39 protein-coding genes and 1 pseudogene (2 of these 40 only partly in view) are annotated in these 57,671 nt (G+C 46.0%); 26 read left to right on the plus strand and 14 right to left on the minus strand.

Features of this window, described 5'->3' with window-relative positions:
• Positions 1 to 1,099 carry the start of an insulinase family protein gene (locus FLM53_RS12370; RefSeq protein ID WP_176681788.1) on the minus strand. 1,679 nt of this gene lie to the left of the window's left edge, so the window shows 1,099 of its 2,778 coding nt (coding positions 1-1,099); it begins with the start codon at positions 1,097 to 1,099; the stop codon falls past the left edge of the window.
• Between the two features lie 305 nt (positions 1,100 to 1,404).
• Here FLM53_RS12370 and sixA point away from each other — a divergent pair, with 305 nt between their 5' ends.
• Positions 1,405 to 1,869: a phosphohistidine phosphatase SixA gene (gene sixA / locus FLM53_RS12375; protein ID WP_176681787.1), complete on the plus strand. Its 465-nt coding sequence runs from the start codon at positions 1,405 to 1,407 to the stop codon at positions 1,867 to 1,869.
• Between the two features lie 107 nt (positions 1,870 to 1,976).
• On the opposite strand, the gene smrB is transcribed toward sixA, so the two are convergent.
• Positions 1,977 to 2,507 (minus strand): endonuclease SmrB, encoded by a 531-nt coding sequence (gene smrB, locus FLM53_RS12380; RefSeq protein ID WP_017633130.1) that lies wholly within the window; start codon positions 2,505 to 2,507, stop codon positions 1,977 to 1,979.
• A gap of 62 nt (positions 2,508 to 2,569) precedes the next feature.
• Between smrB and prmB the strand changes: the two genes are divergently transcribed.
• The 10 genes from prmB to hflX all read left to right on the plus strand — a co-directional run bounded on the left by prmB (position 2,570) and on the right by hflX (position 14,739).
• Positions 2,570 to 3,502, plus strand: a complete 933-nt coding sequence (prmB, locus tag FLM53_RS12385; RefSeq protein WP_017633131.1) for a 50S ribosomal protein L3 N(5)-glutamine methyltransferase — start codon at positions 2,570 to 2,572, stop codon at positions 3,500 to 3,502.
• A gap of 226 nt (positions 3,503 to 3,728) precedes the next feature.
• Positions 3,729 to 4,370: a LysE family translocator gene (locus FLM53_RS12390; RefSeq protein ID WP_176681786.1), complete on the plus strand. Its 642-nt coding sequence runs from the start codon at positions 3,729 to 3,731 to the stop codon at positions 4,368 to 4,370.
• A gap of 518 nt (positions 4,371 to 4,888) precedes the next feature.
• A complete protein-coding gene (locus FLM53_RS12395; protein ID WP_176681785.1) occupies positions 4,889 to 6,346 on the plus strand; it encodes a protein adenylyltransferase SelO in 1,458 nt (485 codons plus the stop codon).
• A gap of 151 nt (positions 6,347 to 6,497) precedes the next feature.
• Positions 6,498 to 7,226 (plus strand): response regulator, encoded by a 729-nt coding sequence (locus FLM53_RS12400; protein ID WP_176681784.1) that lies wholly within the window; start codon positions 6,498 to 6,500, stop codon positions 7,224 to 7,226.
• Positions 7,227 to 7,242: 16 nt separating this feature from the next.
• On the plus strand, positions 7,243 to 8,688 hold the full coding sequence (locus FLM53_RS12405; RefSeq protein ID WP_176681783.1) for an ATP-binding protein: 1,446 nt from the start codon (positions 7,243 to 7,245) through the stop codon (positions 8,686 to 8,688).
• Between the two features lie 110 nt (positions 8,689 to 8,798).
• Positions 8,799 to 10,046 (plus strand): ABC transporter substrate-binding protein, encoded by a 1,248-nt coding sequence (locus tag FLM53_RS12410; protein ID WP_176681782.1) that lies wholly within the window; start codon positions 8,799 to 8,801, stop codon positions 10,044 to 10,046.
• A gap of 144 nt (positions 10,047 to 10,190) precedes the next feature.
• Positions 10,191 to 11,129, plus strand: a complete 939-nt coding sequence (locus FLM53_RS12415) for a carbohydrate ABC transporter permease (RefSeq protein WP_017060634.1) — start codon at positions 10,191 to 10,193, stop codon at positions 11,127 to 11,129.
• On the plus strand, positions 11,126 to 11,983 hold the full coding sequence (locus FLM53_RS12420) for a carbohydrate ABC transporter permease (RefSeq protein WP_048661487.1): 858 nt from the start codon (positions 11,126 to 11,128) through the stop codon (positions 11,981 to 11,983). The genes FLM53_RS12415 and FLM53_RS12420 overlap by 4 nt, the downstream gene beginning before the upstream one ends.
• A gap of 6 nt (positions 11,984 to 11,989) precedes the next feature.
• Positions 11,990 to 13,102, plus strand: coding sequence for an ABC transporter ATP-binding protein (locus tag FLM53_RS12425; protein WP_176681781.1), 1,113 nt, complete (start codon positions 11,990 to 11,992; stop codon positions 13,100 to 13,102).
• A gap of 269 nt (positions 13,103 to 13,371) precedes the next feature.
• Entirely contained in the window at positions 13,372 to 14,739 is a 1,368-nt protein-coding gene (gene hflX / locus FLM53_RS12430; protein WP_017071725.1) for a GTPase HflX, read from the plus strand.
• A gap of 101 nt (positions 14,740 to 14,840) precedes the next feature.
• Here the strand turns inward: hflX and pfaD are convergent, their stop codons facing one another.
• From pfaD to FLM53_RS12450, 4 genes are read right to left on the minus strand one after another with little or no spacing between them, the layout of a single operon-like run.
• The gene (gene pfaD, locus FLM53_RS12435; RefSeq protein ID WP_176681780.1) at positions 14,841 to 16,478 is read right to left on the minus strand and encodes an eicosapentaenoate synthase subunit PfaD; all 1,638 of its coding nucleotides are present in this window, start codon (positions 16,476 to 16,478) and stop codon (positions 14,841 to 14,843) included.
• 38 nt (positions 16,479 to 16,516) lie between these two features.
• Positions 16,517 to 22,495 carry a beta-ketoacyl synthase N-terminal-like domain-containing protein gene (locus FLM53_RS12440; protein ID WP_176681779.1) on the minus strand — a complete coding sequence of 1,993 codons (5,979 nt, stop codon included), beginning with the start codon at positions 22,493 to 22,495 and terminating at the stop codon, positions 16,517 to 16,519.
• Positions 22,492 to 24,540, minus strand: a complete 2,049-nt coding sequence (locus FLM53_RS12445; protein WP_176681778.1) for a PfaB family protein — start codon at positions 24,538 to 24,540, stop codon at positions 22,492 to 22,494. Before FLM53_RS12445 ends, FLM53_RS12440 begins: the two co-directional genes overlap by 4 nt.
• Positions 24,540 to 32,393: a type I polyketide synthase gene (locus FLM53_RS12450; protein WP_176681777.1), complete on the minus strand. Its 7,854-nt coding sequence runs from the start codon at positions 32,391 to 32,393 to the stop codon at positions 24,540 to 24,542. Before FLM53_RS12450 ends, FLM53_RS12445 begins: the two co-directional genes overlap by 1 nt.
• Before the next feature lie 721 nt (positions 32,394 to 33,114).
• On the opposite strand from FLM53_RS12450, the gene FLM53_RS12455 reads away from it, so the two are divergent.
• Positions 33,115 to 33,927, plus strand: a complete 813-nt coding sequence (locus FLM53_RS12455) for a 4'-phosphopantetheinyl transferase superfamily protein (RefSeq protein WP_176681776.1) — start codon at positions 33,115 to 33,117, stop codon at positions 33,925 to 33,927.
• Positions 33,928 to 34,034: 107 nt separating this feature from the next.
• On the opposite strand, the gene FLM53_RS12460 is transcribed toward FLM53_RS12455, so the two are convergent.
• Complete coding sequence (locus tag FLM53_RS12460) at positions 34,035 to 34,442, minus strand: thioesterase family protein (RefSeq protein WP_176681775.1); 408 nt, start codon at positions 34,440 to 34,442, stop codon at positions 34,035 to 34,037.
• Between the two features lie 346 nt (positions 34,443 to 34,788).
• On the opposite strand from FLM53_RS12460, the gene FLM53_RS12465 reads away from it, so the two are divergent.
• The 3 genes from FLM53_RS12465 (at position 34,789) to FLM53_RS12475 (ending at position 37,940) form a co-directional block, all read left to right on the plus strand.
• Entirely contained in the window at positions 34,789 to 35,784 is a 996-nt protein-coding gene (locus tag FLM53_RS12465; RefSeq protein ID WP_176681774.1) for a TRAP transporter substrate-binding protein, read from the plus strand.
• Between the two features lie 66 nt (positions 35,785 to 35,850).
• On the plus strand, positions 35,851 to 36,576 hold the full coding sequence (locus FLM53_RS12470; protein ID WP_176681773.1) for a TRAP transporter small permease: 726 nt from the start codon (positions 35,851 to 35,853) through the stop codon (positions 36,574 to 36,576).
• 2 nt (positions 36,577 to 36,578) lie between these two features.
• Entirely contained in the window at positions 36,579 to 37,940 is a 1,362-nt protein-coding gene (locus FLM53_RS12475) for a TRAP transporter large permease (RefSeq protein ID WP_176681772.1), read from the plus strand.
• A 98-nt stretch (positions 37,941 to 38,038) separates the two neighbouring features.
• Here FLM53_RS12475 and FLM53_RS12480 read toward each other — a convergent pair whose 3' ends face one another.
• From FLM53_RS12480 to FLM53_RS12490, 3 genes are all read right to left on the minus strand, one after another.
• Positions 38,039 to 38,212 carry a hypothetical protein gene (locus FLM53_RS12480; protein WP_017631412.1) on the minus strand — a complete coding sequence of 58 codons (174 nt, stop codon included), beginning with the start codon at positions 38,210 to 38,212 and terminating at the stop codon, positions 38,039 to 38,041.
• A gap of 78 nt (positions 38,213 to 38,290) precedes the next feature.
• Positions 38,291 to 39,640 (minus strand): sigma-54 dependent transcriptional regulator, encoded by a 1,350-nt coding sequence (locus tag FLM53_RS12485; RefSeq protein WP_176681771.1) that lies wholly within the window; start codon positions 39,638 to 39,640, stop codon positions 38,291 to 38,293.
• 150 nt (positions 39,641 to 39,790) lie between these two features.
• Positions 39,791 to 41,584 (minus strand): ATP-binding protein, encoded by a 1,794-nt coding sequence (locus tag FLM53_RS12490; protein WP_176681770.1) that lies wholly within the window; start codon positions 41,582 to 41,584, stop codon positions 39,791 to 39,793.
• Positions 41,585 to 41,746: 162 nt separating this feature from the next.
• Here FLM53_RS12490 and FLM53_RS24140 point away from each other — a divergent pair.
• From FLM53_RS24140 to FLM53_RS12530, 8 genes and pseudogenes are all read left to right on the plus strand, one after another.
• Positions 41,747 to 41,929 (plus strand): annotated as a pseudogene (locus FLM53_RS24140) (hypothetical protein); the annotation flags it as partial.
• Between the two features lie 294 nt (positions 41,930 to 42,223).
• On the plus strand, positions 42,224 to 43,522 hold the full coding sequence (tig, locus tag FLM53_RS12500) for a trigger factor (protein WP_017631415.1): 1,299 nt from the start codon (positions 42,224 to 42,226) through the stop codon (positions 43,520 to 43,522).
• 105 nt (positions 43,523 to 43,627) lie between these two features.
• Entirely contained in the window at positions 43,628 to 44,254 is a 627-nt protein-coding gene (clpP, locus tag FLM53_RS12505) for an ATP-dependent Clp endopeptidase proteolytic subunit ClpP (protein WP_004736080.1), read from the plus strand.
• A gap of 81 nt (positions 44,255 to 44,335) precedes the next feature.
• Positions 44,336 to 45,616 carry an ATP-dependent protease ATP-binding subunit ClpX gene (gene clpX / locus FLM53_RS12510; protein ID WP_009847283.1) on the plus strand — a complete coding sequence of 427 codons (1,281 nt, stop codon included), beginning with the start codon at positions 44,336 to 44,338 and terminating at the stop codon, positions 45,614 to 45,616.
• Positions 45,617 to 45,748: 132 nt separating this feature from the next.
• On the plus strand, positions 45,749 to 48,100 hold the full coding sequence (lon, locus tag FLM53_RS12515) for an endopeptidase La (RefSeq protein WP_017060619.1): 2,352 nt from the start codon (positions 45,749 to 45,751) through the stop codon (positions 48,098 to 48,100).
• 170 nt (positions 48,101 to 48,270) lie between these two features.
• The gene (locus FLM53_RS12520; protein ID WP_012604504.1) at positions 48,271 to 48,564 is read left to right on the plus strand and encodes an HU family DNA-binding protein; all 294 of its coding nucleotides are present in this window, start codon (positions 48,271 to 48,273) and stop codon (positions 48,562 to 48,564) included.
• A gap of 219 nt (positions 48,565 to 48,783) precedes the next feature.
• Positions 48,784 to 50,649, plus strand: coding sequence for a peptidylprolyl isomerase (gene ppiD / locus FLM53_RS12525; protein ID WP_176681769.1), 1,866 nt, complete (start codon positions 48,784 to 48,786; stop codon positions 50,647 to 50,649).
• Positions 50,650 to 50,874: 225 nt separating this feature from the next.
• Entirely contained in the window at positions 50,875 to 51,174 is a 300-nt protein-coding gene (locus FLM53_RS12530; protein ID WP_176681768.1) for a ComEA family DNA-binding protein, read from the plus strand.
• Here the strand turns inward: FLM53_RS12530 and rrtA are convergent.
• On the minus strand, positions 51,165 to 51,713 hold the full coding sequence (rrtA, locus tag FLM53_RS12535; protein ID WP_176681767.1) for a rhombosortase: 549 nt from the start codon (positions 51,711 to 51,713) through the stop codon (positions 51,165 to 51,167). The genes FLM53_RS12530 and rrtA overlap by 10 nt on opposite strands.
• 9 nt (positions 51,714 to 51,722) lie before the next feature.
• Here rrtA and FLM53_RS12540 point away from each other — a divergent pair, with 9 nt between their 5' ends.
• Entirely contained in the window at positions 51,723 to 52,322 is a 600-nt protein-coding gene (locus FLM53_RS12540) for a tRNA-uridine aminocarboxypropyltransferase (RefSeq protein WP_176681766.1), read from the plus strand.
• Positions 52,323 to 52,348: 26 nt separating this feature from the next.
• On the opposite strand, the gene FLM53_RS12545 is transcribed toward FLM53_RS12540, so the two are convergent.
• The 3 genes from FLM53_RS12545 to FLM53_RS12555 form a co-directional block, all read right to left on the minus strand.
• On the minus strand, positions 52,349 to 53,692 hold the full coding sequence (locus tag FLM53_RS12545) for an anti-phage deoxyguanosine triphosphatase (protein ID WP_176681765.1): 1,344 nt from the start codon (positions 53,690 to 53,692) through the stop codon (positions 52,349 to 52,351).
• A gap of 55 nt (positions 53,693 to 53,747) precedes the next feature.
• A complete protein-coding gene (gene yfbR, locus FLM53_RS12550; protein ID WP_176681764.1) occupies positions 53,748 to 54,332 on the minus strand; it encodes a 5'-deoxynucleotidase in 585 nt (194 codons plus the stop codon).
• 168 nt (positions 54,333 to 54,500) lie between these two features.
• Complete coding sequence (locus FLM53_RS12555; protein WP_026084153.1) at positions 54,501 to 55,736, minus strand: pyridoxal phosphate-dependent aminotransferase; 1,236 nt, start codon at positions 55,734 to 55,736, stop codon at positions 54,501 to 54,503.
• Between the two features lie 296 nt (positions 55,737 to 56,032).
• On the opposite strand from FLM53_RS12555, the gene FLM53_RS12560 reads away from it, so the two are divergent.
• On the plus strand, positions 56,033 to 57,340 hold the full coding sequence (locus FLM53_RS12560) for an isochorismate synthase MenF (RefSeq protein WP_132762544.1): 1,308 nt from the start codon (positions 56,033 to 56,035) through the stop codon (positions 57,338 to 57,340).
• A protein-coding gene (menD, locus tag FLM53_RS12565) for a 2-succinyl-5-enolpyruvyl-6-hydroxy-3-cyclohexene-1-carboxylic-acid synthase (RefSeq protein ID WP_176681763.1) crosses the window boundary here: on the plus strand, positions 57,337 to 57,671 show its start. The gene runs 1,390 nt beyond the window's last position; 335 of the gene's 1,725 nt are visible here — the first part of the coding sequence; its start codon is at positions 57,337 to 57,339; the stop codon falls past the right edge of the window. Before FLM53_RS12560 ends, menD begins: the two co-directional genes overlap by 4 nt.

Here is a 57,671-nt window from a genome sequence, read left to right on the forward strand (position 1 = left end):
GGAAAGCGGACTCCAAAACGGCACGCTTTTCTAGGTAACGCCACTCTTCAATACCTTGTTGTTCAATCAACTTGATGTACTGGAATACCGCTTGGATGATGTTATCGGTTTTGGTTAAACCTTCGATGGTCAATGAACAACTGACTGTGAAATCACGATAGTTGCTGCCACTTGCGCCGCCACCTGCTGAGAGAGAAGTAATCCAACCTTTCTCTTTCAACTGCATCATCAAACTGCCTTCGCCTTCGTAACCTAAAAGGTGTGCGAAGAACGACAGAGGCTTAACGCCATAGTGCTCGTCCATGCTTGGCATCGGGAAGGTCAAGATGAGTTTACGCACTTCTTTAATTGGCTCAACGTGCACTTGAACGCCTGTGCTCAACTCGCCAACAATCGATACCTCAACCTTTTTGCCTTGTAGGTTGTGATTGGTAATCGAGCTAAAACGATCCTCAACCCAGCCTTGCATTTCATCTAAGGATTGATTGCCAGACAGCGTCAGTGTCATTAGGTCTGCAGAATATTGTTGCTGGTGGAATGATAGGATCTCTTGTCGAATCGTCTCGCCATTTCTGTCGCCCAACGTATCGATATTACCGACAGAAAACTTCGAGAATGGGTGATTGTGGTTCACCAGTTCTTTGGTAACTTGGTACAAGCGTCGCGAATCGTCGTTGAGTTTCATCTTATATTCTGAATCAACGGCTTGGCGTTCTTTATCTAATGCTTCTTCGTTGAACAGGGGAGCCGTGAAAAATTGGCTGAAGCGATCGAGTGCGGTTTCAAACGCATTCAATTCAACATCAAAAAAGAAGCAGGTGTGCTCTGTTCCCGTCCAAGCATTGTTGCTACCGCCATGTTGGCTGATAAAACTTTGGAACTCTCCGACCTTTGGATACTTTTCAGTTCCCAAAAATAGCATATGCTCTAAGTAGTGAGCTAAACCCTCTCGGTCTGTAGGGTCATCAAAGTGCCCCACATTAACGGCTAATGCGGCTGCTGCTTTTTGAGCATTTTGGTCCTGAACTAACAGTACGCGTAACCCGTTATTTAAGGTTATGTAACGGTATTGATGTTCATCATTTGGGCTTAAGTGCACAGGAGCATCTCCAGAGAAGGTGGTTTTTAAATTATGTACCCGATGATTCGGCGTGCAAACCTTGTAATCATATTTTGGGATATGAAGTGCTTTTTGGCGATTTCTAAATCACTTTTATCGATTTTTATCAGTAATTTATTTTCTTTTAACAAGATTGTTAAGAAAGTCGAACTCTTTGGCAAGTGACTTGATATAATTATTTATATTGACTGCGGTTTCTCTGGATTGAGAGCCAAACCTAAGTAGCGTTTCGCTGATATATGGGATATATCGACTTTCGATATGTTACGAAGACAGGATTGAACATGAAAATATTCATTATGCGCCACGGTGAAGCAGAACATTTTGCGGATTCGGATGCAGAACGAGCGTTGACCAAGCGCGGGAAAATGGCTTCTCTTGCAGTGGCACAAGCTGTAAATGAGCAGGGGATTAGTCAATTCGATAAAGTGCTGGTGAGCCCATATTTAAGGGCACAAGAAACGTGGTTAGAGATCTCTCAGGCGTTTTCTGGAACGAAAGTAGAAACCTGTGATGATATTACGCCTTATGGAATGTCCGACGATGTGTTTGATTTGACCTTGGCAATGGCTGAAGTAGAAAAACTAGAGACCATCTTATTTGTTTCTCATTTACCTCTAGTGGGCTACCTAACAGCAGAATTTGCAACTGGTATGGCTCCGCCGATGTTTCCAACGTCAGGCCTAGCATGCATCGACTTTAACCTTGAAACACAAAAAGGTGAGTTACTTTGGAACATCAATCCATAGTGAAGGTGAAGACAACCTTTTAATTGGAAGACTAAAGTGAAAAGGGCATCTCAATGATTTGAGATGCCCTTTTTGTTTTTGGTGATGGAGCGATTCGCAAACCAGCATTACTTCTCAGGAATCGAAAGTAGTACCAGCAACGCACCATTACCGCCAAATTCTAATGGCGCTTGGTGAAAAGCCATCACGTCTGGGTGCTGTGCTAACCACAAAGGCACCTTCTGCTTAAGGATGTGTTTGCCAATGCCGTGTTGAACGCAGGCACACGCCACGCTCTCTTTTACGCAGTGCGCAATCATTGCTCCAAGCTCACGTTTAGCTTCTTGCTGAGTCATACCATGCATATCGAGATACACGTCTGGTACGTAGACACCACGACGCAGGCGCTTCACCTCGTATTTAGAGACATCATCACGCGCATAACGTGTTGGGCCGTCTTCGCTAAGGTGCGGAATGAACTCATCCGAGAAATAAAACTCGCTATCACTCGCTTGTCTTGCCGTTCGAGTAATTTCTTTTTGCTTGGCATTTCTTTTTGGCTGCTGGACTATGGTATCCTGTTGCAACTTTTTAACGCCCTTTACTGCATCGTTGAATAGGGCGAAATCGTCATCGAAGTCGGTGTCTTTTTTGCTCATCAGGTTATGAATTCTAATTAGAAACGTAATTAGCAGTATTGTAGCGCTTTTCGGAGACAATTTTGGATAAGATTTTTGTAGAAGAAGCGGTATCAGAACTACACACGCTTCAAGATGTGATTCGTTGGACTGTTAGCCGCTTTAACGCAGCTGGCCTATTTTATGGTCACGGCACTGATAACGCGTGGGATGAGGCAGTACAACTTATCTTACCTACTCTTTATCTGCCGATTGATGTTCCTTCGCATGTAATGAACTCTCGTCTAACGAGCAGCGAACGTCTGCGTATTGTTGAGCGTGTGATCAAGCGTATTAATGATCGTACACCAACGGCTTACCTGACGAACAAAGCTTGGTTCTGTGGCCTTGAGTTCTTCGTTGATGAGCGCGTTCTTGTGCCTCGTTCTCCAATTGGTGAGCTGATCGAAGCTCAATTCCAACCTTGGTTAACTGAAGAGCCAGTTCGCATCATGGATATGTGTACGGGCAGTGGTTGTATTGCTATCGCTTGCGCGCACGCATTCCCAGATGCTGAAGTAGACGCGATTGATATCTCTACTGACGCACTTCAAGTTGCTGAGCAGAACGTTCAAGATCACGGCATGGAGCAACAAGTGTTCCCAATCCGTTCAGATCTTTTCCGTGATCTGCCGAAAGAGAAATACAACCTGATCGTATCTAACCCGCCTTACGTGGACGAAGAAGATATGAACAGCCTGCCAGATGAATTTACTCATGAGCCAGAACTTGGCCTAGCAGCAGGTACTGACGGTCTGAAATTGGTTCGCCGTATCCTAGCTAACGCACCAGACTACCTAACTGATGACGGTATTCTGATCTGTGAAGTAGGTAACTCGATGGTTCATATGATGGATCAGTACCCTGAGATTCCATTCACTTGGATTGAATTCTCGAATGGTGGTCATGGTGTATTCATGATCACTCGCGAGCAGCTAGTAGCTTGCGCTGACGAGTTCTCTATCTACAAAGACTAGGTGATGACGGCTAGTTTTTAGCTTAGTACTTGGTAAGACGTTCTATTTGATACGTTTTAATTTAAACGCCATGCAGCAATGCATGGCGTTTTTTATTGCCTTAGTTTTAGGGTTAAGGCATCAATACAGAATAAATAATGTTCAATATTTAGTTGCCTAATATGAATAGCTATTACATATTGGTGGTTGATGTTTAGCCGTTTTAGTGAGTTAAGGAGAATTCGCGATGAGCTTTGATACATGGATTTATTATTTGTTGGCAGTACTGATTTTAACGGCATCGCCGGGCCCAAGTTCTTTATTGTGCATGACCAAAGGTGTGCAATCGGGTTTTAAATTATCAATATTTACTGCACTGGGCAGCCTAACGGCGATCACCGGAATCTTAACGTTATCGTTCACCGGTTTAGGGGTGATCATTGCTTCATCAGAAGTGGTGTTTAATGTCATAAAATGGACTGGCGCTGCGTATCTTATCTATCTTGGCTGGAAGTCTTTACGTTCTAATCAGCAAGACTACGACAATCTATCCAGTCAACAAACTGATTCTAAGCTTGTTAAAGAAAGCGCGGTGCAACACTACTTAAGTGGTTTTATTGTTGGCGCGAGTAACCCGAAAGCGATTCTATTTTTTACCGCACTTTTCCCTCAGTTTATCGACCCGTCACTCGCTCTGCTTCCCCAGTTTACGGTGTTTGCTTTAACCTTTGCTGTGATGGAGTTGTCTTGGCTATTGGTTTACGCGTATTTAGGTGCGAAGTCGTCAAATTGGCTGTTTGCGAAAGGCAGAGCTAAGGTTTTCAATCGTGTTACAGGTGGCGTGTTTATTGGTGCTGGCGCGCTGCTTTCGACGACAAGCCGAGCATAAGTTTTTGATTTATCAGAGGGCTGAATAGTTACAGAAAATTCTTAATGCTGTCATAAAAGGTTAATATTAATGTGCTTGCCGCTTTTGGTGAAAAGCCGATATATTGTAGTTACACCATCACGTTCTCAAGGAGAGACATATGCAGCATCAAGAAATGATTCAACACAGTAACTTTGGCGTTATCAGCCGCACTTGGATTTTCTCTACCCTTTCTCTAGTGGGTATTCTTGCTCTAATGTAGTCAGCTTAATGGCTCTATATTTTCAGTTTTTATTATGAAATCACTTGTTAAAAAGTCTTCAAAGTCAGAACTCTTTATCTCATAAACGTGGCTTTTCTCATCAGGCTAGCCACTTAACCTTTTCTTCGCTGTACCTTTCTCTTAGTAACCATTTCCTTAAAATAATCGTTTTGGTCGATTACCCCATTTCTTCAAATAGTCTCATTGTTAACCTGATCTGAAGTTGTTATCAAACTGTGATAATCTTAAGTTATCTATTACCTACAGTGTATCTCTCATGTCTGTCTGGGATTCAATTTCATTTAACAATCGATTTACGACGTTACCTCGACTGTTCTATACCCCAATTCAACCTACCCCTTTAAATAATGTCCAATGGCTTGCATGGAACCAAAACCTTGCGAGTGAACTTGGCTTTCCGTCATTTGAGGACGCCTCTGAGGAGTTGCTTGAAACTTTATCGGGCAACGTTGAACCAGAGCAATTTTTACCTGTAGCAATGAAATATGCAGGCCATCAATTTGGTTCTTATAACCCCGATTTAGGTGATGGCAGAGGTTTGCTATTAGCACAGGTTGTCGCTAAAAGTGGTGAAACGTTCGATTTACACCTAAAAGGTGCAGGTAAAACACCGTATTCTCGCATGGGGGATGGGCGCGCCGTGATTCGTTCGACGGTTCGTGAGTATTTATGTAGTGAAGCGATGGCTGGGCTTAATATCCCAACCACACGTGCGCTGGCTATGATGACCAGTGACACGCCAGTTTATCGAGAGAAGCAAGAGTGGGGCGCACTGTTGGTGCGTGCTGCTGAATCACACATTCGTTTCGGTCACTTTGAACATCTGTTTTATACCAATCAGTTGGCCGAGCATAAATTGTTGGCTGATAAAGTCATCGAGTGGCACTTCCCTGAATGCCTTGATGAAGACAAGCCCTACGCTGCTATGTTTAATCAGATTGTTGACCGTACCGCGGAAATGATTGCGTTGTGGCAAGCAAATGGCTTTGCTCATGGGGTGATGAATACCGATAACATGTCGATTATTGGACAGACGTTTGACTATGGGCCGTTCGCATTCCTAGATGAGTATGACCCGAGATTTATCTGCAATCACTCCGACTATCAAGGTCGTTATGCCTTTAATCAACAACCTAGAATTGGATTGTGGAACCTGTCAGCTCTGGCTCACTCTCTGTCTCCGCTGGTGGAGAAAACTGATTTAGAAGCTGCGTTAGAACAATACGAGCCACAAATGAACGGTTATTTCAGCCAGTTGATGCGCCGTAAGTTAGGGCTACTTTCTAAACATGAAGGTGACAGCCGCTTGTTTGAATCTATGTTCGAGTTGATGTCGCAAAACAAAGTCGATTATCCAAGGTTCTTTAGAACGCTGTCGAACCTAGACACTTTGCCTGCGCAGGAAGTCATTGATTTAGTTATCGATCGCGAGGCCGCAAAGCTATGGCTGGATAACTATTTGCAACGTTGTGAACTTGAAGATAGCTCAGTAGTAGAGCGCTGCGAAAAGATGAGACAGGTAAACCCTAAATACATCCTCAGAAACTACCTCGCACAGCTGGCGATAGATAAAGCCGAGCGTGGTGATAGCAGTGATATTGACGCATTAATGGTGGTGTTGGCCGATCCTTATGCGGAACACCCTGACTACGAACATCTTGCCGCGTTACCACCAGAGTGGGGTAAAGCGATGGAGATCAGCTGCTCGTCGTAAATCGATTCGCTTAATCAAACGAGTGGATAGAGGTCACTTAGTTGTGATCTCTGTCTGTTTGTTCTTCTAATTTTACAAACATATCAATAATCAAACGCTCAACCTGCCTATAGACTATGTGAATAAGTTGTAAATTTAATAGGTTTGGGCGATGCCAACAAATACTCGAATTCTCGTGGTGGATGATGATCAAGAAATCCGCGAACTGCTGGAAGAGTACCTCACGAAATCGGGTTTCGATGTCTCCTCTGTTGGAGATGGTGTTGAACTCGAAACTTACCTGCAAAGCCAAGGTTACCCTGACCTGATTCTTCTTGATGTGATGCTACCCGGTGACGACGGTTTTACCTTGTGTCAGCGCGTCCGCAAACAATCGAATGTGCCTATCATCATGCTGACTGCGGTATCGGATGAAACCGACCAGATCATCGGCTTAGAAATTGGTGCTGATGACTACATCGCCAAGCCGTTTAGCCCTCGCCAATTAATGGCGCGTATCAAAGCTCTGCTACGCCGCGTTCAAGTCGTCGATGACAAACCCAACGATGCATTGCCTAAGCAGATCATCTTTGGTGATTGGACGCTCGATACGTTAGCGCATCGAATTTCCCATAATGAAAGCTCAGAAGAGATGGACTTGTCGGGCAGTGATTTCTCATTGTTAATGTTGTTCCTTACTCGTCCTAATGAAGTGTTAGACCGAGATACCATCTCTTTCGCCACTAGAGGCCGTGAAGCGCTGCCTTTTGAGCGTGGCATTGATGTGCAGCTTAGTCGCTTGAGAAGCCGATTGGGCGACAGTGGTAAATATCCTCACTACATCAAAACCATGCGCGGTAACGGCTACATTCTGGCTGTGCCTGTTCAGTATGAACATTGATTAAGAAGAACTGCTTATGAGGTGGTTGAGAAGTTTAAAGCCAAACTCCTTGGTTGCTCGAACCTTGTTATTGACCTTGCTAGCAGTGGTCATTGCTCAGGGTATCGCAACCTCTATTTGGTACAGCGAATCCAAACACAAAGAACTGGAAGGCATTCGTTCGGCTTCATCGAGCATGGCGAACATGTTTGCTTCAACGGTGACTTTCTTCCAGTCTCTGCCCGTCAAATATCGCCATATCGTGTTAGACCAAATTCGAAATATGGGTGGGACGCGTTTTTTCGTCTCTTTCAATAAAGAGGCGCTGATTGTTGAGCCCATTCCCGATACTCGTTTAAAAACTGCCTCGATAGAAGCAATAGAAAGCGTGCTGAGCAACAAGCTCAATAAGGTGGAATCGGTGCGCGTTGACTTCTCTCGCCCAGAGCACCTTCGATTACTTAAAAACGACATCTACTTGAGCGATCTCCCTCGATCGTGGGCACATCACACATTAACCTTAGAGCCTCTCAATCCTCCCATTCTGGTTGTGCAGATTGAATTAGCCAGTCATGAATGGGTCTACATTGCCGCGCTGTTGCCTGCACCTTACGTAAAACTGGATGACACTATTCTTGGTCGTGAACAGGTGATCTTCTTGCTATCTTCGACGCTGATTCTGCTGGTGTTGACGTACTTAATGATTCGTCGCCAAGTGCGCCCGCTCAAAAAACTAGCAAGAGCGGCCAATGAAATGAGTATGGATATCCAGCAGCCGCCACTTAACGAAGAGGGAGCAACTGAACTGGTCACAGCGACTCGGGCTTTTAATCGAATGCAGCAACGTATTCGTCGTTATGTGGCCGACCGAGAACACCTTTTTTCTGCTATCTCTCATGACTTGAAGACGCCAATTACCCGTTTAAGGCTTCGAGCTGAGCTATTGGAAAATGAGGTCAAGAAAGACAAGTTCAACAAGGATCTTGATGAGCTTGAGATGATGGTGAAGGGCGCATTACAAGCGGTAAGAGATACTGACCTTCATGAAAACAACGCCATTATCGATCTCAACGAGATGATGCTTTCTGTAATTGAACTGCACAACCAACATCAAACCTTGGTTGAGTTTGAACCCATAGTGGTTGAACCGTTAGTTGCCAAACCACTAGCGATTAAACGTGTGCTCACCAACCTTATCGATAACGCGGTGAAATACGGCACATCAGCTGAGGTCGATATCAGCAGTGATTCGGTGTGGGTTATCGTGACGATTCAAGACCACGGCAAGGGTATTCCTGAAGATAAACTTGAACTAGTGTTTGAACCTTACTTCAGGCTTGCGACCGACGACCAAGGACACGGTTTAGGGCTCGGGATCTGCCGAAATATCCTGCACGGACACGGCGGAGATCTCATTATTCGTAACTCCCCTCAAGGCGGCCTAGAAGCCAAAGTCTATATACCAAGAGGCCTAGAAGTGTAATGTAACAATTGTGTTACATTGGGCTTACCTTTTGTTTCAATCCTAAAAATCAAAATAAGTAGACTCTTTATTGAACCGGACGTCGAGTCCGCTAAACATGGAAGATAATAATGAAAATCAATAAAACCCTACTTACTCTATCTCTTCTTACTGCCTCAACATTTTCTCAAGCTGGTGAAGTGGAAGTGCTTCACTGGTGGACTGCCGGTGGCGAAGCGAAATCTGCTGCGGTACTGAAAGAGATGATTGAAGAACAAGGCCATACATGGAAAGACTTTGCAGTGGCTGGTGGCGGCGGTGAAAGTGCGATGACCGTTTTGAAAACGCGAGCAGTATCAGGCAACCCACCGTCTGCAGCGCAGATCAAAGGTCATGATATTCAAGAGTGGGGTGGTTTAGGTTTTCTAACGTCTCTCGATGCAACCGCGAAACAAGAACAGTGGGATGAACTACTGCCAGAAGTTGTCACTAAAGTGATGAAGTGGGATGGCGAATATGTGGCAGTTCCTGTCAACGTTCACCGTGTTAACTGGCTTTGGGCTAACCCTGTTGTTTTAGAAAAATCAGGTGTGACGGTTCCAACCACATTAGACGAATTCTTTGTGGCGGCAGACAAGATCAAAGCGGCTGGTTTTATTCCTCTGGCTCACGGTGGTCAACCTTGGCAAGACGCGACAGTCTTCGAAGCGGTAGCACTTGATGTACTAGGCAGTGAAGACTATAACAAAGCGTTCGTTGATCTTGATATGGACGTGTTATCTGGCGACAAAATGGTGGAAGTGTTCACCAAATTTAAAAAGATGCGCGACTACATCGACAGCAACTCGCCAGGTCGTGATTGGAACGTCGCAACCTCTATGGTTATCAATGGCGAAGCCGCGATGCAAATCATGGGTGACTGGGCGAAAGGTGAGTTTACTGCAGCAGGCAAAGTGCCGGGTAAAGACTACATCTGTGCACCAGCTCCGGGTACTGACGGCCAATTTACCTTCAACATCGATAGCTTTGCGTTCTTTGAGTTAAGTGACAAAGAGAACCAAAAAGCGCAGCAAGATCTAGCGAAAACCATTCTTACCAAAGATTTCCAAGAAGTCTTCAACCTGAACAAAGGTTCTATCCCTGTACGTCTCGATATGGATATGTCTAAGTTCGACCAATGTGCGTTGGATTCAATGGCAACCTTCAAAGCGAGTGCGGAATCTGGCGATCTAGTTCCGAGTATGGCTCACGGCCTAGCGACGACAAGCTACGCTCAAGGCGCTATCTATGACGTTGTGACTAACTTCTTCAATGAGAAAGATGCCGATCCAAAAGAAGCGGCAGCTAAGTTAGCGAAAGCAGTGAAGGCAGCTATCTAATCTCACTTGGTTTAACACCAAACCCCCAGGGTGGGTAGGCTCGTAGGGAGCCTATCTGCTCTTCATTCCCAATTCTAATATGCGTGATGCTGATGTGGTGCCGAGAGGCAAGCCATCGGCTCGATTGTGCAACAAGGATAAGTTATGGAGCATGTTTTGACTGAGTCGACTCCAAAACCCACAAGGAGCCAGCCTGCGCCCAAGCCTAGCTTTGCTGACAGGTTGCAACATTGGTTACCCAAGATTGTGCTGGCGCCGACCGCGTTAGTGACCGTGGTGTGTATCTACGGCTATATATTCTGGACGGCGGCGCTGTCGTTCACGAATTCTCGATTTTTGCCGAGCTTCAACTTTGTCGGTTTGGCTCAATATGAAAAGCTGATGGACAACGATCGCTGGATAACCTCAATCACCAACCTTGGTGTGTTTGGTTTTCTGTTCATGGCGATTGCTATCTTGTTAGGTGTGGGTTTGGCGGTATTGCTTGACCAAAACATCCGCCAAGAAGGCGCGATTCGTACCATCTATTTATACCCAATGGCCTTGTCATTCATCGTGACGGGTACGGCTTGGAAATGGATTCTGAATCCGGGGCTTGGTATTGAAAAATTGATGCAAGATTGGGGCTTCACCGACTTCAAATTTGATTGGTTAGTCGACTCTGAAATGTCGGTCTACACCTTAGTGATTGCGGCGCTTTGGCAGTCTTCAGGCTTCGTGATGGCGATGTTCTTAGCTGGTCTTCGTGGCATCGATTCTTCGATCATCAAAGCCGCTCAAATTGATGGGGCAAGTTTACCCACCATTTATCTCAAAATTATTCTGCCTTGCTTGCGCCCTGTGGTTTTCAGCGCGGTGATCATCACCTCACACATTGCGATTAAGAGTTTCGACCTTGTGACGGCAATGACAGCGGGCGGCCCAGGTTATTCATCGGATCTTCCTGCGCTATTCATGTACGCACACTCGTTTACACGCGGACAAATCGGCCTTGGTGCTGCCAGTGCCATGATGATGCTTGCGGGTATTTTAGCGATTCTCGTGCCTTACCTTTACTCTGAACTTAGGGAGAAAAAGTCATGATGAACAACATCAATTTTGCTCGAATGTTTATCTATTCAGCACTGCTTTTCTTCTGCTTAGTTTACTTAATGCCACTGTTCGTAATGGTACTGACCTCATTCAAAACCCTGCCAGACATTAAGGCAGGTAACTTGATGAGCTTACCGAAAGAGTGGGTGTTTGATGCTTGGTATAAAGCGTGGGACACCGCGTGTACTGGCGTTAAGTGTGAAGGCATCAAAGGCTACTTTTGGAACTCATTCCAAATGGTGATACCTGCGGTTGCGATTTCAACATTGCTCGGTGCATTCAATGGCTACGTGGTCACTAAGTGGCAGTTCCGAGGATCAAACCTGTTCTTTAGTCTGCTGCTGTTTGGTTGCTTTATCCCATTCCAAGTTGTGCTGCTACCAATGGCTACTATGCTCGGCAAGATGGGTTTAGCAAACACGACGATTGGTTTGGTGATTGTGCATGTTATCTACGGCATGGCGTTTACGACTCTGTTTTTCCGTAACTTCTACATTTCGATTCCTGATGAATTGATTAAAGCGGCAAAACTGGATGGTGCAGGCTTCTTTACCATTTTCTTCAAGATCTTATTACCGATCTCTACACCCATCATCATGGTGACGGTGATCTGGCAGTTCACTGCAATCTGGAACGATTTCTTGTTCGGGGTGGTGTATTCAGGCTCAGAGACTCAACCCATCACTGTGGCATTAAACAACTTAGTCAACACCAGCACGGGCGTTAAAGAATACAACGTCGACATGGCTGCCGCGATCATCGCCGCACTGCCAACGCTGTTGGTGTATGTCTTCGCAGGAAAATATTTTGTTCGTGGCCTAACGGCAGGATCAGTAAAAGGATAATTACCCATGGCAACATTAGATTTAAAACAGATCCGTAAAACCTATCGCAACGCGGACAACGAAACGTTAAAGGGCATCGACATCAGTATCGATTCGGGGGAATTTCTGATACTTGTCGGCCCTTCGGGGTGTGGAAAATCCACCCTAATGAACACCATTGCTGGGCTAGAGAATATTAGCTCGGGTGAGATTGTGATTGATGGTGTTGACGTGGCTCAGGTTGAACCCAAAGATCGCGACATCGCGATGGTATTCCAATCATACGCGCTATACCCAAATATGACGGTACGCGACAATATCGCCTTCGGTTTGAAGATTCGTAAGATGCCACAAGACGAAATCGATGCAGAAGTCAATCGAGTCGCTGAAATGTTACAAATCGAACAGTTACTGGATCGTAAACCGTCACAACTTTCTGGTGGTCAGCGTCAACGTGTCGCGATGGGGCGTGCTCTGGCGCGTCGTCCTAAACTGTATTTGTTCGATGAGCCGCTTTCTAACTTGGATGCCAAGCTGCGTGTGGAAATGCGTCATCAGATTAAACGTCTGCACCAAAAGCTGAATACCACGATCGTTTATGTAACTCATGATCAGATTGAGGCGATGACTTTGGCTGATCGCATCGCAGTAATGAAAGATGGTGAACTGCAGCAACTCGGTACGCCGCAAGAAATCTACACCAAACCAAACAATATGTTTGTCGCGGGCTTTATGGGTTCGCCATCAATGAACTTCATTAAGACGATGGTGGATTTGGATGATGAGCAGAATCCGATCATCAAAGTAACGGGTACAGCTGAACAAGAACACCACATTCGCTTGCCACAAAGCATGCGTGAGCAAGATGGGAAAGAAGTGGTGATTGGCCTGCGCCCTGAACACATCACCGAGCAGGAGAGTGAAGATGTGTCGGCAACGACCAAGCTAGATTTACAGCTGGAAGTATTGGAACCGACAGGGCCAGATACGATTGCGATGGTGAAGGTAAATGACCAAGAAGTGGCGTGTCGTTTATCACCAGAGTTCGAGGTGTCGGTAGGGCAGATGGCACCGCTACATTTCGACCTGTCGAAAGCGGTATTCTTTGATGCTCAGACTGAAGCGAGAATTGATTTCTAGTTTTTGAGTCAGCCGATAAATTAAAGTCTAAGCTTAAGCAAAGGCAGTATCACTAATTACTAATAAGTAACGTGATGCTGTCTTTTTGTTGTTTTAGTCTGTTTTATTTCCTCACGAAAACAGAGGGATAAACGAGATAAATGGATTAACTGCAATAATATCGCTAATTAGCCTCCGTTAGCTCTATAAAGCTGACCGAGAACAGCGTAGGATCGCGCTACTTTAGACCAAATACTAGGTTGCACATTAGTGCATAAACAGAAGAATACATGAAACTAACAGCAAAACCCTCAGCTAGTAACGCTTTACTTATTTCTATTACGACACCGGACTTCAAAGGTGACGAAGCAAAAGAGTCTCTTGCCGAACTTGCTCGCTTAGTAACAACCCTAGGGTTTAAAGTGGTCGGTACACAATCACAGCACCACAGTTCAACACAACGACAAAACGTGTTGGGCGCAGGTAAGCTTGCAGAAATTGCACACCTAACTGGTTACCAAGGTTCGATTGAAGAAGCCGAAGACGAAGATTTTATCGATGAATCATTTGATTTTCGCGCTGGTATCGATGAGTTAGATTTTGATGATCTTCCATCTGAAGACGTGGAATTTGGTACTGCTGACGTAGTGGTATTCGACTGTGATTTGAGCCCATCTCAACTGCGTAATGTAGAAGCGCATTTGGGTGTCGAGGTGTTTGACCGTACTGGTATCATCATTGAAATCTTCAGCCGCCATGCTCGTACTCGTACTGCACGCCTGCAAGTTGAAATCGCTCGCCTAAACTACCTAGTGCCTCGACTGCGTGAAACAGCCGACGGTGATAAAGAGCGTCAAATGGGTCAGGGTGCTGGTGAAACTTCGCTAGAGCTAGACCGCCGTAAAGTACGTGACCAAATTGCTGCACTTAAGCGTGAGCTGGTTAGCGTGCAAGACGAAATGAAAAACCGACGCACTCAGCGTTCGGAACTTTTCACTGTTGCTCTAGTTGGCTACACCAATGCGGGTAAATCTTCGATGATGCGCGCTATGACTGCAACAGAAGTGAGCGGTGAAGATAAGCTTTTCGCGACCTTAGATACCACGGTTCGTGCGCTTCAACCAATTACTCAGCCGCGTATCTTAGTGTCGGATACGGTGGGTTTCATCAAGAAACTGCCACACGATCTGGTTGCTTCATTCCACTCAACGCTAGCAGAAGCGCACGATGCTTCGTTACTGCTTTATGTGGTTGATGCTTCTGACGTTTCATTCCGTGCACAGCTTGACGTGGTACACGAAGTATTAGCGCAAGTAGGTGTTGAAGGCAGCGAAAAACTATTGGTACTGAACAAGTGCGATAGATTGAGCGAAGAAGAACAGTTAGAGCTGATTGAAGAATTTCCAGATGCCATGCTGACCTCAACTCGTGACCCGCTCGATATCACCAAACTGCACAAGTACATTGTGGGTGTGGCTGAACAAGGCATGATCGAAGAAGAGATCACGATTCCTTATTCAGGGCAGGGCATCATCGGTGAGATTCGCTCAAACATGAGTGTTGTGAAGGAAGAGTACGACTACGAATGTATTAAGCTTACTGTACGTTCAAGTGCAATTGACTTAGCGCGCTTGAAAAAGCGTATGCAGAAGTCTTAAGCTTTTAGCTAGCCTAAAAACAACCAAAAGAAAAGCGACCCGATAAGGTCGCTTTTTTGTTTCGTGTCGCTGAGTAATTAGTTACTCGTCAAACAGCCCATTTACGCCATTCTTTGAGTTGGCTTCCAGCGTGCTAACTCTGGGTCAAGTTTAATACCTTGCGAAGTTAGCAGGTTAACACGAGCCAAGTACGCCGCACCGTGCATCAGGTGCTTGGCTAGGTCTACTGCATTACGCTGCTGGTAATCATCTAAGTAGCTGTCTTTTGCCCAGGCGTTGAATGCGCCAAGTGCAGGGCCAGCCCATACTTGGTAATCCATTTCACGACCTTGTTCGCCAGTGTTTGACCAGCGGCTAGAAAGCCCCAAGTACCAGCGGAAAATCAACGCCATTTTACGCTTCGGATTGCCTTCAGCACGTTCGATCTGTTTAGGGTCACGTTCGTTAAAGTGCGCAACAGTGCCCGCCCAGATGTCATCCAATGTTGAACGGAATACCTGCTTCTCTAGCTTTTGGCGTTCTTCAGCTGGAATCGCTTCAATTGAGTCGTAACGAGTGTAGATTTCGTAAAGCTTGTTTGCACGCATTGGGAACAAAGTACCGCGCTTAACCACTTGCAGCTTCACACCCATTTCGAACATGTCTGCTGCCGGAGCCATAGTTACGTCAGCCATTTCAGTTGTCGAAAGCAGCTTACGTGTGTGTTCGCTCGCGCCAGCTTCAACACACGCTTGGTTGATAGAACCCGTAACAATGTATGCCGCACCCATGTTAAACGTTGCTAGAGCAGCGTCAGGCGTGCCTACGCCACCACCACAACCAACACGCAGCGGTGTTTTGAATTGGTACTGAGCTTGGATCTGTTCTTTCAGCGCAAGAATCGTTGGTAGCAGTGTTACTAGCGGACGGTTATCGGTGTGACCACCAGAATCCGCTTCTGCAGTAATGTCATCCGCCATTGGAACCAACTGTGCTAGCTCCATCTGTTCTGCTGTGATTCGACCTTCATCAACTAAGGCTTGCAGCATTTTCACAGGAGCAGGCTGCATGAATTTGCTTGCGACTTCAGTGCGGCTTACCTTTGCGATGACTTTATTGCCGATCTGGATTTCACCTTTTGCATCACGGCTAAGGCCAGCAGCACGATAGTGAACGATTTGCGGTGTTAAACCTAAGAAGGCTGAAGCCTCAACCGTTTTCACTTTGTGTTTCAAAAACAGCTCTACACTGCCACGTTCTAGTGCAGGTTCACTTGGGCTGTGAATCAGGTTAAACGCGTAAGGGCCATTTGGCAGAGCTGCTTGAATACGGTTGATCGCTTGCTCGACGCGAGACGGGATTAAGCCCGCCGCGCCAAATGAACAAAGAATACCAGCCTGACCAAGCGCAATTACAAGCTCTTCGGATGAGATGCCGTTGGCCATTGCGCCTGCGTAGTACGCGTATTTTACGCCATGGCAGCGACGAAACTCTTCGTCGCCCAAGCTTTGTGTACCGAGTGCAGGAGCAAATGCGCTAACAGGTTGGCTATTTGCTGCACTTGCTGAATCACCCGATGTAATTTCAGCGTGTTGGCTTACGCCTAAGCCTTTTTCTGGGTGGTTCACTACGTAACAAGCAAGGCTTAAGTCTTTTAAGATGGTCGACATTGCCGCGCTATCAAAGTGAGTTGTGTTCTCTTCAATCTGCCAAGGCCACGGAGATAGCTTTTCGTTATTAATTGTAGTTTGAGTTGTCATACTAAATTCTTTCCTAATTCTTTGTCTCTAATGGCGGCTTATGCTTGCTTGATACCAGAAGCTTTATCGGTAGCAGGGGCTTCTTCGATACAAATCGCGATGTCTTTCACTTCGTAAATACGCAGGCCATCTTTGCTCAGGTTTGCGTCGCCAACTATGATGCGCTTGCCGTCTTCGTCTTTAATCGCTGTGATGTGTACATCCAGAGACATCTGTTTGTTCAGAGGGTTAATCTGACCACGGTATTTCCATTTCACTTCAGATTGGATTTGACCGAACTTCGGATTACGGAAGCCTGCGCCAAGATCTTTGTTTAGCGCATAGGTTTGCATCAGCTCGATGATCGCTTCGACACCTAGAGAACCTGGCATTACTGGATCTTGATGGAAGTGGAATTGGAAGAACCAATCGCTTGGGTCAATCGTGCGCTCAGCGTATAGGTAGCCAAGGCCGTCTTTACCACCGTCGCTTGTGATCTGCACGGTATCGATAAAGCTCAAACGACCGCCAGCCAATTTGTAGTGCTCTTGCACTTCACCAGTAGACGAGACAGGTGCATTGAAGTAACGAGTCGTTTTGTCTAGCAGGTTGATGTTTACATCCGGTGTGCGGTTGTTATCAACGTGCCAAGGATGAGTCACCTTACCGTTGTCCAAACCCAGTTGGTCTTTCAGTGCTGCGCCTTTAAAGTAACCAAATACCGCTGTACCTTGGTAGAAAGGCATGCCGTCTGTGCTCAGTTCGAAGCTAAAGCTCTGTACGATGTTGGTGCCCATCATTACGGTTGAAAGCAGGCGAGAATCGTTGGTGATGGTTTTGCCACGTAAGTCGACGTTACGCAGCATTTTGCCGCTGCCGTCTAGGTTACGGAAAAACAGTTCTTCACCTGGGAAGCCCAGTGTTGTGCCCATGTAGCCAGAGATGAAGCCGTTTGGCTGCAGCGAAATCTCCATCAATACCGAATAAGGCATCAAGGTATGGTGGCTGTTTTCATCAAAGTACCATGCATTTTCTGGCACTTCGTATTCAGCGATACACGATGAAGGTTTCTTGAAGTCGCCACGTTTACCGTCGATCTCAACGACACGAGTGGTTAACTGCAGATCGCCACACGGAGTACGTGGTGGAATCATTCCACGGTAGATAGAGAAGTCAGGGCCGAAACATTTTTCGATATCGCCAGTCGCGAATTCGAACATGTGGTATGGCGTAAATGGAACCGTATCAGGTGTGCGGTTCGGGTAATCAGGCGTTACCGGAGCTTCAACGTGTTGAAGAGGAATCACGCCTTTATTTGGTGCTGTTTCTAGGTCTTCAATTTGTGCCATCAGTGGCGCATTTGCTGAAGCCTGTTGGTTCACTGCTGGTGTATGGCCCAAGCTTTTATGGTCCAAGCTTTCGATAACAGGCGTCGTGACAGCTGTTTCTAAAGAAGGCAGGTAACGAGTACATTCGTCGTCTTCTTTGATCATCACACCCAAGTTTTGGAAATCAACAATCACTTTGCCGTTGAGCAAAATATCGATGTTAGCTTTCGCGTATGGGCGAGGGCTTAGACCAATCTCGGTCACTTCCATGCGGTAAGTCAGTTCTGCCGATTGTGGTAGAACTTGACCACGACAGCGTACTTGTTGAGGCGCGTTTTCAAGCGGTTGGAAACGACCATTTTGAACAAGCGTGTGCATGCCAAGGTGCATCATGAAGAATTGCAGCAGTTGACCACAACCTTCAGCCATCAAAGAGCCAGCCATTACTGAGTCATCTTTAAAGTGACAAGGGAAGTACCAGTGCTCAGGCTCTAGTTGTTTATGACCTTCAATCAGACCAAGTCCCCATGTGCCGCCTTGCGGTTCAACACGGCTGACCTTTTCGATCATCATGAACTTCTCTGAGCTGAAGCATAGAGAAGGCTGGTGGCGATCAGATTGGTGAGTCGGGCCGAAACACTCTGCAATGTTTGCAGTTAGTAGGTGGCGCAGTTCTTGGTGGTTAAACTGGGTTTTAGGGCAGTGTAGCATAGGGTCGAAGCGTTGCTTAATCGCAAGCTTACGAGCCTTGATTTCATCTTCAGTGTGAATCACACCTTTGCCGTCTGCTAGCTCTTCATCAGTGAAGAAGCCCGCACAACCGTTGTCCATTTTCAGGATCATCTTGTTGCCAACGAAACATTCGTACGAGAAGAAGAACAGCAACGTGTCGCCATTGCGAGCAAAGCTGTTGATTGAGATATCGTAACGCAGCGTATCTCCACCACGAGGCAAGTCGCCAAGGAAGGTCAGCGTACAATCAAGTAGGCGATAAACACGCTCGCCTTTGTTTTCGAAATCAATGCCTAAGTAGCTGATCAACATTAGGTCACACTGACCAGATTCAACTGCAACAGCCCAAGGGATCTGACCATCGACAAGATACGGCGCATCAACAGGGATGTCGTATTCTGTGGTCATGGTGCTTGGCTTGTATTCGTTCACTGTCGCGTTGAGCTTAGTAACGCGAGATACCAATAGGTAATCAGTGGTTGGCAAGCGAACACGGCGCGAGTAGCTATCGATGATCGCGTAGTCAGGGCCAAACACGTTCGCAATATCACCTTCCGCGTACTCAACCAGATCATCGTAATCCCAGATACACGGCTTACGGACAGGTTTTACAGGTGCTGGCGTCGCAAGTACGTTGACTGGCGTTGACTGAACCTGAGCCGGTTGAGCTTGTACAGGCTGACCAGTCGTTTGCTGACTAGTCGTTTGTTGGCCATTCGTTTGTTGAGAAGCGGCTGAGCTATCTAAACCAGACGTAACGGCGTTTAGTTGTGCTTTTAATAGAGCATCGGCAATCTGCAGACCTTGTGCACGTGTTTGTAAAAAGGCTTTGTGAACTTGCTGCGCCGCCTGCTGGTTTTGAGCAAAGGCTTGGTTGTGTGGTGTTACAGATGGCTGTGATACTGCATCCGTATTAGCGTTGATGTTTGATACGCCATTTTTAGCGGATAGGACATGAGTCATATTGCTGTGGTTACCTGTTAGCTGACTGTGGCGAGCTGGCGCCAGAGTAGGGGATACTGATGTAGGAGTTTCGATGACTGGCTCTAGCGCGTTTTGCGCTAATGCTTTCTTCTCTAACTCTTTTGGCGCAATGGTTGCTTGAATATGTGCAGTCGTCGGGACAGAAACGATTCGTGTCGCTTGTTTACCAGAAGCTTTTTGTTGAATGTGCGTTAGGTCAGCGATTGGTGTCTCTGCGATGTGTTGATAAATATCGCGACCACCGAGAGTCACTTGCTTAACCAATTGACGCTTAGCATCACTCGCCAGTTCACTGCTTAAACGTACGGAAAGTGATTGAGATTCAACAGTCGACTGGCTTAGTAGCAGCTGTGAACATTGTCCTTCGCTGATGTTGGCAACAATCGCGTTCTTAGAGCTGATGCTTGGATTCAGAGGTGCAAGGTTCAGGTTGAGCAGACCATGTAACAGGCTCGCCATGCCAGAAGCTGCAGAGCAGTGACCAACACGTTGGCTTGCTTGAGTCGTCTTTGTGTTCCCTAAACTTAGAGACGAAGACTGATGAGATGAAGACTCAGGTGCGTGGTTAAGTTCAAGCAGAGAAACATCGTTCGAGCTCATACCGACTTGAGTCAGCAATTCATCGGTAACGGCGTTGTTACGCTCGCTTGCACCAAAGGCCAATGCATTGATGCTACCGTAAGCTGTATCTTGGTTGCTTGTTACTTGATTCTCTTCAACAAGAACGATTGCACCCGCGCCTTCGCCCACATTCCAACTGCCGTCTTGCGGCTGTCCGAATTTTGGAGCAAGCGACACTGGGCTCACACTGTTCTTCAGAATCACATGTTCTGCACTGCCACTAAGGTCAACGGCTGCAATTACCACGGCATCCATTGATTCTTGCGACATGAGGTTTTGCGCGACATCGATACAACGAGCAACCGACTGTTCAGCGGCTGAAATCGTAAAGGCAGGGCCGTTAAAGTCCCACAATGAAGAGATACGTGAAGCCATGATATTGCCGATGAAACTGGTATATTGGTTCAGCTTGGCTGCGTCCATCACACTGTCCATCGCAATGGTTTCTAGCGATTGGTATTCGTCTTGTGTCAGCTCAATCCCCATGTTGGCAAAGCTGTCAGCCAATTGGCTATGCAGGTTTACGCGCCCACGGAATTGGTGCATCTCAAGCTCTGTTTCCATCGCAACTAATACTGCAACCTTTTGGCCTGCCACAAGCTTGGCATCTTTGATCGCTTCGTCTGCCACTTTCATCAATAACAACTGCTGAGAGATCAAACGGTCATCTTCATTAGGCGGCACTTTAAAACGTAGGAAGTCGAGATCGAATTGATCGATGTAAGCTCCGTTCGGAATGCCGTGTAAACCAAACTGATTCAGTAGTTCTGGATGTTGGTCTAAGCCTTTCCAGCGTTTTTTAGGCAAAGCAATGAAAGCATCGTTGTTGGTTTCAATCGCAGTGCTTAGCGCATTGATGCTTTGCAGAGAACCGAAGTGCGATGCGAGGCCGGTAATGCTTAAATTAGGCGATTGTAGACTTGGAGAAGCTGACTCTAGAGTCTGATTTGCATGACTGGTGTCAGAATACGCTTCAAGTAGTAAGTGAGCGTTACAACCACCGAAACCAAATACAGAAACACCCGCGCAGCGCTCTGAGTTACCTGCTTTACTTGGCCAAGGTTGCACTTGTGTTGGTAGGGTCTGTGAGCCAAATAAACCTTCTGGCGACGATAGTGGCTTGTCCAAGTTAATACTTGGCGGCAGCACGCCTTCTTTCATCGCAAAGATCATCTTCATGATCCCTGGCATACCTGCTGCCGTCAGTAAGTGACCGAGGTTTGACTTCGCAGAGCCAATCAATGGCGGGTTAGAACCATTCAATTTCTCAGTAAAGAATCGCTCCATTGAGGTTAACTCAACCTTGTCACCTAGTGGCGTGCCGGTTGCGTGACACTCAATCACTTCAATGCTGTCTGGTGTTAGGTTTGAAGCTTCATAAGCGCGCTCAAAGGCTTGTACTTGTCCTTTGCTGTTTGGGCTTAATACGAACTGGCCACGACCATCGTTCGATAAGCCAATGCCGCTCACTACCGCATAAATGTTGTCGCCATCACGCTCTGCATCAGCTAAGCGTTTTAGCACTAAAACACCAGCACCTTCGCCAGCAAACAGACCTTTACTGTTGCTATCAAACGGAACCGAAACTCCGTGGTCTGGGTAAGCGTGGAAGATTGAGAAACCCATGTTGATGAAGAATGGGTCAGCACCGGATACTGCGCCTGCCAACATCATGTCGGCTTTGCCCGTGTTCAGGTAATCACATGCTAACTTCAATGAATACACTGAACTTGCACATGCCGCATCTAGGCTAAGTTGCACGTTGCCTAAACCTAGCGCATCAGCCACTAATTTAGAGGCGTTATGTGCTGCAGCACCGTTGATCGGGTTGAGGTCATGAGCAGTTTCATTGGTTGGTAGCAGTGAAAACTGGTCATTAGCCAATTTAGCTTGTAGTGCCTTTTCGACCACCGAGTGATACATCGGCAGAAACAGATCGTTCGAACGTGTTGTTGGGAACGAAAGGGCACCCATGATCACGCCTGTACGCTCTAAAACATCGGCATTCAGATCAATGCCTGCGTCGACTAACGCCTTACGACTGGTATCTAACGCCCAAAGGAAACTCTGGTCAACACCGTTGAACGACTCTGCTGTTAAGCGGTAGCCATTGCTATCGAAATTGAAATTTTCGATGTAGCCGCCTTTATCACAGTAAAAGCGGTCTGATTCGCCTTGCATACCCTGATAGCTTTCAGGCTTAGCACCTAACTTTTCAGCGCTTAATGTGGTTCGAGAATCTTTTTTGTTCAGCAAGTTTTGCCAAAAATCTTTTGGCGTATCAGCTTCCGGGTATTGGTTGGCAATACCGACAATCGCGATCTTATTGCACTTCACTTGCTGCTTATTCTGAGCCTGATATTGAGAACTCATACTAGCTCTCCTTGATGATTCACTGCGCTGCCATGAGACACACCACTTAATTGCTTAGCGGTGGTGATATGTTGTTCTAGCCCTTGAAGAAGTGGCTCGACAGACAGTGGGATTTGATGAGTAATGAGCTGACCAATGCACTTGATGAGCGTGACAACATCGTCACCGCCTTTGGCATTGGAAGCGATTGTGCAGTACTGGTCTACTACGTTGTCGCTGCGGTTGATCTTGTCGATCAATGTGCTGGTTTGACGATCGGCACCCACTTCAATAAACAAGCGAGCACCTTGCTGACGCGCACTTTGGATCAACGCGGTGAAATCTAACGTTGAACAGAAGGTGTCGGCAATCGAAAGGGCGATGCTGTCGCTGTCGATATTGATTGGTGCACCAGTCGGTAGACCTGCTGCGCTGATAAAGCGGATATGCTTTGGCAACTCGTCGAACAGTGGTTGCGTGTAAAACTCTCGCACTTGGTTATGCTGGCTTAACGCTGGTGTGGTGTGCATTGCAGTAACACGGTTCGCGGCAATGCCACGCTTACCCAGTTTTTTGAGCAGAGCACGACATGTGCTTTCACAGCCAGCCAGTACGCAGGTGTCACCTTGGATGATAGCGAGATAAGCACGTGGAAACTCAGGTAACAGAGCCTCAATTGCTTGTGTATCACTGCGAACCACAAAGCTATTCCATTGGATGCTTTCGTCGATGTTCAGCTGCCAATCTTGACGCACTGCGGTGAGTTCGCCAGAAATAGCCGTGGTGAAGATCGGACTGGTTTGAGTCATCTCAATCAGCGCATGTGGGTTTTTCCAAACATTCAAGCTCGCCCACATGGAGGCTTCACCCTTGGAGTAACCCAAGGCGAAATCTGGCTGCACTTTGAATTCATCACATAACAGTTGTGTTAACAGATAACTACTGCCGACACCGGCAATTGCCAACTCACTAAGAGACATTTCTTGCGAGTCTTCAGCGTAGGTTTTATCAGCCTGCAGCATCTCTTTCAAGTTACCTTCGCGCTCTAAACGAGCAAATAACTGTGGGAAATATTGATGAAACTCGCGCAACATGCCGGGATAAACCGTGCCAACACCAGGGTAAACAAATGCAACGCCACCTTTGCTTTGAGGCATCGGTGAGAAACAACTGCCTGCTGGCGTTTTGTAGTGGCTATTGTCAGCCATTACTTTTGGCAACGCATTTTCTAGCGCTGTGATCTCTTGTATTGCAGCCTCAATTGAAGCCGCCTGAATCACGATGTTCGCGTTAAGGCCAGCATTGTGCTGAACGTTTTGGAAGTGACTTAGGTTTGAATGCATTAAGGTTGCGATAGCAATTTCGCTGTCCGCTGAATCGCTAATGCATTTAAGCTCTTCTCTCAAGTAGGTTAGCTGAGAAAACAATTCAGCTTGGCCATTGCCAGAAACCACGAACATCAAACGATCGCTCGATAGCAGTGGCTTTGGTTCTTGCAAACCGGTTGCTTGAGTCAATATCAGGCTGGTGGCTTTTTGGCTATCGTCATTAAAGGTCAATGAAGCAACACGTGCTTTGTTCGGCTCAGTGAACCAGTAATTATTAGCTAATGAATGGCTCGGCAATGAACGGCTCGATATCGCATTCACCATATTCAACAATTCATCAAACTGCTGCGAAGCAGAAAGTGCAGAATATTGTTGTTGATGGCTTAAGTCTGAAGCTGGGCGGCGTGCAATTTCCAGAGCAAGCTGAACGCTATCTTCGGTAACTGTATCTACAAAGCCCGCTAGATAAGCGTGTGGATGAATCTTGCTTTGAGCCGCGGTCAGCGCGCTCAACATCACCAATGATGGAGAGTGAGAATCCAAACAAAGCTTAACAGCACTATCTTGACTGACAGCCTCAATCGCTTGAGTAAGTGCTTGATTAAAATTGCCACCAACCACAACTGTCATCATCTCAGGAAGCGAAGATGATAAGTCGGCAGAAAGCTCAGCCGCGTTTGCTGGCTGAGCTAAAAGAGCGATGCGTAATGGCATCGCTTTATTAGTAGGAACAGTCACTATGACAATTGCTCCTTTTCTGCGTTCTTATTAGACTCTTTCTTCGAACCTGTTGAGCTAGACTTCGGCAAAAATGCGTCGTTTAAGCTCTTGCTGATGGTGACTTTTGCACCTTTCATTACCGCACTTAAACGACCATCTTGGTGGTAAAGCGAGATATCAGCTTGCAGCGAACGAGCCGTGCTTTTTATCACGCTCAGCTCTAGCCAACCTTGGTCACCATTGTGCATCGGTGCGTAACAAACAAACTCACCGATTGCAGACGGTAGGCTTGCCGCGCCGTATTTCAATCGAGCCCATACCAGCATTGCTTGCAACAGATAATCTTCAGCAAATGGCTGACTATCGCCAAAACCTTGCTTAGGAATAAATGATCCGCAGTCGCTGTTTTCAATCTGAGGCAATTGGCACTGAGCCAGTAAGCCTAAGTCGTCAAAGCGTTCAACTGAGGTAATACCTTGCAGTCTTGGTCCGTGAAACAGAGTGCCGTCACTGTATAGAGCTTGTGCCGTTGTTACAGGTGCTGAAGTGTTGGCTTCAAAGCGCTTTTCTGACGCTTGTTGAACATCTTCAGACTCTTGCACAGAGGCAACTTGCAACTGAGCTTGATACTGTGGTCGCCCTTGGCAACCGATCACTGCTTTTAGCTGCTCTTTTGATTTAGCGTCAGAAGAAAGAACCAGTTTTAGCTCTTGCACTTCATCAGTATCAAAAATCACACCCTTAAGCAGTTTGTAGTTGTGAACGCTAACGTTCACCCCTAACAGTTGCTCTGCCACTTCACGCATCCATTGGATGGCACACACTGTCGGTAACACTGGATTACCGGCAATGCAGTGATCTTGAATGAAAGGCAATGCCTTAGGATCAAGATGACGTGTCACAGTGATGCTTGTATTCAGCGGACTCTTTGCAAGATGCACAGACTCCGCATTAAGCTTTTTTACAGCAGCTTCCTTGTTGTCAGAACCTTGCATGCTCGTACCAACCAGCAGTTGAATGCCAGTTTCGTTCAGTAGTTGAGAACTAAACAGCTCTGCACCTGCCTGAAGAGGAATTACGTACACGCCGCGCTCTGTGAACATACGTTTCAGTGCTGCGTTGACCATGCCACCGTCCCAAGGTCCCCAGTTGAAGCTCATCACTTTCGCTTGAGGGTTACGAGCAGATAGTTGCAGAGCCGCTTTGTTTAGGATCTCGTTAGACATCGAGTAATCACTTTGGCCTGTGTTTCCGTAGAAACCCGCCGCCGAAGAGAACATCGCAATCAGTTTTAGCTTGCTGCTATCAAGACCACCAAGAACCGCTTCTAGTCCGCCCACTTTGGTGCCGTAAACCATGTTCAGTTCATCAAGTGTTTTGTCTTGAATGTGTTTGTCAGCCAGTACGCCTGCGCCGTGGATAAGCCCCGTGATACCGTCGAAATTCGCCAGCGTTTTCGCTACTGACTCATGGTTCGACACATCTAGGCTTAGGTACTCAGCGCTTGCGCCAATCTCGTTGAAAGCGGCAAGTGCTGCGTTGATTTCAAAGCTGCTCAATACAGGTTTTAGCAAGGCATCAACTTTCTTCGGCGTTGGTTTGTCACCTGTTGCTTGTAGGTGAGCAATAGCCGCTGGTTTAAGCTCTTTCTCTTGCTTGCCTTGTGCCCACTGAGGTAGCTCATCTGAAGTAATATGCTTACTACGACCTGCAAGAATGAAGTGAGACTTACATTGCTTAGCAAGCGTCAGTGCACATTCAAACGTCACGCCTTTAGCGCCGCCTGTTACCAGAACTTTGTCGCTCTTGGTGAGTTGAGCGCCTGTGTTCTTCGTTTGTGCAGCACCTGGTGTTGCAGCAATCAATGTTGCACGACCAGATTCACCGTTTTCTGCATGGCTAAGGCCGATTTCAACCGTGTTGGTATCGATATCGAACAGTTCGCTTGTGATAGCTTCAGCTAGGTGACGAGCATCAATAGAAGCGTCAGCATCCAATGCACGGCAGAACACGTTTGACCATTCATGGCTCAGTGTCTTAGTGAGACCAGACAGTGCTGCTTGGTTAAGTTCCGCGTTCGCTAATTGCTTAGTATCTAGGTAACCAAAGCCACCATCGATACGGCTTAGTGTGAAGAACACGCTGCGACCAGAAACGGTATTCAGCTGACCATTTAGGTGCTTCGCGAATAAGAACGCTGTGGTTAGTGAAGCTCTTGAGTCTGCATTCAAGTTAACCGCTTGCTCGTTGCTTTGTTTCGCATCAACGATAGCTTGTAAATGAATGAAGCCAGCAATCACTTTGTTCGACGTTTTAAGGTCTGCTTCGATGTCGTTAATAACCGCAGTCACACCAGCATCATCGACGCTGTTGAGTGTGTAGCTTGCGATTTCACTGTTTAAGGGTGACGCGGCAGAAAGAGCACTACGCACTACAGCAACTTGAATGCCGTTAGCGGTCAACTTTTCTGCTAGAACACCGGCGTTGTGACCATCATCTGTGATCACGACACAAGCGTCTTTTGAGAAACAATCGACGAGTTTATCTGCCGCTGGTAGCTTTTTTAGCGCCACCTCATTGTGTGGAGGAAGTTCCGCTGTCGCTGTTTCTGCGATAGGCGTTACTGATTCAGCTTTAGCAGTCGCTACGGGTGCAGCCGCGGATAGCTTGCTTTGCATGTAGGTAACGATTTCACCAAGCGTACGACACTCAGCTAAGTCTTCAGGATTTAGCTCTGGCAGCGTTGGTAGTTGGTCTTGAACCGTACCAAGGATCTCAACACGTTTGATTGAGTCGATACCAAGGTCTGCTTCCATGTCCATTGCTAGATCGAGCATTTCTGCTGGGTAGCCTGTTTTGTCGGCAACCACTTCCATCATTGTTGATTGAACATGATCAGGGTTTAGGTCGTTGCTCGCGCTTTCTACAGTTGCTGCAGCGACTTCTGTACTCGTAGTAGCAGTAGCGCCTAGCTTACTATTCATGTAGTCAACGATTTCACCCAGAGTACGACACTCAGCCAGGTCTTCAGGATTCAGCTCTGGCAATGTTGGTAGCTGGTCTTGAACCGTACCAAGGATCTCAACACGTTTGATTGAATCGATGCCAAGGTCTGCTTCCATGTCCATTGCTAGGTCGAGCATCTCTGTTGGGTAGCCTGTTTTATCGGCTACTACGCTCAGCATTGTGCTTTGAACTTGCTCTGCGTTTAAACCGTTTGATACTGCTTGTACTGGTGCAGATACTTGAGCCGCTACTGGAGCAGAAACCGGAAGCTTGCTGTTCATGTAGGCAACAATTTCGCCTAGAGTACGACACTCAGCGAGGTCTTCAGGGTTTAGCTCTGGAAGAGTCGGTAGCTCATCTTGAACCGTACCTAGGATTTCAACACGCTTGATTGAGTCGATACCAAGATCAGCTTCCATGTCCATTGCTAGGTCTAGCATTTCAGTCGGGTAGCCCGTCTTCTCTGCGACCACTTCTAACATGGTTTTCTGGACTGTTTCTGAATCCAAACCGCTAGCAGCATCTAGTCCGTTGTTAGATGCTGTCGGAGCAACTACTGCTGGTGCTTGTGAAGACACGGAAGCAGAAGCTGGAAGTTTGCTGTTCATGTAGCCAACGATTTCGCCAAGAGTACGACACTCAGCTAAGTCTTCAGGGTTTAGCTCTGGAAGAGTAGGCAGTTCATCTTGAACCGTACCTAGAATCTCAACACGTTTGATTGAGTCGATACCAAGGTCAGCTTCCATATCCATTTCTAGATCAAGCATTTCCGTTGGGTAACCTGTCTTTTCAGCAACCACTTCTAGCATGGTTTGTTGAACGACTTTTGCATCAAGACTATTAGCTACAGCAGCTGCTTGAACTGGTGCTGCTTCAGTTGAAACTCCAGAAGGCATCTTGCTGTTCATGTAGGTAACGATTTCGCCAAGAGTACGACACTCAGCTAAATCTTCAGGGTTCAGCTCTGGTAGGTTTGGCATTTCGTCTTGAACGGTACCAAGAATCTCTACGCGCTTGATTGAGTCGATACCAAGGTCAGCTTCCATGTCCATTTCTAGATCAAGCATTTCCGTTGGGTAACCCGTTTTCTCAGCGACCACTTCCAGCATCACTTTTTCAGCATCGGCTGTTTGTACTGCTACTGGTGCAGCTACAGGAGCTGGTTGTGCTTTAACTGGCACAGGCTGAGGTGCAACAGGTGCTGCCGCTTGAGCCGCTGCTTGCGGTGCAGGAACGGCTTTTTGTACCGGAGCTTGTTGAGTTACTACTGCTGCTGGAGTTTGCGCAGCTTGTACAGGAGCAGACTGTACTTGAGCTACAGGCTGTTGGACGATAGCTGCTGGAGTCGTTTGAGTAGCTGGAGCTTGAATCGCTGGCTGAGTATTGACTGGCGCAGCGAAGGTTGGTTGTTCCGTTTTCACTGAACCTTGCGTCAGCATATTAAGTGCTGAGTTGTTGCTGTGCGCTTGCATCTCTAGGTAATGAGCGTGAGCTTTTAGCGTTTCAGCTTGATGCTGGTGGAACATCTCCATAGAACGTTGTAGGTTCTCAGGAATGGCTACACCTGCTGTTGCCATTTTCGCTTGCTCAGACATTAGGGTGTTGAACGTGTCACCGTATTGCTGAGGAATCGCAAGGAACTGCTGATGTACTTCCGCTGCTTGTTGTTGAGCATTGAAGAACGACTGCAATGAAGACTCATCTACCGTTACTTGAGCTGCAGGCTGAATAGTCGCCGATACAGGTTGTGCCACTTGAGGTTGCTGAGCTGCTGTTGCTACTTGTGTACTTGGTACTGGAGCAACTGACTGTTGTATATTTGAAGCTTGAGGAGCAGCCACAGGTACTTCAACGATTTCTGTTTTAATCACTTCTTTTTCCACGATTTTCTCGACTTCAACTTTCACTTCAACAATCTCAGTCTTTTCGGTGACGTTGCCCGAAGCCAATGATTGATCCATTTTCTTACGAGTAGCTGGGCTGATGTAGTTGGTTGCATTCAGCTTGATGTTCATTGGTGATGCCTTTGCAGGTTCAGCAATGTCAGCTTGGTAAGGGTCAATGTTGTCTAATGAAACACCTGCCACGCACAGTTGAACCGCAGCTAAACGAAGCTGTTGGTCACTGTCGCCTTTAGGGCTTGGGTTGATGCTGATTGCGTAGAGCTCTTCGCTCTTATCAGCCAGTGTTTTCTCAACCAATTTTTGAAGAATGTTCTTAGGACCGAACTCAACAAATACGCGCGCGCCTGCTTCATACATCGCTTCAATTTGCTCGCTGAAACGAACCGATTGCAGCATGTGTTGCTTGAACGCCTTCTTAATAGCTTTCGCGTCTTTACTGTGCAGTTTGCCCGTTGCGTTTGAGTAAAGCGGCAGAGTTGGAGCACTGAATGAAGCTTTATCAATGGCAGCAGCAAATGGTTTTTGAGCGTGAGCAACAAGCGGTGTGTGGAAAGCACCAGATACTGGCAGAGCAATCGCTTTGAAGCCTTGTTCAGTTAGCGCTTGTGCTGCTTGTTGAACCGTCGCAGTTGGACCTGCAATAACCAGTTGAGTCGGAGCGTTGTAGTTGGCAATACTCACGCCTTCGAATTGGCTGATACAGTTTTCAACGGCTGGAAGTTTGTCTGCGTCTAGGATGACCGCAAACATAGTACCGTTGTCGCCTTGTTCTGGTGTCGCAGCCATCGCATCGCCACGAGCGAAAGCTAACTGGTAGTAATCGTCTTGCGAGATAACACCCGATGCACATAGTGCACTTAGCTCACCAAAGCTGTGGCCTGCGACCATGTCCGCTTTGAAGCCAGCTTGAGTCATTATGTCGAACTGACCCATAGACACAGTACCAATTGCACTTTGCGCATTGGCTGTGTTGGTTAGTATCGCTTCTTGAGCTTTGGTGGCTTCTGGTGTGAAGGTTGGAATTGGGAACAGAATTTGCGACAGAGCTGTTTTCTTGTGCTGACCAAATATTTGATCCGCTTGAGCAAGCTGTTGGCGCATTTCAGGGTAATGACAAGCAAGCTCGCGACCCATGTTTAGGTATTGCGAACCTTGACCAGCAAATAGTGCCGCTACTTTACCTGCACCGTTTTCAGCAATCAGTGCTGACTCACGGTAGCTAGTACCGTTTGGCATTTGCCAATGTGTTTTGGTTTGGCTCTCAAGCATTGAAACCGCTTGAGCCAGTTGCGCTTGAAGGTCTGCTTGGTCAGTCACAACTAAACCAAGACGAGCATGTTCAGCGTTAACTTCACGCAAGCCATGTTGCTCTGCAAGTGCTTCCAACTTGAACGCAGCATCGGCAGCTTGAGTTGAAACTTGTTTTAGCTCGTTGATCAGTGCTTGGCGAGATTCTGCGCTGAACAACAGGGTTTGTGGCACTTGGCGCTGACGGTATTTGTCACCGCGAGCGTGTTCTTGTGTGTACTCTTCTAATACAACGTGGAAGTTCGTACCACCAAAACCAAATGAGCTGATACCTGCACGGCGTGGTGTACCGTCGACACGTTGCATCCAAGGGCGTGTTTGTGTGTTTAGGTAGAACGGTGAGTTCTCGATGTCCAATTTAGGATTTGGGCTCGACACGTTAATCGTTGGCGGCAGTACCTTGTGGTGCAGTGCTAAGGCAGCTTTGATTAAACCAGCAGTACCTGCGGTTGATTTGGTGTGACCAATTTGAGATTTCACAGAGCCTAACGCAATGTGTTGCTTCTCTTCGTTGTTCTCACTGAATACAGAGTTTAAACCACCAAATTCAGCAACATCGCCTGCTGCTGTACCTGTACCGTGCGCTTCTAATAAGCCAAGCGTGTGCGGTGCGAAACCAGCATCATCGTAAGCACGTTTTAGTGCTTTTGCTTGTCCTTCAGGGCGAGGCGCGTAGATACTCTTGAACTTACCATCCGAAGAAGACCCCACACCTTTAATCACTGAGTAGATTCTGTCGCCATCACGCTCTGCATCTTCAAGACGCTTAAGAGCAACCATGCCGATGCCTTCACCAATCATCATGCCTTTTGAGTCGATGTCGAAAGGCTGAATGGTTTCATTAGTGGTGAATGCAGGTGTTTTAGAGAAGCTCATGTACATGGTTGGCGAGTTATCAGTACACACACCACCTGTGATCATCATTTCACTGCGGCCTTCAACCAGTTCACTTAGAGCCATGCGCATTGCAGCCAGAGAACCAGCACATGCAGCGTCTACTACACAGTTGATGCCACCAAGGTCAAAGCGGTTAGCGATACGACCTGAAATTACGTTACCCAATGAACCTGGGAATGAGTTCTCTTCCCAGTGGATGTATTGGTCTTGGAATTTTTTGATCAGCATTTCGCTGTCTTCGTCGTTGATGCCACTGCTCTTGAAGACTTTTTTCAAAACAGGGTATTGCAGACGAGCATTCAGGCTTTGAGCAATCTTCTGTCCGCCACCAACACCAAGCGTAATACCGATCTTGTCGCGATCGTAACCTTCTGGAAGTTTGGCATCTTCAAGTACTTCTTTTGCCACAATCAGAGAAAGCAGCTGTGACGTATCAGTCAGTTCAAGGATATTTGGCGGAAGGCCGAACTCCATTGGGTTGAAGTCGACTTCTGGGATGAAACCGCCACGCTTACAGTAAGACTTGTCTGGCGTCGTACGATCTGAATCGTAGTAATCTTCTGGACGCCAGTGCGTATCAGGCACTTCGGTAATTGCATCGATCTTTTCGCTGATCAAATCCCAGAACTTGTTCAAGTAACGAGAGTTCGCAAACATGCTTGCCATACCAACGATAGCAATAGGCATGTCTTTAAGACGTTTATTAAGTCGAGTGTCGTCGACTGATTCCGGTGTATTTTTTTCGGGTTGGCTCATTATGAGTCTCCACTTGAAATCACTGAGGGCGATGTCGTGTTTTGAGGCTGCGCTTTTAATTGAATCGAAAATAAATCTGAAACAGATTTGGGCAAACGCAGCTGAAGAGTAAGGCTGCCGAAAGTTGGCCACCTGACTGAAATAGGGAGTGCGAAGTTCATTGACTTGCAGACGTTGAGAACGTGTTTCATGCGTGAAGGGGGTATTCGAATGTGAGGGTAATGTCCATTTAAATCCTGTCCAAAGTACTGCTTAACGGAAAGCAGTTATCCGCAATGAAAACGTGTGAATTTGTTTAATGGTTGAGCAGGCTACCCGAGGTGAGTTGCCGATACAATGCTCCCAGAGGCCACTATGATCTGTTCAGACCAGATGAAATTTGTGTGTTTTTGAATTTTGTATTTTTAATGTAATTAACTTATTGATAATTAATGGGTATGACTTGTTTTTTAGTGTTTATACTCTATATTTTGACTTGGTGAGATCTATGTCAGATTTTTGTAAGTAACATTTAATAGATGCCTGTTCCGTAAGGCTAAGTGTGATCTGTGTTTTAATTTGTTATTATTTGAAAAATTAGTTTTAAGTCCGCATATGAAGGGTGTTTCCTGCCCAAATTCTCTATGTTTATCTCAAAACATAGGTGAGTTAAATTTGTTCGTTTTGATGTTTTATTGATGGCTTTATGAAGAGTGATTTTTAATAAGTGAGTGCTAAAAAGATGGAAACACCAGTCGTTGATTTGTGGCTTTGTTCTCTAAGCGATTTGGATGAAGATACTGATCATGTGTCGCGCCTCAAACAGAAACTGACCGACGATGAAGTCGCCAAGGTTGAACGTTATCGAATGCCTTCATCTCAGATCCAAGCGCTCTATGTTCGTAATTATTTGCGAGAGGTGTTGTCGTTCTACTCTGATTTAGCGGCTGAAGAGTGGCGGTTTGAATATGGTGAGAAAGGAAAACCAAGCTTGATCGCAGAGCAACAACACAAAACCGGACTGGATTTCAATATTAGCCACAGCCAAGATCATTTATTGATTGCTGTCTGCCAAACGAAAGGGCAACCACTACAGCTTGGGGTGGATATAGAACATGCAAGAAGCTCGACCAACATCGCGGCGATTATGAAGCATTACTTTTCGGAGTTTGAGATTAACGACTTACTCGAACTGGATGATGTATCTCAAAGAGAACGTTTTTTTGATTTGTGGGCACTGAAAGAGTCGTACATCAAAGCTACGGGTAAAGGGTTGGCCGCATCGTTGAAAAGCTTTTCGTTCGATTTTTCCAATCTAACTCAACAAACACTGCCAGTTCATTCGTCGGGTTTACAACCAGAGTTACATGGCGAAACTATTGTACATAACGGAGTTGGGTTGGATACTGCTGAACAAGGCGATGTTTCAACAGATTGGCAATGCAGTTTAGGAAGGTTGGATAACCAGTTTCGATTTGCCGTGACGCTCGGTGGTGCAACGCTTCCGATGCAATTAGAGATGAAGTGCTTCCCCAAATCGAAGCTACTTGGCTGAGTTTACGCTCGTTACACTAGAACCTTGACCTTCTAATCTGGAACAAGGCGCACTTTCAGCCATTCGCATTTTCAGACACTCGAGCTTTCAGCCACTCGGAATATTGATTAACTAGTTTCGCCAAGCATTGCTTTTAATACTTCAGCGGGTACAGGCTGAAGTTGTTTGTCTTTATCTAGGCAAACCATCTCGATATCACCAATCACGGCCGGTTTAATCGCATCTTTACGCCACACTTCTTGTCGCCATAAGGTTTTGTATTTGCCATCGAGCTCAAAAGAGGTTCGGATATCGCAGATCTCTGCGAACTCAACGCCGTCTTGAAAGGTCATATTGGCTTTATACACCGCAAACCCCAGTCCATGGTCATTCCACAACTCCGCCAGTTTATCGCTGCCCAATACATGCTCGCGTGCACGTTCAAAGTATTTAAGAAAGTTAGGGTGATAAACCACACCTGAGTGATCGGTATCTTCGTAGTAAATCTGTACTGGGTGATGGTAGATCTTGCTCATGGGTAGCAACTCTTGGTAAGTAGTGGATCAGTAAATCTGACTAAGTTGTGCAGCACTCTACAGGATAGGTTGAAATTACTTCAAGGCATCATCGTGAAAGGGGCTTTTGGTCAGACCTCATTTATCACTGATGCTTTGGTCAACTCCCACCCATTTATAAATATTCTATGTGTCATTTTCCACCCATTAAATTTTGCAAAGAGCTGGCGACTCATGTTGGCAACTATGATGAAGCCTTGTGGTTAAAGGCTTGTTAATGTTTTGTATCAATATGGCGCGCTAATTGCCTTAGTGAAAGCACGCAGTTCCCATTGAAGGGCTGCTTTGTTTACTAAGGAGAATAATAATGTTTAAGCCTCTTACCCTGCTGTCTGTATCTGCTCTGGCGCTCACAAGTTTTAATGCTGCTGCAAACTGTGACCCTGGTGAAATCGTGATTAAATTCAGTCACGTAACTAATACCGATAAGCACCCGAAAGGCATTGCCGCTTCTCTACTAGAAGAGCGAGTAAACACTGAAATGAATGGTAAAGCTTGTATGCAAGTTTTCCCTAACTCGACGCTTTACGATGATAATAAGGTACTGGAAGCCCTGTTAAATGGTGATGTTCAAATGGCGGCACCTTCGCTGTCTAAATTTGAGAAGTTCACTAAGAAATACCGCATTTTTGACCTTCCGTTCCTATTTGAAGATGTAGACGCCGTTGACCGTTTCCAAAACTCAGAATCTGGTGAAAAACTGAAGAATGCAATGAAACGTCGTGGCCTACAGGGTCTAGCGTTTTGGCACAATGGCATGAAACAGATGTCGGCGAACAAACCTCTTATCAACCCTGAAGATGCGGAAGGTTTGAAATTCCGTGTTCAAGCATCAGATGTATTGGTCGCTCAGTTTGAACAGCTAGGCGCCAACCCACAGAAGATGTCTTTCAAAGAAGTGTACGGTGGCCTACAAACTAAGGTTATCGATGGCCAAGAAAACACATGGTCAAACATCTACGGTAAGAAGTTCTTTGAAGTACAAGACGGCGTGACTGAAACCAATCACGGCATCTTGGATTACCTAGTTGTAACCTCAAACGACTTCTGGAAAGACCTACCTGAAGATGTACGCAGCCAGCTTGGTACTATCGTTCAAGAAGTGTCTGAAACGCGTAACGCGGAATCTTCAAAAGTTAACCTAGCGAACAAAAACAATATCATCGAAGCTGGTGGTGAGGTTCGTACGTTGACGCCTGAACAGCGTCAAGCATGGGTAACGGCACTTCAACCAGTATGGAAGAAGTTTGAAAAAGACATCGGTTCAGATCTTATCGATGCAGCATTAGCTTCAAACCAATAACACCGCTATAGGGTAGCGGCTCCCTACCGCTGCCCTCTATTAAAACAATTATAAGCGGAGTCAATTATGGAACAGTCTCAAATGGAACAGTCTTTATTTTCCAAAGTCGGAAGAGTCACCGATTTAATTGAAGAGTCTTTAATAGCCTTCTTTCTGGGCGCAATGACGCTACTAACTTTTGCGAACGTGGTCTTTCGATACGCGTTCAATGACAACATTTTATGGGCATTGGAACTGACGGTATTCATGTTTGCATGGATGGTATTGGTCGGCGCATCTTATGGTGTTAAAAAGCACTTCCACATTGGTGTTGATGTCATTATCAACCTTGCCCCTGAAAAGCTACGCAAAGTGTATGCGTTAATCGCCGTGACTAGCTGTTTAGCATTCTCAGTGTTACTGCTTATCGGTTCTTGGAACTATTGGTACCCATTCGCGACTGATCGCGCATGGTATGAGACCGACGATATTCCAATGCCGGAGATGCTTCAGTTTCTTGCTGACTGGCTGAATGAAGGCGAGCGATACGAGAAACTGCCACGTTTTATTCCTTACATGGCACTGCCGATTGGTATGGCAATGCTGACGTTCCGTTTTGCTCAAGTTGCTTACCAAGTACTAACAGGCAAACTCGACCGTATGATTGCTGGGCACGAAGCCGAAGAAGAGCTGGATGCGTTGAAAGCGGACGTGCTAGCGGGTTCTGATGAAGACGCGACAGCGGTATTGGATTCGACGAAGCCAAGCAAGGCGAGTGAGTCGGATACAAAATCTAACGGTAAGGAAAGCTAATCATGGCAATGTTATTTCTATTTTTAATGGTAATTGCTTTCATGTTGGTAGGTGTACCAATTGCGATTTCCCTAGGTTTATCGAGCGTAATATTCTTATTGATGCATTCAGATGCGTCATTAGCTTCAGTCGCACAAACGCTGTTTAACGCTTTTGCTGGCCACTACACACTCTTAGCGATTCCTTTCTTTATCTTGGCCTCTAGCTTCATGTCTACAGGTGGCGTGGCGAAGCGTATTATCCGTTTTGCGATTGCAATGGTGGGTTGGTTCCGCGGCGGTCTGGCGATGGCATCGGTTGTGGCATGTATGATGTTCGCGGCGCTGTCTGGTTCGTCTCCGGCAACGGTAGTGGCAATCGGTAGTATCGTAATCGCGGGTATGATCAAGAACGGCTACTCAAAAGAGTTCGCGGCAGGGGTTATCTGTAACGCGGGTACTTTGGGCATCTTGATTCCACCTTCAATTGTGATGGTGGTATACGCAGCGGCGACGGATGTATCGGTAGGTCGTATGTTCTTAGGTGGCGTGATTCCAGGCCTGTTGGCGGGCGTGATGTTGATGATTGCTATCTACATTGCGGCGCGCATTAAGAAGATTCCTGCGCAGCCATTTGTGGGTTGGGGCGAGATGTTCGCAGCCGCGAAAGATGCGAGTTGGGGATTGTTACTGATTGTCATCATTCTGGGTGGTATTTACGGCGGTATCTTTACTCCGACCGAAGCAGCAGCGGTAGCAGCGGTGTACGCGTTCTTTATTGCCAACTTCATCTATAAAGATATGGGCCCATTTGCGGATAAGAACAACACCAAGCCAGCGCTGGTTAAGGTGTTCCAAACCTTCTTCCATAAAGACACCAAAGATACACTTTATGATGCGGGTAAGCTGACGATCATGTTGTTGTTTATCATTGCCAACGCATTGATTATTAAGCATGTACTGACGGAAGAACGTATTCCTCAAATGATCACAGAATCTATGCTTTCTGCAGGCTTAGGGCCGATCACCTTCTTGATTGTGGTGAACGTACTGCTGTTGATTGGTGGACAGTTCATGGAGCCATCAGGCTTGTTGATCATCGTAGCGCCGTTGGTATTTCCAATCGCAATTGCTTTGGGTATCGACCCAATTCACCTTGGTATCATGATGGTGGTGAACATGGAGATAGGGATGATAACCCCGCCAGTTGGGCTTAATTTGTTTGTGACCGCAGGGGTCGCGAAGATGTCGATGATGAACGTGGTGAAAGCGGCACTGCCTTGGGTGGGCGTGATGTTCTTGTTCTTGATTATCGTAACCTACGTGCCTTGGGTTTCTACATGGTTACCAACCTCCTTGATGGGGCCGGAAATCATAACCAAGTAGCTATTCCACGTAAATATTCCAAGTAGCTATTTGCTCCAAGTAGTTATTTGAGTCATTCACTGACATGGAATTTAATCCATAAAAAATGGAGGAGGTCGCTAGACCTCCTCATCTATATTTCTGCCACGATTTGACTGAGGGTTTATCTGCTCATACAAAGCGCGTTTTGCTTCTAATTCTGGCGTATTTAAATCGACGTGATGATCGGTATAGTAAATGCCATCTATCTCAAAAGTATCAGTAATCGATGGTACTCTCGTTTTCTCACCCATAACCACTTCCTTATTATATTTATTGCATAACATCCTGTTATTGAAATAAGTATAGGTGATCTTGCTCGCAAATCTAATTTAGTTTGGTTCTACCTTATAAGACTCTTTCGTGAGTTGGTGTTTTTGCATTTTATCGTAGAGGGTTTTCCTTGGTAATTGCAGCCTCTCCATGGTCTCTTTTATGCTGCCATTACATTCAATAAGTGCTTGCTTCAGAGTGTTTTTTTCGAAGTCAGATACCAGTTCTGCTAAGGACAGTTCTTGAGACGTTTCACTGATGCTGTCTGATAAGTGAGAAAGCTTACCTAAAAGCACAAAACGCTCTGCCGTATTACGTAATTCTCGAACATTTCCCGGCCAATCATGAGCTAGGAGCGCGTGCAGTTCTTTTTGAGGAAGTGCTGGGGCTGTTTTGCCATAGCGAGCCGCCGCCACCAATAGGAAGTGGTGGAAAAGGGCCGGGATGTCTTCTTGCCTGCTTCTTAGTGGAGGTAAATCTAGGGTGACGACATTGAGTCGGTAATAAAGATCTTGGCGGAAGGTGCCTTCTTCAGCCGCTTTCTTCAAGTCGACTTTGGTTGCCGCAATTACGCGGATATCCAGAGGCACCAATCCGTTTGAGCCAACTCTTTCGATGACGCGTTCTTGTAATACACGTAGCAAACGAATTTGCGCCTGCATCGGCATGGATTCGATTTCATCTAAGAATAGGGTGCCGCCCTGAGCAAACTCGAATTTACCCACTCGCTTACTTTCTGCGCCAGTAAACGCGCCTTTCTCGTGGCCATAGAGTTCACTCTCAATCAGGTTCTCAGGCACCGCACCGCAGTTGACCGCGACAAAATTTTGCTCTCGACGGCTGCTTTGTTCATGCAGAGAGCGTGCTACTAACTCTTTACCTGTGCCTGTCTCACCAAATAGCAAGATGTCGGCATTGGTGTCGGCAACATGGGTGATAATAGAACGCAGCTCGGTCATGGATTGCGTGTCACCAATGATTCTCGGGCCGAGTGCTTTGCTAGCTTTGAGCGAACGCTTAAGCTCAAGGTTTTCTAAGGTTAGCTGGCGTTTTTCGATGGCGCGTTTGGTGGTTTCGATAAGACGTTCATTGGCGAACGGCTTTTCAATGAAATCATAGGCCCCGTCTTGAATCGCTTGCACCGCCATGGAGATATCACCGTGACCAGTGATCATGATGACGGGAATCTCTTTGTCTTTATGCATGACGGTGTTGAGCAGGTCGTGCCCCGAGATACCCGGCAAGCAGATATCAGTGATGATCACGTGAGGCAATCCATTCTCTTGAATCGCGAGGAGGGCCGACTCCGCATCGGGGAAGAACTCGGCATCAATATCCGCGAGTTCGAAGCTCTGTTCAATCGCCATTCTTAGGTCAGATTCATCATCAATGAAGTAGACGTGACACATAGTTATTCCTTTACTCTTTTATACTAATTATCGCTGAGTTTGTTCGTTAGGCCGTATTTGAACGGACTCATCTCAGTCTGTTATTTTTGCTTCGTGTGCTGGGTTTTATTCTTTTTGTCTTGGCTGTTCTTGTTGCTCTTGCTCTTGTTCTTACTGTTGCTCAACAAGGGGCAACTCAATGCTAAATCGAGCACCGCCTTGTGGGCTGGTTCCTGTCGTGAGTTTGCCGTTAATTCCGCTGATTATCTGTTGAGAAATTGATAGCCCTAATCCAAGACCGTTCTTCTTGGTCGTATGGAAGGGTTCGAAAAAGTTTCCGCTCGAAGAGGAAGTAAAGCCGGGGCCGTTATCATCAACGTGGATCAGTAGCGTGTTAGCTTCATCCGTTTCTCTAACCTCTAATATGATAGCCAACTGCTTGTCGTCTTGGCTCTCCATTGCCTGAATCGCATTGGTGAGTAGGTTGATAATGACCTGTTCGAGCTGGATGGCATTGGCGAGTATGCACGCGTCAAAGGTTTCAGGCAGCTCATTGGTCTTGACTCGTTCACTCTTCAGTTGTGGCTTCATCAATTCCCTAGATGAATGCAATACAGGGAGGATCTGTAATATGTGTAGCTCTTCTGCGGTCGACTTTTTAGCAAAGGAGCGAAGCTGGTGACTGATTTTCGCCATGCGGTCGGTGAGCGCTGAAATACGCGATAAGTTGTCATCGACACGATCGGTTTTCTCTTTGGCAAGAAACAATCGGCCATTGTCAGCATAACTACGAATCGCAGCGAGCGGGTTATTCAGTTCGTGGCTGATGCTCGCTGACATCTGACCTAATACCGCCAGTTTTGCCGCTTGGATGAGCTCGTCTTGAGTGTGTCTTAGTACCCGCTCGGTTTCGATACGTTGCTTGATCTCAACGTGTAGCTCAGAGGTCCTTTCGAGTACTTGAAACTCTAGTTTTTGGTTAGCTTCTGACTGTAGTCTATCGATCTGAGCGCGTCGGTGTTGACGGTGCAGATTAAGTTGGATGACCAGATAAATAATCGCAAAGACCAAACTCAACACCACCATATAGGCGACCAAGTCCCACCAAACCAAGTGGGTGGGAGAGAAGACCCTGACTGTTAATCCAGGATCAGGCAGAAAGCGTGAAGAGGTGAAAAACTTCTCTTTAACTAAGCGGTGAGACGAGCGAATACTGCTGGTGGCATTCTCTAGGTCGCCAGAGAAATGCAGACTCTCAATTTGAGTATCGAGGTATTGCTGATTCTCTCGAATACGAGTTTGCTGTGCTGCATCAAGAGGTTGAAGACTTTTGAATAACCACTCTGGATTGCTCGACATGAAAATAATCTGGTCTTTATCATCAGCGACAAAAAAGCTCTGTTTGCCTTGCCAGCTTGCTTCAATCAAAGACAAATCCATTTTTACCACAATTACACCAATGATTTCAGCGGCATAGGAAACAGGGTAAGAATAATAGTACCCACGCTTGCCCGAGGTTGATCCCAAGGCAAAGTACTGTTTTTCATGCCCTTGAATGGCTTGTTGGTAATAGGGACGAAACGCAAAGTTACGCCCGACAAACGAGTGCTTTAGGTTCCAGTTACTGGCCGCGATAGTGGTGCCGATACTATCTAACAAATAGGTGTCGGATGCTTGAATCACTGTGTTGACGTGCTCTAGATAGCGATTGGTTAGCTCTATCTGGGCAGAATTGCTTGGTGAGTGTAGGGCATCGATCAGCTCTTTATCTTTTGAAAGCAGCTCCGGGATGTGGGCGAACTTGTCCAATTGGCTGGCAACGTGGACGGAAAAGCGGTCTAAGTTAGATTGATGATCATTTAACAAACTTTGATGACTTGTGTTCCATACCCAGTGGCCGCCAACGATCATCAGCAAGCTGTAGGTGACCAACAACAGCATACGAATTCTCAAAGCTTGAAACATGGTGGTTCTCCGCTAAATCGGGCTAACAATACAAAGCCTGCTTTCTCTCATTCATCACAGTAATTAGCGGTAGTTTTTACTGAAAATAGAGAGCCAGTAGATAGCTTTAGGTTAAGGCTTTGTAACGGAGATTGTTGAAAAAGTTATCGACTCTGAGGGGTAAAACAAGAGCAAGATCTCTTTTTAAGGTTTTTAGGAAAAAAAGCCCTCGATTCCCTTGAAAAAGTCGCTATTGTCCCCATTTCTGTTGTGCTAAGTGATGTTTTGATCGTTTTTGTATCATTTAGTTGGACGAATTTAGAGCATTCATCATCAAGCAGAGGTGAACGGCTCGACAGAGATTAAACAGATCGCTAGAATGTCGCGTCTAAAATTTCTGTCCTGAGGCTAATCGGAGATACCTTTCTTGTTTCTGAAAACAAGCTTTGTTGCGTTTTAATTGGCGCGTGAAGAACGAAGATATCGCTGATTAGTCTGGTGTTTGGTTGAATAATCAATTCAGACATCAATGCTCGATTTTAAATTAGGTGTTCGGATAGAGCACTACACAAGGATGCAGCCAACAACGTCGGCTTTTGAATTAAAGCTAAGTTACGGCTCATATGCTCAGATTACTGAGCCAGTTTTGAGGTTTATATAATGCAAGTTACTGTTGAAACGCTAGAAGGCCTAGAGCGCCGTCTTAATATTACTGTTCCTGCTGCTAACATCGAAGATGCAGTTACAGCTGAACTACGCAACATCGCGAAAAACCGTCGTTTCGATGGTTTCCGTAAAGGCAAAGTGCCAATGAAGATGGTTGCTAAAATGTACGGCAAAGCAGTACGTCAAGACGTGATGGGCGAAGTAATGCAACGTCACTTCATCGAAGCGATCGTTAAAGAGAAAATCAACCCAGCTGGCGCACCAACTTTCGCACCAGTTGAAAACAACGAAGGCGCTGACCTAGTATTCAACGCAACTTTTGAAGTTTACCCAGAAGTTGAGCTGAAAGGTCTAGAAAACATCACTGTTGAGAAACCAGCAGTAGAAGTTAAAGACGCAGACGTTGAAGAGATGATCGAAACTCTACGTAAGCAACAAGCAACTTGGACTGAAGTTGAAGCTGCAGCTGACGCTGGTTCTCGTGCAACTATCGACTTCGTTGGTTCTATCGACGGTGAAGAGTTCGAAGGCGGTAAAGCTGAGAACTTCCCACTAGAGATGGGTGCTGGTCGCATGATCCCTGGCTTCGAAGACGGTATCGTTGGTAAAACAGCAGGTATGGAATTCGAAATCGACGTAAACTTCCCAGAAGATTACCACGCTGAAAACCTAAAAGGTAAAGCAGCTAAGTTCTCTATCAAGCTGAACAAAGTTGAAGCTCGTGAACTTCCAGAACTAAACGAAGAATTCGTTTCTAAGTTCGGCGCTGCTGACGGTGTTGAAGGTCTTAAAGCTGAAGTTCGTAAGAACATGGAGCGTGAGCTTAAGCAAGCTGTTAAGAACCGCATCAAAGAGCAAGCTATCGACGGTCTAGTTAACGAAAACAACATCGACGTACCTTCTGCTCTTATCGATCAAGAAATCGGTGTTCTACGTCAACAAGCTGCTCAACGTTTCGGTGGCAACACTGAAGCTGCTGACCAACTTCCACGTGAGCTGTTCGAAGAGCAAGCTAAACGTCGCGTAGTTGTAGGTCTTCTTCTTGGTGAAGTAATCAAGACTGAAGAGCTAAAAGCTGACGACGAGAAAGTTAAAGCTATCATCGAAGAGATGGCTACAGCATACGAAGATCCAACAGAAGTTATTGCTTACTACGAGCAAAACGAGCAAATGATGAACAACATGCGCAACGTTGCTCTAGAAGAGCAAGCTATTGATGCAATCATCGCTAAAGCTCAAGTTTCTGATAAAGAAGTTAGCTTCAACGAGCTAATGAATCAGCAACCTGCTTAATATAGTAATATCTGACGTAGAAGGTTGACGTACGGTCAACAATTCTGCTAACAATGGTCCGTATGATTTAATCATTCGGGCCATTTATTTTAGGGACATAAGAATATGAGCTACCAAGAAAAAAATACAATGCCATCGATTATGGACGCACTAGTTCCTATGGTGGTTGAACAGACTTCCCGTGGTGAACGTTCTTACGATATTTATTCTCGTCTATTAAAAGAACGTATCATTTTCTTAACAGGTCAAGTGGAAGACCACATGGCAAATCTTGTCGTGGCTCAACTGCTTTTCTTGGAATCAGAAAACCCAGACAAAGATATCTATCTTTACATCAACTCTCCTGGCGGTAGCGTAACAGCAGGCATGTCTATCTACGACACAATGCAGTTCATCAAGCCAAACGTGAGCACAGTATGTATGGGTCAAGCTTGCTCTATGGGTGCATTTTTACTAGCGGGTGGTACTCCAGGTAAGCGTCACGTGCTTCCAAACTCACGTGTAATGATTCACCAGCCACTTGGCGGCTTCCAAGGCCAAGCGTCTGATATTCAGATTCACGCGCAAGAGATCCTAACGATCAAACAAAAGCTAAACAAACTATTGGCAGAGCACACTGGTCAGCCTCTAGAAGTTGTTGAGCGTGATACCGATCGTGACAATTTCATGTCTGCTGATCAAGCAGTAGAATACGGCTTAGTGGATTCAGTTCTTAATCACCGCGGCCAATAATTGCAGGGCAATTGTTTAACGCAAAGTGATTCAAATTGATATACACTCAAGCATAGAGAGTAAAGGCTAAGAGGTTAGCGAATGACAGATAAAAGCAAAGAGGGTGGTAGCGGTAAACTGCTTTACTGCTCTTTCTGTGGCAAAAGCCAACACGAAGTTCGCAAGTTAATCGCAGGTCCTTCTGTTTACATTTGTGATGAATGTGTCGATCTATGTAACGACATTATTCGTGAAGAAATTAAAGATGTTCTTCCTAAGAAAGAATCTGAATCGCTGCCAACGCCGCGTGAGATTCGTGAGCATCTTGACGACTATGTAATCGGTCAAGAATACGCGAAAAAAGTGCTAGCAGTTGCGGTATATAACCACTACAAGCGTTTACGCAATGGTGATACAACGGCTGAAGGCGTAGAGCTAGGTAAGAGTAACATTCTTCTTATCGGTCCTACTGGTAGTGGTAAAACACTACTTGCTGAAACACTGGCTCGTTTCCTAGACGTTCCTTTCACAATGGCAGACGCAACAACACTAACCGAAGCGGGTTACGTGGGCGAAGATGTTGAAAACATCATCCAAAAGTTGCTTCAGAAATGTGATTACGACGTAGCGAAAGCGGAACGCGGCATTGTTTACATCGATGAAATCGATAAGATTTCTCGTAAAGCTGAAAACCCATCAATCACGCGTGACGTGTCTGGTGAAGGTGTACAGCAAGCTCTACTAAAACTTGTTGAAGGTACAGTTGCTTCAGTTCCACCTCAAGGTGGTCGTAAGCATCCACAGCAAGAGTTCTTGCAAGTGGACACGTCTAAGATCCTATTTATCTGTGGTGGTGCGTTTGCAGGCCTAGATAAAGTGATTGAGCAACGTGTAGAAACAGGTTCAGGTATCGGCTTCGGCGCAGAAGTGCGTTCAAAAGACGAAACTAAAACTATCGGTGAATTGTTCACTCAAGTAGAACCTGAAGATCTAGTGAAGTATGGTCTAATTCCAGAATTCATCGGTCGTCTACCTGTTACAACAACACTGACAGAGCTTGATGAAGAAGCGCTAATCCAAATCCTTTGTGAGCCAAAGAATGCACTGACAAAACAGTACGCTGCATTATTTGAGCTTGAGGATACAGAGCTAGAATTCCGTGAAGACGCTTTACGTGCCATTGCTAAGAAAGCAATGAACCGTAAAACAGGTGCTCGTGGTCTACGTTCTATCTTGGAGGGTGTTCTACTAGAAACTATGTACGAACTGCCATCTTCAACTGATGTAAGCAAGGTTGTGATTGATGAGTCGGTAATTAATGGTGAGTCAGAACCACTATTAATTTACAGCAACTCAGATAACCAAGCAGCTGTTGCAGAGTAGGTCTTTTTTAGACAAGTCACTCAAATTGAAAAAGGAGGTAAGCAATTACCTCCTTTTTTTTATTCTTCCATTGAATCCAGTCGTTTAAGCCCCATATACTGCTTTATAAGTTAAAGCGGAAGAGAGAAATATATGAACTTGGAACGTTCCGAGCGTATCGAAATCCCCGTGCTACCTCTACGTGATGTAGTGGTTTACCCACACATGGTTATTCCATTGTTTGTTGGTCGTGAAAAATCGATTACTTGCCTTGAATCGGCAATGGAAGCTAACAAACAAGTACTACTTGTAGCGCAGAAAGAAGCGGACACTGATGAGCCTTCAATTGACGACCTATTTAAAGTAGGTACTGTCGCTACCATTCTTCAGTTACTAAAGCTCCCTGATGGTACTGTTAAAGTGCTTGTCGAAGGTCAGCAGCGTGCAAAAATTCACCAATTCAAGGAAAGTGAGTTTTTCTTAGCGGACGCAGAATACGTTGTAACCTCAGAACTTGACGAAAAAGAACAAGAAGTGGTTGTTCGCAGCGCGATCAATCAATTCGAAGGCTTTATTAAGCTAAACAAAAAGATTCCACCAGAGGTTCTAACATCTCTGAACGGTATTGATGAGGCTGCTCGCCTTGCTGATACGATTGCTGCACACATGCCACTTAAACTGGTAGACAAGCAGCACGTTCTAGAAATCTTAGATGTGACAGAACGTCTGGAATTCTTGATGGGCCAAATGGAGTCAGAAATTGACATCCTGCAAGTTGAAAAACGCATCCGTGGTCGCGTTAAGAAGCAAATGGAAAAATCTCAGCGTGAGTACTACCTGAATGAGCAAATGAAAGCGATTCAGAAAGAACTTGGCGAGATGGACGACGCACCTGATGAATTCGAGACTCTGAAGAAGAAGATCGAAGACTCTAAGATGCCTCAGGAAGCTCGTGAAAAAACAGAGCAAGAACTGCAAAAACTGAAAATGATGTCGCCAATGTCTGCTGAAGCAACAGTAGTACGTAGCTACATTGATTGGATGGTGGGCGTTCCTTGGGCTAAGCGTTCAAAAGTTAAAAAGAATCTAGCGAAAGCGGAAGAGATCTTAAACGAAGATCACTACGGCTTAGAGCGTGTTAAAGAACGTATTCTTGAATACTTGGCAGTACAGAACCGTATCAACAAGCTTAAAGGCCCAATTCTTTGTCTTGTTGGTCCTCCTGGTGTAGGTAAAACCTCACTAGGTCGTTCGATTGCTGCGGCAACGGGTCGTAAGTACACACGTATGGCACTAGGTGGCGTACGTGATGAAGCTGAGATTCGTGGTCACCGTCGTACGTACATCGGTTCACTTCCGGGTAAACTGATTCAGAAGATGTCTAAAGTTGGTGTTAAGAACCCACTGTTCCTATTAGATGAGATCGATAAGATGTCTTCTGATATGCGTGGCGACCCATCTTCAGCGCTTCTAGAAGTACTAGACCCAGAGCAAAACAACGCATTTAACGATCACTACCTAGAAGTAGATTACGATCTGTCAGATGTTATGTTCGTAGCAACATCGAACTCGATGGACATTCCTGGCCCTCTACTGGACCGTATGGAAGTGATTCGTCTATCGGGTTACACAGAAGATGAGAAGCTGAACATTGCTAAGAGCCACTTACTGGACAAGCAAGTTCAACGCAACGGTCTTAAGCCTCATGAGATTGAGATTGAAGACTCTGCAATCATCGGCATCATTCGTTACTACACGCGTGAAGCGGGTGTACGTAGCTTAGAGCGTGAAATCTCTAAGATCTGTCGTAAAGCAGTGAAGAACATCTTGCTAGACAGCGACCTTAAGTCTGTAACGGTTAACATTGATAACCTGAAAGAGTACTTAGGTGTTCAACGCCACGACTTCGGTAAAGCGGATGAAAGCAACCGTATTGGTCAAGTGACTGGCTTAGCGTGGACTCAAGTGGGTGGTGATCTACTGACTATCGAGACCGAAGCAATGCCGGGCAAAGGTAAGCTAACGCAAACTGGCTCACTTGGCGACGTGATGAAAGAATCGATTCAAGCGGCAATGACCGTGGTTCGTTCTCGTGCTGAAAAACTGGGTATCAACTCAGATTTCTACGAAAAACGCGACATTCACGTTCACGTACCGGAAGGTGCTACACCGAAAGATGGCCCGAGTGCGGGTATCGCAATGTGTACTGCACTTGTCTCTAGCTTGACGGGTAACCCGGTTAAAGCAGAGGTCGGTATGACAGGTGAAATTACCCTTCGTGGTGAAGTTTTACCTATCGGTGGCTTGAAAGAAAAACTGCTTGCTGCACACCGTGGCGGCATCAAAACTGTACTGATTCCTAAGGACAATGAGCGTGATTTGGAAGAGATTCCAGACAACGTAATCGCTGACCTGAAGGTGATCCCGGTCCAATGGATTGATGAAGTACTGAAAGTCGCGCTAGAACGAGATCCGTCAGGGGTCGAGTTTGACGTGAAAAAATAGTGATGCATAGCAAAAATAAGTAAAGAATTACGCTGATAGGCTCGAAAAGGCTTGTCAGCGTTTTTTTTGGACGCTAAGTTATTTGACTAAAGCGGCAGCCCTTTTGCAATAAGGCTTGCGGCTAAATTAAAACCAAAATGGAACGTACAGTCATCGAGAAGTAGTCACAGATGACACATAGGGGAAAAACAGTGAATAAAACACAACTAGTAGAATCAATCGCAGAAAACGCAGACATCTCTAAAGCTTCAGCTGGTCGCGCTCTAGACGCTTTCATCGAAGCAGTTGGCACAACGCTACAATCAGGCGACCAAGTTGCACTTGTTGGCTTTGGTACTTTCAGTGTTCGTACTCGTGCTGCTCGTACAGGTCGTAACCCAAAAACTGGTGAAGAGATCCAAATCGCAGAAGCTAAAGTACCTGGCTTCAAAGCGGGTAAAGCACTTAAAGACGCATGTAACTAATTTCTATGGCTGAAACCTCGGTTTTGCGAGGGGAAGGCTGTAAAATGCGTTTACTGTTTGAAAAATGATGTTTCATTCTTAAACAGTAAGTGTGCAAAGCACATTGAACTTATTTAAATTATGCGCATCCTACTGATGCGCATTTCTTTTTCTGATAATATCGCGTGAATAGATTTTTATTTTGAAGCCAATGCTTCATATCCGGAGAGCACTTAAATTATGATGGATCGATTACGCGAAGGCGTGAATAGCATCGCGGTAAAAATTATCCTTGGGTTGATTATCCTGTCATTCGTATTCGCAGGTGTAGGCAGCTACATCACCGGTGGCGGTAACAACGCAGCAGCTAAAGTTGGCAACACAGAAATTGCTCGTGGTGAGTTCGAACAAGCTTACCAAAACGAACGTAATCGCATGCAATCTCAACTTGGCGATTACTTTGCTCAAATGCTTGCAGACCCTGCATACGTAGAGTCTTTCCGTAAATCAGTCCTTGATCGCATGATTAACGACGTTCTACTTGAGCAGCAAGCAGAGTCTCTAGGCCTACGAATCAGTGATTCTCAAATCCGTACTATGATTCTAGAAATGCCTCAGTTCCAAACGGCTGGTCAATTCGACCAAGAAGTTTACCAATCAGCACTACGTCGTGCAGGTTTCAGCGCAGAAAGCTTCGCTGAATACATGCGTCGTGACCTAATGCGCAACCAGCTTGTTACTGCACTTCAAGGCAGTGAATTTGTTCTTCAAGGCGAAATCGACACGCAAAGCAAACTGATTGCTCAAACTCGTGACATTCGTACAGTGACACTGTCTGTTGCTGACCTTGCGAAAGGCATCGAGCTAACTGACGAACAAATCGAACAGTACTACCAAGAGAACCCAGCAGCTTACACTCGTCCAGAGCAAGCGAAGGTATCTTACATTGAGCTTTCTGCTGAAGCACTTAAGTCTCAGCTTGAAGTAAGCGATGAAGAAGCGCAGAAATACTACCAAGAGCACCTAGACAAGTACTCAACTGAAGAGCAACGTAAAGTTAGCCACATCCTAGTTCAAGGCGATGACGAAGCGAAAGCTCAGTCTATCCTAGACGAACTAAATGCCGGCGCTGATTTTGCTACGCTAGCGGAAGAGAAATCTGACGACTTCGGCAGTGCAGACGTTGGCGGTGACCTAGGTTGGATCGAACGTGATGTTATGGACCCAGCATTCGAAGACGCGGCTTTCGCTCTTGAGAATATTGGTGACACGACTGGCCTAGTTAAATCTGATTTCGGCTACCACATCATCAAGCTAGACGAACTAAAAGCGTCTCAAGCTCAGCCTTACGCAGAAGTAGCGGCAGAGATTAAGACAGAGCTTCTAGACCAACATGCCGTTGATCAGTTCTACGAGCAACAAACTGAACTTGAAAAAGTAGCGTTTGAGTTCCCAGATTCTCTAGACGATTCTGCTGAAGCGATTAATGCGAAAATTACGACGACTGATTTCATCTCTCAAGCTGATGCTCCAGAAGTTCTGATGACGCCTGCAGTAATGCAAGCAATCTTGAGCCCTGAAGTGAAAGAAGACGGTCTAAACTCTGAAGTTATCGAAGTGGCTCCTGAGCACGTGATTGTTGTTCGTGTAGAAGAGACTCGTGACGAGACTGTTCTTCCTCTAACTGAAGTGAAAGATCAAGTTGTGGCTGCACTGTCTGCGGTACAAGCAGAGCAACAAGCGGTTGAGCTAGGCGTTTCTCTAGTGAACGAACTTAAAGCGGGCAATGAAGCTGTGCTTGCGGACAACAACCTTGAGTTCACTGAACTTGAGACCATTGACCGTAACTCTCCACTAGCTGCATCTGTATTCGCTCTGGCGAAACCAGAAGAAGGTCAAGCGGTGTTCGGTCAATCGAAAGACCAAGACGGTAACATCGTTGTTGTTGAGCTTTCTAAAGTGACAGCTGAAATCAACCCAGCTTACAGCACTCAAATTGGTGCGCAGTTAGAGCGAGTTGGTAACCAGCAAGACCTAACTAACGTACTAAACGTACTACGTAAAAACGCAGACGTTGAATACTATGTAGTAGGCCAAGGTCAGTAAGCATCGATTACCTTGGTAGTTAAGCCTGTTTAGCGACTGACTACCGAGATTCATCATGCGATGGTTGGGTTATAAAAGATATTTGTGAGCCAACAAACAAGCTGATGAAAACAAGATGTATAACAAAGCGGGTCACTTAGGTGACCCGCTTTATTTTTATCTGGTGATTGTGTTCTCTCTCATTACAAATGCATAAGTTACGTTTTTTGTACAAAGGAACGGTTTATGCGCGCGATATATTCAACACTACTTCTTTCATTTCTTATTACTCTTAGCTCTGCCGTATTTGCAGACAGCCCGACTAAGGCCGAGCTTTACGATGGTATTGAGATCACGGTAAACATCAATACAGCGACAGCAGAAGAGCTATCAGCACTATTGGTGGGTGTGGGTGACAAGAAAGCGAAAGATATCGTCGATTACAGAGAGAAGAACGGTGAGTTTTCATCCGCTGATAGCTTGGTTAACGTGAAAGGGATAGGTGAGGCAACGGTTGAGAAGAACCGTGAAAGAATTCAGCTTTGATCGGTTTTCTTATTCATTACAAATGAAGCGATAGCCATGAAGCCTCCAGCCAGTGCTCCTGCTAGGTGGGCTTCAATCGCAACGCGAGCATTGATCAGCTCACCAGTCGTACTAGAAGGGCCGACAAACTGCTCCCACGCCATCTTAGCCATTAATCCTGATACTAACAGCCAACTCGATTTTCTGCCGTTTAACGCTTCTCTGAGTGCGAATAAACCAAACAGCCCATGCAAAGTTCCCGACAAACCCACATAGATTTGAATGCTCGACAGCAACAGCGCTAATCCCGTGACTAAACTAATGACAAGCAAAGCAACAATAAGCTGTTTTTTGCTCGGTTGAAACAGATAACTGATGATCCACAAGCCTGCTAAATTCATGACAAGGTGCGAGTAGTTGGTATGTGAAAAGTTTCCTGTTAGGATCCGCCACCATTGCCCGTCGGCAATCGCATTGTTATCCCAAACTACCCAAGCCTGCACAGGCTCTAGTTGGAATAAGACGCATAAAAGTGAAGTGAAAATTAAAACAGGGTACACATTAAATCCATGTCTCGTTATTGCCGCCAATGCAGCAAGGCTTTGAAAGCTTGTATTTGTCAGTGGGTTACGCCACTAGAATCGAACGTTGAGCTTATCATTCTTCAGCACCCATCAGAAGAGCATCGCCCGATGGGAACTGCGCGTATTCTCTCGTTATCTCTACAAAACAGCGTGACGCTTGTTGGGGAAGACTTTTCAGATAATAAAAAACTGAACGCGTTGCTGGCCGATGAAGATTACCAACACGTGATTTTGTACCCAAGTGAGCACTCTGTGTCTGTTGAGTCTGCAACACGCCCAAGCAAAAAAATGCGTGTGATTTTATTAGATGGCACGTGGAAGAAGGCATTCAAGATGTGGCAGGTATCGAGTAACTTGCACACGCTGGAAACCGTCCACCTACCTAAAGATCTTAAAGGTAACTATCGCATTCGTAAGGCACCGAGTGAAAACAGCTTGTCGACGGTAGAGGCTGGGTACCACTTGCTGAGTTTGTTAGAGAGCGATCGAGATTTCAGTCCGCTGCTAACGGCATTTGACCAAATGATTCAATTTCAAATCAATCAAATGCCGCCCGGTGTATTTGAGAAAAACTACCTAGATTAAGCTGCTTTAGTCGAATGAATCAGCAGCTAAAATTCGGTATGTGCTGAGAACAGTTGCTGATGCATCTTCTGCGCAAGATCATCGGTCATTGATGAGATGTAATCGGCAATCACCCGCATCTTTCTTGATTCATCGTCATGCAGTAGCCACTGCTTCTTGATTGGTAGTGGCAACAAACGTTCAGGATCGGCGCTGAATGCCTCAAACATATCCATAATGATCTGCTGACCTTTGTATTCGATCACCTGAACCTGTGGTACCTGAATCACGAACTCGCTGACAAAGTGTTTCAGCTTATCAAGCGTGGCGTCCATGCTTGGTTCAAGCACGGCATTGTAGGCAAGAAGTACATTCTCAAAATCTTCATCAACTCGCTTAATCGAGATACTGGTCAGCAGTGCATTAACTATTCCGCCAATGGCGTCTTTACGGCGGTATTGCTCTCCAGAAAACAGCATTTCAGTAATTGAATCTAGGTGCTCGCAAACCCAAGGGTCAGCCATCTCTTTCAACTGAGGATAAGCCGATTCAACCCATTGCGCTTTGGTCACTGAACCAAGCACAATTGCATCTTCCAGATCATGCACGCCATAGGCGATGTCATCAGCCAACTCCATGATGGAGCAGTCGAGTGACTTGTACTTAGTTTTATTGTGCTCAAGAGGCTCGGTGTGCGTTTTTCTTTTCTGTTTGAGAAGCTGTTGGTCGTTGCCTGAGAGTGGCTCAAGTACCCAATTGAAAAGCTCTTCGTCATGATCGTAGATGCCTTTTGCTGGCATCCAATCTTTTGCTCTTAACTGACGTTGATGCTTTACAGGTTCAGACTGTAATCTCGCTTGGACTTGGCTGAGCAGCGAAGGGTACTTAATTAGCCCGAGTAGCGTGCGTCGAGACAGGTTCATCCCGTGATGTTCAGTGTAAGGCTCTAGTTGAGTGACAATGCGAAACGTTTGGGCATTGCCTTCAAAGCCACCGTGGTCACGCATCATGTAGTTCAGTGCGACTTCGCCACCATGCCCATAGGGCGGGTGACCAATATCGTGCGCCAAACACAAAGAATCAATCAAACTGTCTGAAGGTAATAGGTCTCTGAATTCGGGCTGCTTTTTCTTTAGTTGAGCAACAATACCGGTGCCAAGTTGTGCGGCTTCTAGAGAGTGGGTGAGGCGTGTACGGTGAAAGTCGTTCACCGTAGTACCATGAATCTGGGTTTTAGCTTGTAGGCGACGGAAAGCAGCAGAGTGAAGCACGCGCGCGCGGTCACGCTGATATGGGCTGCGGTGATCGTCACGTCTTATTTTATGTTCATCGTCATTTCGATGTTGCCATTCTTGTTCGAGTACAAAGGGTGGTTCGAGTTGAGAATTCAAAATAGCACCTATCAAATTGATTTTATTTAGCTAATTAAAAACAACTTATACCCAGCTAGCTTATCTCGTCTAGTGATAATTCAAAGCTCGGCGCAAATGTGGTGAGAAAATAGTCCATTTCTGGGCTTTTACGCTGTTCGAGTGTTTCTTCCAGTCGGCGCTTGGCTTGCTCGTACTCATGGTTGCCTGCACTGAGCTCCTCCAAACACTTGAGGTAAGCACAGATGGTATCGGCTTGTTTTACGATGCTTTGTTCTTCTTTGTTTGCTGTTCCTGAAATTAAGAAAGGTGCGAAGTCGTCTTGAAACTCTTCTGGCAGCATCGAAAGCAGTCTTTGCTCTGCTGCGGCTTCAATCTTTTTATATTCTTGGGCAATGTCTGGATTGTAGTATTTAACCGGCGTTGGCAGATCGCCAGTAAGCACCTCACTGGTGTCATGGTACATACCGAGCAGGGCTATGTGCTCTGGGTTGAGTTTGCCATCAAACTTTTTGTTTTTGATAAGCGCCAAGGCATGAGCGACGAAAGCAACTTGTAGGCTATGTTCTGAAATGTTCTCGCTTGAGACTGAGCGCATCAAAGGCCAGCGTTGGATAAGCTTCATGCGTGCGAGATGGGCGAAGAAATGGCTCTGTTTCATAAATGTCCTATCTAGAGAGTGCTCCACTCGTACCTTGTGTTCGCCACAAATAGCACGAGACAGCGGATACAAAAAAGGCTCCCAAACAGGAGCCTTTTAAGCATAGAAGTGAATGAATACAAGTTAAAGTCTTTTAAAACAGCAAATTGTAGCCATCACTCGTCGTGTTTACTTAGCGTCGACGAGATCGTCTTGGCTGTAAGTTTGCAAGAAGCGCTCTAGGCGACCAATTGCCACCTCAAGGTCTTCAATATGTGGCAAAGTCACAATACGGAAGTGGTCAGGCTTAGGCCAGTTGAAGCCCGTGCCTTGAACCAATAACACCTTCTCTTGTTTCAGGAAGTCGAGTACGAATTTCTGGTCGTCTTTGATGTTGTACATCTTAGTATCGATCTTAGGGAACAGGTACATTGCGCCTTTGGGTTTCACACAAGAAACGCCAGGGATCTTGTTGATCAGCTCCCACGCCCGGTCGCGTTGCTCAAGCAGTCGACCACCAGGAAGAATCAGCTCATTGATACTTTGATAGCCACCTAATGCCGTTTGGATAGCGTGTTGCATCGGAACGTTGGCACATAAACGCATTGAGGCCAGCATCTCTAGCCCTTCGACATAGCCTTTTGCTAGGTGTTTAGGACCCGTTAAGAACATCCACCCACCACGGAAACCACATACACGGTAAGCCTTAGACAGACCGTTGAACGTGACCATTAATACGTCTTCAGCAAGCGTTGCGACAGAGGTGTGTACTGCACCGTCGTAAAGTACTTTGTCGTAAATCTCATCAGCGAAGATGATTAGGCCGTGCTCACGTGCAATTTCGACAACTTGCAGTAGGAAATCACGGCTGTAAACCGCACCTGTTGGGTTGTTCGGGTTGATAAGAACGATGCCGCGCGTCTTTGGAGAGATCTTCGCGCGCATGTCATCAAGATCTGGATACCAATCGGCATCTTCATCACACATGTAGTGAACTGGAGTACCGCCAGAAAGTGCCACTGATGCTGTCCATAGTGGGTAGTCTGGAGCGGGAACTAAGATTTCATCACCATTATCCAGTAGCGCCTGCATAGACATAACGATAAGCTCAGACGCACCGTTACCGATGTAAACGTCTTCTACGTCAAGGTTACGTAGGCCTTTTTTCTGGTAGTGTTGAACAACCGCTTTACGGGCTGAGTAGATGCCTTTTGAGTCGCAGTAACCTTGAGATGTCGGTAGGTTACGGATTACGTCAACAAGGATTTCATCAGGGGCGTCAAAACCAAATGGGGCGGGGTTACCAATATTAAGCTTTAGTATTTTATGCCCTTCTTCTTCCATGCGCTTAGCATGTTTGAGTACAGGCCCCCTGATTTCGTAGCATACGCTGTTGAGTTTTGACGACATCCCGATATTTTGCATTGCCGATTTCCTGAAATTAATTTAAATACTTTATTAAAGTACCGCAAAATGGCGTTTGATAGAATAAAAATCTGATGAATGTCGCATTTCAGTGTCACGTTTGGTCTTTTTGTTGTCACTGTTTTCTAAATTTTAATTAATCGCTTTCTTGGTTATTGGCTAAGATGAATAAAGGGGTAGGATCGCTTAAAATCACAGGAATGTTGAAAAGATACAGTACATTCTTGATCTAAGTGGGTGCTCTCCTTAAAGTATCAAACTAATATAATAATAATTTAGATGTGAACGAGGTCGATTTGTCACATTTCCAGCAAACTATCTCCGCTTTGATTGAGCGAGTACAAAATGCCCAAGCAAGCGAAGTTCGTTGTGTTGAAGTTCTAACGCAAAAACCATCGTTTGCATTTATTGAATGGCTTCATGCTCAACCGCTCTTTCCTAAGTTCTATTGGCAGTCACGCGACACTCGTGAAGAGGTCGTTGCGCTCGGTCAGTTACATACATTTTCAGACCCAGCACCCGCGTATGCGATTTTAGGTGAAGACCAACGCATTTGGGGTGGTCGTTCATTTGACGGGCATACCGCAAAGAATCGCCGCTGCATGGAGTCGTTTTTCTTCCTTCCTCAGGTTGAATTGATCCGCTTTGACAATACTTGGTCGCTGGCCGTTAACTTGTCTCCTGATCGCGTTGCTTCTATTAATGCCTTAAATAAACTATCTGTTGAAGCAGCGATATTAGCGCCGTTATCTGCCCATATCGAAGAGATAAACCACGTTCCAGAAAGAGAACAGTGGGGCGGATTGGTTGAGAAAGTTCTGAAAGGCATTAGCGACGAAGAGTACAAGAAGGTCGTTTTAGCGCGTAAAACCACGCTCCAGCTTGATGCGCCTATTTGTGCGGCTCAACTCCTTAAAGCGAGCTATCTGCAAAACCACCACAGCTTTCACTTTATGTTGGTGCTAGATTCTAAACACAGCTTTATTGGTTCGACGCCAGAGCGCCTATATAGCCGACATGGCACTGAGCTTGATACCGAAGCACTTGCGGGAACCATTGGTCGCGGAGAAAACGCTACCGAAGACATGGAGCTAGCAAACTGGCTTTCACAAGATACCAAGAACCTCAATGAGAACCAATATGTGGTTGACGACATCATTGAGCGACTGACTCCCCATTCCCAATCGGTACACGTAGAGAAAGAAGCGCGTTTGGTGCGTCTGCGTAAGGTACAGCACCTCAAGCGTAATATTCACGCACAGCTTAATAACGGTGTTAACGGCGTCCAGTTGCTTGCTGCTTTGCAACCAACAGCAGCGGTTGCTGGCTTACCGCGTAAAGAGGCAATGGACTTCATTCTGGAACACGAACCGTTTGCGAGAGGGTGGTATGCAGGTTCAGTAGGATATATTAGCCATCAACGTGCGGAGTTCTGTGTGGCAATTCGAAGTGCATTGGTTGTAAACGATCAAGTACAACTGTTTGCGGGCGCGGGGATCGTGCCAGGATCGGTTGCCGAACATGAGTGGCAAGAGTTGAACAAGAAAATGTCGACCTTGCTGAGCCTAATTTCAGATCACCCACCACTGGGTGTCGCATCATGAATCACGACCAAGCTGTATTAAACAGAGTTTGGTGTAACACATTACTTGAAGAGCTTGCACGCAGCGGTGTTGAACATGTTTGCATCGCACCGGGCTCTCGCTCAACACCATTAACACTCGAAGCCGAAGCTAACTCAAAGCTCACCTTACACACGCACTTTGATGAGCGTGGGCTTGGCTTTCTTGCTTTAGGTTTAGCGAAGGCGAGCAATAAACCCGTTGCAGTGATTGTGACTTCGGGGACAGCGGTGGCTAACCTTCTGCCAGCGACAGCTGAGTCTGGGTTAACACGCGAGAAGCTGATTTTATTGACCTCCGATCGACCAATTGA

The organism is Vibrio sp. Scap24 (genome assembly GCF_013394185.1).
Taxonomy (GTDB): domain Bacteria; phylum Pseudomonadota; class Gammaproteobacteria; order Enterobacterales; family Vibrionaceae; genus Vibrio; species Vibrio pomeroyi.

Excerpts from the sequence above, each read along its gene's own strand:
- sixA (WP_176681787.1), top strand. The coding sequence starts at position 1,405 with ATGAAAATATTCATTATGCGCCACGGTGAAGCAGAACATTTTGCGGAT.
- smrB (WP_017633130.1), bottom strand. The coding sequence starts at position 2,507 with ATGAGCAAAAAAGACACCGACTTCGATGACGATTTCGCCCTATTCAAC.
- FLM53_RS12390 (WP_176681786.1), top strand. The coding sequence starts at position 3,729 with ATGAGCTTTGATACATGGATTTATTATTTGTTGGCAGTACTGATTTTA.
- FLM53_RS12395 (WP_176681785.1), top strand. The coding sequence starts at position 4,889 with ATGTCTGTCTGGGATTCAATTTCATTTAACAATCGATTTACGACGTTA.
- FLM53_RS12400 (WP_176681784.1), top strand. The coding sequence starts at position 6,498 with ATGCCAACAAATACTCGAATTCTCGTGGTGGATGATGATCAAGAAATC.
- FLM53_RS12405 (WP_176681783.1), top strand. The coding sequence starts at position 7,243 with ATGAGGTGGTTGAGAAGTTTAAAGCCAAACTCCTTGGTTGCTCGAACC.
- FLM53_RS12410 (WP_176681782.1), top strand. The coding sequence starts at position 8,799 with ATGAAAATCAATAAAACCCTACTTACTCTATCTCTTCTTACTGCCTCA.
- FLM53_RS12415 (WP_017060634.1), top strand. The coding sequence starts at position 10,191 with ATGGAGCATGTTTTGACTGAGTCGACTCCAAAACCCACAAGGAGCCAG.
- FLM53_RS12420 (WP_048661487.1), top strand. The coding sequence starts at position 11,126 with ATGATGAACAACATCAATTTTGCTCGAATGTTTATCTATTCAGCACTG.
- FLM53_RS12425 (WP_176681781.1), top strand. The coding sequence starts at position 11,990 with ATGGCAACATTAGATTTAAAACAGATCCGTAAAACCTATCGCAACGCG.
- hflX (WP_017071725.1), top strand. The coding sequence starts at position 13,372 with ATGAAACTAACAGCAAAACCCTCAGCTAGTAACGCTTTACTTATTTCT.
- pfaD (WP_176681780.1), bottom strand. The coding sequence starts at position 16,478 with ATGACAACTCAAACTACAATTAATAACGAAAAGCTATCTCCGTGGCCT.
- FLM53_RS12440 (WP_176681779.1), bottom strand. The coding sequence starts at position 22,495 with ATGAGTTCTCAATATCAGGCTCAGAATAAGCAGCAAGTGAAGTGCAAT.
- FLM53_RS12450 (WP_176681777.1), bottom strand. The coding sequence starts at position 32,393 with ATGAGCCAACCCGAAAAAAATACACCGGAATCAGTCGACGACACTCGA.
- FLM53_RS12455 (WP_176681776.1), top strand. The coding sequence starts at position 33,115 with ATGGAAACACCAGTCGTTGATTTGTGGCTTTGTTCTCTAAGCGATTTG.
- FLM53_RS12460 (WP_176681775.1), bottom strand. The coding sequence starts at position 34,442 with ATGAGCAAGATCTACCATCACCCAGTACAGATTTACTACGAAGATACC.
- FLM53_RS12465 (WP_176681774.1), top strand. The coding sequence starts at position 34,789 with ATGTTTAAGCCTCTTACCCTGCTGTCTGTATCTGCTCTGGCGCTCACA.
- FLM53_RS12470 (WP_176681773.1), top strand. The coding sequence starts at position 35,851 with ATGGAACAGTCTCAAATGGAACAGTCTTTATTTTCCAAAGTCGGAAGA.
- FLM53_RS12475 (WP_176681772.1), top strand. The coding sequence starts at position 36,579 with ATGGCAATGTTATTTCTATTTTTAATGGTAATTGCTTTCATGTTGGTA.
- FLM53_RS12480 (WP_017631412.1), bottom strand. The coding sequence starts at position 38,212 with ATGGGTGAGAAAACGAGAGTACCATCGATTACTGATACTTTTGAGATA.
- FLM53_RS12485 (WP_176681771.1), bottom strand. The coding sequence starts at position 39,640 with ATGTGTCACGTCTACTTCATTGATGATGAATCTGACCTAAGAATGGCG.
- FLM53_RS12490 (WP_176681770.1), bottom strand. The coding sequence starts at position 41,584 with ATGTTTCAAGCTTTGAGAATTCGTATGCTGTTGTTGGTCACCTACAGC.
- tig (WP_017631415.1), top strand. The coding sequence starts at position 42,224 with ATGCAAGTTACTGTTGAAACGCTAGAAGGCCTAGAGCGCCGTCTTAAT.
- clpP (WP_004736080.1), top strand. The coding sequence starts at position 43,628 with ATGAGCTACCAAGAAAAAAATACAATGCCATCGATTATGGACGCACTA.
- clpX (WP_009847283.1), top strand. The coding sequence starts at position 44,336 with ATGACAGATAAAAGCAAAGAGGGTGGTAGCGGTAAACTGCTTTACTGC.
- lon (WP_017060619.1), top strand. The coding sequence starts at position 45,749 with ATGAACTTGGAACGTTCCGAGCGTATCGAAATCCCCGTGCTACCTCTA.
- FLM53_RS12520 (WP_012604504.1), top strand. The coding sequence starts at position 48,271 with ATGACACATAGGGGAAAAACAGTGAATAAAACACAACTAGTAGAATCA.
- ppiD (WP_176681769.1), top strand. The coding sequence starts at position 48,784 with ATGATGGATCGATTACGCGAAGGCGTGAATAGCATCGCGGTAAAAATT.
- FLM53_RS12530 (WP_176681768.1), top strand. The coding sequence starts at position 50,875 with ATGCGCGCGATATATTCAACACTACTTCTTTCATTTCTTATTACTCTT.
- FLM53_RS12540 (WP_176681766.1), top strand. The coding sequence starts at position 51,723 with ATGTCTCGTTATTGCCGCCAATGCAGCAAGGCTTTGAAAGCTTGTATT.
- yfbR (WP_176681764.1), bottom strand. The coding sequence starts at position 54,332 with ATGAAACAGAGCCATTTCTTCGCCCATCTCGCACGCATGAAGCTTATC.
- FLM53_RS12555 (WP_026084153.1), bottom strand. The coding sequence starts at position 55,736 with ATGCAAAATATCGGGATGTCGTCAAAACTCAACAGCGTATGCTACGAA.